A 55,282-nucleotide genomic window follows, 5' to 3' on the forward strand; every position below is an offset into this window, starting at 1 on the left:
CCATTGCGGAAGATTCCCTACTGCTGCCTCCCGTAGGAGTCTGGGCCGTGTCTCAGTCCCAGTGTGGCCGATCACCCTCTCAGGTCGGCTACGCATCGTCGCCTTGGTGAGCCGTTACCTCACCAACTAGCTAATGCGCCGCAGGCCCATCCCCAAGTGACAGATTGCTCCGTCTTTCCAGTTTCCTTCAGGCGAAGAAAACAATTATTCGGTATTAGCTACCGTTTCCGGTAGTTGTCCCAAACTTGAGGGCAGGTTGCCTACGTGTTACTCACCCGTCCGCCGCTAACCATCCGAGAAGCAAGCTTCTCTTCAAGTCCGCTCGACTTGCATGTATTAGGCATGCCGCCAGCGTTCGTCCTGAGCCAGGATCAAACTCTCCAATAAAGTATTGAAAAGAGCGATAAGCTCATTTTGAATCTGACGAGATTAAAAATCTCATTTGTGCTCCAGTCGATTCAAGCCAAGGCTTGTTTCAAACTTTCGCGTTCATTCTGCAAGCAGAATGTTTACTCACTCGTTGTTCAGTTTTCAAAGATCAAACATTCAATTTAGTGCTATTTTTCATGTTGTCGTCGTTTCAGCGGCGACTTTTATAATATATCATGTTGAAGTTCTCTTTGCAAGCATTATTTTTTCGATTATTTTCAATCGCTTTATTTTCATGCTTGTTTCCGTGAACCGCTCCTAAAAAAGGAACGAAAATTAATTTACCATATGAAATTAGAAAGGTCAACCTTTTTTCGACAAAAAGTATGAAACCCTTAACAATTTCACATTCTCATAGTTCAGAGGTACAGCACCCGCTATGAAGAGCCGCACCTCACTTCCACTACTGTAAATCGAATATATGACCAGCTTCAGCATTATGGCTTCGACTTTTTCAGCTTCCCACCTCTGGCATACTTGGACAACTCTTTTGGCGGGGCAAAGCGTGCATACATGCGGAACACAGTCTTATATCGGCTCGCGATAGCATATTTGATCTCTTGGTCAAGACGATTATCACTTAGATCGAAAAGCATCTCATCTAATTCTTTACGCAGCACATAGTCTAGTTCCTTGCATTCCTTCTCGTTAAACAACATACCCAGCATTAGAGTTCTCCTTTTTGTGCATAGCCTCTTTATCACACTTACACAAGTTTCATGCAACACCCCGTGCATTCTCGCTTTTGTGGGTGCTGCTGAAACCCGTTTTATTGTTATGGTCAACTTTCTGAAAATTTATGAATGCCAACCATCACAAAATTTTATCCTCTCACCAGAGTATACGTAAGTGTGCTTTCGATGATTGCTGCAACAAGAAGCAAGATGACAACCCAAAAGGATGCCGTTAACGTCCTATTCATGAATGCTCTCCACCGGGTCCCCATCGTATTTCGCTTGTCACTGCCAAGTTGTGCAAGGCTTTTGATAACCAGACCACCAAACTTCAGTCCGAAGGCGCAAGCAATGATAATGACCGGAATCTCAATAATGCCATGCGGAAGTAAACCTTTAACCACAATGTCATAGAAGCTTGCTCCATAATTCATCGTGGTGTGCACCACAAATCCAAGGACCATCCCATTTATCAGCAGGAAGATGACAGGCAGAATTCCGAAGAATATACCGGCATAGATAACAAGTACACTTTTGATGGCATTATTGAAAAAGATGAACAGGAAAAAGTTCCATTGCACATTGCCCCCCTGCTCCAAGCGTTCACTGATTTCACGTAATCCTCCGATTTGGTTCAACAACAGTTCTTCCAGTGGCCCTGTACTCACCCATCCTGCCCCTATACCAACAGCAAATAAAACTACGGACCAGATTAATGCACTGCGGATGGAACCAAGATCTCTAAGAAATGTACTGAATTTTAACATAATAACCTCCTGTAGAATCTAAAATGATGGACAAACAAGGAGCAGTGACGAATAACTGGGCAGTACGAGCATACATTGGAGAGTAAACAAGCATTTCTTATGGGAGAGGGGCGCTTATTGAAATGAACTCGTTCTATGTATTTAGCGGCAAAAAGATTAAACGGTACCTGATTGTCCTCGTTGCTGCCATCTTTGCGATCGGTATTATCTATCTGGAGAGAGGCAATGTCTCCGTATTCTCGGAGGAAGCACCATCAGCCGTCTACAGCGTTCCAACCGAGAAGAAGGTAATCGCACTTACCTTTGACATTAGCTGGGGGGATAAACGGACGGAGCCAATTCTGAAAGTTCTTCAGGAGAATAAAGTGCAGAAGGCAACCTTTTTCCTTTCCTCCCCCTGGAGCAAGACACACCCCGAAATTGTTACTGCCATCAAAGAGGCAGGATATGAAATTGGCAGCCATGGTCACAGACATGAGAACTACAGCAGCCTGACTGAAGAAGAAATTCGCAAAGAAATTTCGACAGCTCATAGCATTTTAACCGATTTAACGGGAAAAGAACCGAAATTACTACGTCTGCCCAACGGGGACTTTGACAAGCGAGTGCTTCAGGTAGCCAATAGTCTGAATTATCAGGTTGTGCAGTGGGATACAGACTCCTTGGATTGGAAAAACCCTGGTGTACAGACCATTGTTGATCGCGTGGTTAGTAAAGCACATCCGGGTGACATCGTACTGCTGCATGCAAGCGATTCCTCCAAACAGACGCATGAAGCACTCCCTGTCATTATCGACAAATTAGAAAACCAGGGCTATGAATTCGTTACCGTCTCGGAACTGCTGAACCATTCTAGTGTCGAGGGCAAAGAAGTTCGTGACCAAGCCAGCGGTCAATGATTACTCAATTATGAGCTATAGCTCAAATAGGTGCGTAAAAGTTGAAAAGAGCTAACCAGGTTAGCTCTTTTTTGTATGTTTTTTATGCAAAATGCATTCTATGCTCGGCTTTCTTTCAACTGTTCTGCCTTTCCACTTACACTCCGGTTCGTTGATACATCCACCAGCCTGTGCAATATCAGCATTTGGTATGCATTACATAGGAGCAAAGGAACCACAATAAATATGGTTGCAGCATTCACATCAATACGTAATACGCCGATCGTCTCCACTATGGTGACGGCAATCATGAAAAAAAGTGTAGGTACAAGCGCAGAGATATGAGTCAGCTTTACTTTAACGTAAGCGGTAACAATTGCAGCTGCCAAAATAATGATACCTAACACAATATCCGATATACGCTCTCGGTCTCCCCCAACAAACAGGCGTAAAAACATCACGTCAAGCAGGGCTAACACCGTTAGTACAATCTGCACGATCTGCCAACCGCGCTTTGGAAATACACCTTTACCCATATAATTCAATATCAGATATGCAAAGAAACCCATTTGTGAATACACGCTGATCATAACCCCTGATCCAAATAAGATCAAAAGATACAGAAGAAAATCATTCAATCCATTTGTTTTCTCCCCGTTCACCAGCATCATAATCAATCCTGTACCCAATGCTCCCGCGGCCCCAATAAGCAAGGCTGTCCAAAACAGGAAAAACCATCTACGTAAATTCAAATGTTTTCCACCCCCGAGTGTTTATTTTACCAACCTTCTCAGCAAAAAACCATCATTGCTCAACATATTTCCCCCTTTCCCATCACATACTACATCCAGTATCTAATCAAGGAGGGATTGTACACATGAAACGGCCTTTGTGGCAGCTATGCTGTGTCGTACTGGGGCTATCCGTCATGCTTGCCGGCTGCGGTTCAGATCAGAGTTCTTCGCCTCCTCAGGGCAGTTATAAAGAGATGAAAACAATGGTTGTAGATATCTTAAAAAGTGATGAAGGCAAGAAAGCGGTGGAGGAAGCTCTTACAGGTCAAAGCTCATCCAGCGGAAGCAGCGGTTCTGAAGAAGGCGGCGGTTCGGGTGGTGCTTCGGGATCCATTGGTATGAAAATGTTAATGCCTGTGCAATCTTCGGAACAAATACGTATTGCAGTAAAAGATACCATCACAGCTCCCGAATATAAGAAGGAATTCGAAAAGATCATGACCGATCCGCAGTTTGCGGGTGAATTTGCCAAAGTGATCAACGCACAAAGTAAACAGCTTCATATGCAATTGATTAAAGATCCCACATATCAAAAGTCTGTTGAAGACATCATGAAGTCACCTGAGGTATCCAAGATGTTCATGGATATGACGAAGACTCCGGATTATCGTAAACAGACGATGACTGTCATGCAGGAAGTGATGCAAAACCCGTTGTTCCGCATGGAAGTACTCACTTTGCTCAAGAAGGTAGTACAGGACGAATTGCAACCTAAAGTGCAAAGTGGCGGACAACAGGGGCAAGAACAAGGCGGACAGCAAGAGGGTCAGGGCGAAGGTGGTGGTGATGGCGGAGATGGTGGAAGCAGTGGAGATTCGGGCGGCGGATCATAAACAGTAGGTGTAAATACGCACCACAGATACTGAAAAGCCTGCATCCAAATGGACGCAGGCTTTATTTGTATTTATAACACTCATACCATTAGAATTTGGAGTCAATGGACCGGGCAACTTCATCGTAGATAGCCCCTATACGGGAATCTGCTTTGTAAACCGAAGGTGAGAAATCAGGCTCGGAAGGATGATTATCCGGCGTGCCTAATGGAATCTGGGCAAGCAGGCTTGTATGCAGACTTTCCGCAAGTCTTCCCCCGCCTCCACGGCCAAAGACATAATCCTTCTCTCCGCAACTGCCGCACTCATAATAAGCCATATTCTCAACCACACCAAGTAACTCATGATCGGTTTGAATGGCCATCGCACCCGCACGTGCTGCGACAAAAGCTGCCGTTGCATGCGGCGTGGTAACGATGATTTCCTTACTCTGTGGCAACATCTGATGCACATCCAAAGCAACATCTCCCGTACCTGGTGGCAAATCCAGTAATACATAATCCAATTCGCCCCACTGGACATCCGTAAAGAATTGACGAAGCATCCGACCTAGCATGGGTCCACGCCAGATTACCGGGTTGTTCTCCCGAATAAAGAAGCCCATCGACATGACTTTGACGCCAAAACGTTCAACCGGTTGAATAACACCATCTTCAACGACCGGATATTCTTCAATCCCCATCATGTCGGGTACACTGAAGCCATAGATATCCGCATCAATTAAGCCCACTTTCTTGCCTTGACGTGCCAAGGCTGCAGCCAGATTAACGGTTACCGTTGATTTACCAACGCCACCTTTACCACTGGCCACAGCAATAAAACGAACACCTGATTCAGGACTTAACAGCTCATGTCCATCCAGACCCGCTGCGTGACCTTTTACGAGCACTTCGTCCCGATCTGGCTCATTATCGGGTTGTCCCATATTCAGGCTCTCACGATCATGCTCAGAAGCTGCACGCACACGAATATGTACATCCTTCAGTCCGTGCTGGGACAACAGATTACGCGCTGCATCACTCAAAGCTGTTGTATCCTCAGGTCGATTTTCGAGTGTCACTATGGTCAGAGCCACATGATTTTCTTTCACCATAATATCTCGAAACCATTCCAGTTCGGTCAGACTTACTCCCAATTGTGGTTCTTGTAATGGCTGTAATAGTTCAAGTATCTGTTCTTTTGATAACATCAGACAGCACCTCAGCTTTATCTATTGGCATGTAATTAGGTATGCTGATCCAATTATATCATTACCTTTCTTGTTCTGACTAACTTTTAGGCCGTTCTCCTGAGGAATATCTGAGAATTCCATTATAGATCGATGCAGCTACCTTGCGTTGATAAGCTTCGTCAGCAAGCATACGTGCCTCTTCCGGATGAGAAAGGAAACCCACTTCTACCAGCGCTGAAGGGATCTTCAGAGCCTGTAACAGATAAACCGTATTCACCGTTTTGGCGATTCGATCTGTATTCTCCAGATTACGAACCATCTCTTGTTGAAGCAGATTAGCCAAACCTTCGTTATCCGGATGGTTAGTTGTATAGAAAACCTGCGCTCCACTCCATCGGTTGGATGGGACACTGTTCATGTGAATGCTGATAAAGAGATCTGCTTGCTTATCCTCTATCCGTCGTACTCTTTGTTTCAGATCTTCCGTCTTGCGTTTGGAGTACCCCTTGGTGTCCGATTCCGCCAAATCAGTGTCTATTTCTCGTGTCATAACCACTAAGGCCCCTGCCTGTTGCAAATAATCTCTCACATACAGGGCGATAGACAGGTTGATATCTTTTTCAATAACCCCCTGTTTACTTACCGCTCCTCCATCTGGACCTCCGTGTCCTGCATCAATGGCAATGACTTTACCCGCCATCGGCAAACTCCAATAACCTGACGTCTTAGCGGAAGGCAGTTCATAGGACATTACCGCCACTAACATGGCCAGTAGACAGAGACTCAGCATGACCCTTTTGATTGTTTTTAGCCTAATCCAGACTACAAAGTGTTTCCCCATATTTTTACGCATAAAAAAACCACCTCGTCCCTATAAATGACTCTAATCATCTATATGGGACAAGATGGACAAATATACCGCTAGGAGCGGACTTGCTCCGCCATTCCTTCAATCAGTACCTCAGCTACCTCAGGACGTGTAAATTCAGGTGGAGGGCACTGGCCGTCACGGAGCAACCCGCGTACTTTGGTGCCGGAAAGCGCCATATGATGTTCTTTATCATGTGGGCAAGTTTTGCTGGATGCCATGTTTCCACATTTGGTACAGAAGAAACTATGTTCGAAGAACAACGGAGTAATCCCCAGTTCCTCTGCTGTAAAGTTAGTAAAGATCTCCTGTGCTTCATATGTTCCATAATAATCACCAACACCCGCATGGTCACGACCAACAATAAAGTGGGTACACCCGTAATTTTTGCGAACCATCGCATGGAAAATAGCTTCACGTGGACCGGCATACCGCATGGCTGCGGGGAACACACCAAGAAACGCACGATCAGCCGGGTAATAGTTCTCCAGTAATACCAGATAACTCTTCATCCGAACATCTGCAGGTACATCGTCCGACTTCGTCTCTCCAACAAGCGGATTCAGGAAGAGTGCATCTACAATCTCCATAGCGCTCTTCTGAATGTATTCATGAGCCCGATGGACCGGATTACGTGTCTGAAAACCAACTACGGTCTTCCAACCCTTCTCCTGAAAAATCTTCCGGGTATCTGCAGGATCATAATAGAATTCCTCAAATTTCGAAGGTTTTGGACGGTTCAACACTTGGATTGGACCTCCTACGTATGTTGCAGGACGCTCCAAAAGTTTTTTAACGCCCGGGTGCTCGGGATCATCTGTTTTGAATACACGCCGGGCTTCTTCACCCTTATCCACCTGGTATATACTTTGGACTTCGAGCAATCCATAAGTGACTCCATCTTGGTCACCAACAAGTTTCACACGTTCACCAATCTGGAGGGATGCGGCTTGTTTATCGTCAACAGCAAGTGTAATCGGTATACTCCAGACTGTTCCATCGGCGAGACGCATGCGAGACACCACCGAAAGGTAATCTTCCTCATTCAAGAAACCTTGAAGTGGTGAGAACGCACCTACACCAATTAGATCCAAATCTGATATCGTCCAAGTATTAATACGCAAAGAAGATAAGTTTTTACTGTCTTGTAACAATTGCTCCCGTTCTTCTCCTTGTACGATACGTTCAACCAACGTACCTCCATGAGGCAGAATCGATGTCATCTTGTCAGCTCCTTGTATATCTATTATTTATGAAGGCCACATTCCGTTTTATCATTACCAGACCAGCGTCCGGCACGTGGGTCCTCTCCAGGCATAACTTGACGTGTGCAATGCTCACAACCAATACTTGGGTAGTTCTGATCATGAAGAGGGTTATATACAACGTTATTGTCACGAATATATTGCCATACATCCTCAGTCGTCCAGTGAGCAATCGGATTAAACTTCATCAGGCCAAATTTGGAATCATACTCAACCTTCTTTGAGTTTGCACGAGTTGGTGCTTGATCTCTGCGGATACCTGTAATCCATGCATCATACTGAGAAAGAATACGTGTTAACGGTTCGACTTTGCGAATGTTACAGCACCCATTGGGATCAGACTTCCACAACTCTTCACCGTGCTCAGCTGCCTGCTCTTCTGGAGTAATCTTAGGTGACACACGTACAAATTCAAGGTTGTAGTTCTCCTGCATCTTATCACGTGTTTCGTATGTTTCTTTAAAGTGAAAATCTGTATCCAGATAAAAAATATCTGTGGATGGGCTGATTTTCTGCACCATATCTACAAGTACAACATCTTCTGCACCAAAACTACATGCAAAAGTGATATTTGGGAATGTTTCAATAGCATACCGAATAATATCCTCTGGAGTGGCATGTTCCAGTTCCTCTGCCTTCGTCCGTGCCAAATCTTCTTTCTCCAACAAGTTCATCTGTGAATTTCCCCCATTCTGCATTTCAATACACCTAAAGCCGACTAATCTAATATGAATTATGTTTAGTATAAATCTTTCATTGGGGATGTCAATGCCTGCCATATGGTAAAATAAATCAGTTTTTGACCCTTTTTGATTGCCGCTATCACACAATATTTTGGTTCAATTTATCCATTTCTCTGTTAATGAGATAAAAACAATGATATTGGCCCAGGTCATTAGACAGGTAAAAATACAACGCTTAGCCTGGGAAACCTTTGCTGTTACTGGGTTTGGACAGTTCTTGTCGTCAAGAACAACATCAAAAAATCACTGGGCGATTGAAGTTGAAGGAAGAAAAGCTAAAGTTTTAAGGGGAGCAGCTTTGCGGATTTTAGCTGTTGATATGTAAGGGACTTTTATCGTTTCCATAAGAAATACTGATAAGGTTTGCAATAAAGAATTAAGTGCAAAAACATTAAGCCTAGTGCATTCAAAAAATCCGGCGTGAGTTCTAATCGATGATTTTATAGGAGCTGTTATAAAATGTGTGGTGAGCGATGGGTATGAGAGTATTCAATGATCTAAACAATTAGAGAGGTTCAGTAAGATGTAGATGTAGATGTATCAACGTACATATTATAGGACTGTATTGAGGGACATTAAGAGCACAATGAAAAGGCAATGAAGGAAAAATGCACACGCACGGGGAGAGACATCAGAGATATGAGAGCTATCGCACAAACTATTATAATATATGGCGTAATATTCATGAATATATAAAAAAGCCTTTGACCGAGGCCAAAGGCTTTTAATATTAACGTTTGGAGAACTGAGGTGCGCGACGAGCCGCTTTAAGACCGTATTTTTTACGCTCTTTCATACGTGGGTCACGAGTCAGGAATCCTGCTTTTTTCAGGGATGCACGGTATTCCGGATCTGCTTTGAGCAGAGCGCGGGAGATACCATGACGGATTGCGCCGGCTTGACCGGAGATTCCGCCACCATGAGCAATAACAAGAACGTCATAGTTGTTGAGCGTTTCTGTCAAGTTCAGTGGTTGTTTTACGATCAGTTTGAGTGTTTCCAAACCGAAGTATTCATTAATATCACGTTTATTGATGACAATGCGTCCTTCACCCGGTACAAGGCGAACACGTGCTACCGAATGTTTACGACGACCTGTCCCATAGTATTGTACTTGTGCCATGAAACTGTCCTCCTTTTAATTAACCGCGAAGTTCGTAAACTTCTGGTTTTTGTGCTGCATGTGGATGCTCAGTGCCTCTGTACGCTTTAAGTCTCAACTTCATTTTCTCGCCCATGCGAGTTTTAGGAAGCATACCGCGAACAGCCAATTCCAACATACGCTCAGGTTTGTTTTTAACCATCTCTTCAGCTGTAGTTACTTTCAAACCACCTGGGTGCATTGAGTGACGGTAGTATTTTTTACCTTGCATTTTCTTACCAGTCAATACGATTTTCTCAGCATTGATGATAACAACGAAATCGCCAGTGTCCACATGTGGAGTGAATTGTGGCTTGTGTTTGCCGCGAATCAAAGCTGCTGCTTCGCTCGCCAAACGTCCGAGGGTTTTGCCTTCAGCATCAATGATGTGCCATTGGCGCTCAACTTCGTTAGGCTTCGCCATGTACGTAGTACGCATGAAAAGTTCCTCCTTAAAATGTTCAAAATCATCATTTTCATTTATCTTCGTTCGTTAAGTTATAACTTTAGGTGTTGATGGATTGTAAATTTGATGTGAACCTCTTAATTGGGGCTGTGGGAAAGCCATTAAGAAAACACAACTTTTATATTACATGATAGGCGATTAAATCGCAAGTGTTAATTAAGCTTTTCACTCACCAAATTTAATCTTTTTTGTATTCAAGATCCCAGAGCATTAAACCGCAGCTAACTGCAGTAGGTCCTGCAGCAGATCGATTACATGCAGCAATCATATTTGGTACATCAGAGGCTTTCCGTTTGCCCTCTCCGATCTCCAGCAGTGTACCTACAATGATACGAACCATATGCTGCAAAAAGCCGTTACCACTCACATAAATGTGAATGACACCCTGATCGCGCGGATGGTCTCTGCACATTGATCGGTCCACTTCCATCCATGCTTCGTACACCGAACGGACATGATTCTCTTTCTGAGACTTGCGTGAAGCAAAAGAGGTAAAATCATACGTCCCTATGAAATGTCGTAAGCCCTCCTGCATTGCCATAATATCAAGCTTCGCATGATGATGATATTGCAGTCTTCTGTTGAATACATCCGGAAATTGATTCGCATTGACTGTATAACGATACGTTTTCTTTTTCGCTGCATAGCGAGAATGAAAATCAGCCGAAACTTCAATCGCATCAATAACGACAATATCGGAGGGTAATCTGGAGTTGAGTGCAATACACCAACGTTCAATCGGGATCTGGGACTCCGTAGGAAAATTGAAGATTTGTCTGCGGGCGTGAACACCTGCATCTGTTCGGCCTGAACCTGTAATTTTAACCTTCTCACCAGTTAAAGCACGAATCGCATCTTCAAGATGATCCTGAATGGTATTCCCACCCGGCTGTACTTGGAAGCCATAATAGGCAGTGCCATCATAAGTTAACGTCATACATAAGTTTCGCATTATTACCACACCTTTGTTCCATACTATACATATCCCTATCCCGAACAGCAAAAGAAGCCCCTTACGGAGCTTCTATTACAGCACGAATTCCGAAATGAAGAGAAAAAAAGGGTTAATCCAGAATCGTTGATTCTGTCCCCTTTCCTCATCTCATCTGTTTTACGCGCGGTCTACCAGTTCCAAGTAAACCATTGGCGCTGCGTCACCACGACGAGGTCCCAGTTTCAAGATACGAGTGTATCCACCTGGACGCTCAGCGTAACGACCGGACAATTCGCTAAACAGTTTTTGGATTGCATCTTGCTCACCATCGATAGTTTCGCGGCGAACATAAGCTGCCACTTGGCGACGGGCATGAAGATCTCCCTTTTTCGCTTTAGTGATCAGTTTTTCAGCAATAGAGCGAACCTCTTTTGCTTTCGCTTCAGTTGTCTGAATGCGTTCGTATAAGAACAGGTCGGTTACCAGGTCACGGAACAAAGCTTTACGTGCGCTGGAATTACGGCCCAACTTTTGGTATGCCATTGTTTTCCCTCCTTCACTTCAAGCACTCGGCTGTCTATTCTTCTGTACGGAGTCCCAAACCAAGTTCCTCAAGCTTCTCTTGAACTTCTTCCAAAGACTTGCGTCCGAGGTTACGGACTTTCATCATGTCTTCTTCCGTTTTCGTAGTCAGCTCTTGCACGGTATTAATACCGGCACGTTTGAGGCAGTTGTAGGAACGAACAGAGAGATCCAGCTCTTCGATCGTCATTTCGAGTACTTTTTCTTTTTTGTCTTCTTCTTTTTCGACCATGATTTCTGCATCTTTCGCTTCGTCTGTAAGACCCACGAAGAGCATCAAATGCTCAGTCAAAATTTTAGCGCCGAGGCTTACAGCCTCTTCAGGACGAATACTTCCATCAGTCCAAACTTCCAACGTGAGCTTGTCATAGTTGGTCACTTGACCGACACGCGTATTTTCCACAGCGTAGTTAACGCGACTGATCGGGGTGAAGATGGAATCGACTGGGATGACGCCGATCGGCTGGTCATCGCGTTTATTCCGATCTGCCTGGACGTAGCCGCGACCGCGATTGGCAAAAATACGCATGTGAAGTCTCGAACCTGGTCCGAGCGTAGCAATGTGCAAATCCGGATTAAGGATTTCCACATCGGAGTCAGCACGGATATCTCCAGCCGTAATTGCTCCTTCGCCTTCAGCATCAATCTCGAGCACTTTCTCCTCGTCTGAATGAATCTTAAGCGACAAAGCTTTCAGGTTAAGAATAACCTCCGTTACATCTTCCATTACGCCAGGAACTGTAGCAAATTCATGCAGAACGCCATCGATTTGAACCGAAGACACTGCCGCACCCGGCAGTGACGAGAGCAAGATTCGGCGAAGCGAGTTTCCAAGCGTCGTACCGTATCCGCGCTCAAGCGGTTCTACTACGAATTTCCCATAGGTGCCATCATCGTTGACGTCTACCGTCTCAATTTTCGGCTTTTCGATTTCAATCACTGCAATACCCCTCCTTCAAAACGTCGGTCCTCTATGAAACATTTACCTTCTCTTGCGAAAACATGTAGTAGTATGCCTAAACAACCATTATTAGCAGATTGTGCCGGAAATATACCACACGCAGGGGCAAATCTCATTAGACACGACGACGTTTTGGAGGACGGCATCCGTTATGCGGGACTGGAGTTACGTCTTTGATCAGGTTAACTTCAAGACCAGCAGCTTGCAAAGAGCGGATCGCTGCTTCACGGCCTGCGCCTGGTCCTTTAACCATAACCTCAACGGCTTTCATCCCATGTTCCATTGCAGCTTTGGCAGCAGTCTCAGCAGCCATTTGTGCAGCAAACGGAGTCGATTTACGGGAACCTCTGAATCCGAGGCCGCCGGAGCTTGCCCACGAAATTGCGTTTCCGTGAGGATCCGTAATAGTAACGATAGTGTTATTGAAAGTGGAACGGATATGCGCCACGCCAGATTCAATATTCTTACGGTCACGACGTTTAGTACGTACGACTTTTTTCGGTTTAGCCATTTTCTCTTATCCCCCCTTATTATTTCTTCTTGTTCGCTACTGTACGACGAGGACCTTTACGAGTACGAGCATTCGTTTTCGTACGTTGTCCACGAACAGGCAGACCACGACGATGACGAACTCCACGGTAACAACCGATCTCCGTCAAACGTTTAATATTCAAAGAGATTTCTCGACGCAGGTCACCTTCTACTTTGACCTCTTTATCGATACTTTCACGCAATTTGCTGACTTCATCTTCCGTCAAATCACGAACACGAGTGTCCGGATTGATGCCTGTTGTGCTCAGAATTTTCTGGGAAGTCGTTTTACCGATTCCGAAAATATAAGTCAAGGCGATCTCAACGCGCTTATCACGTGGCAAATCCACACCAGATATACGTGCCATTTTACGCTACACCCCCTTCTTTAACCTTGTTTTTGTTTGTGTTTCGGATTTTCACAGATAACCATAACATTCCCTTTGCGGCGAATGACTTTGCACTTTTCGCAAATCGGCTTGACCGAAGGTCTTACCTTCATGTGAATTACCTCCTCAAAGTTTTGCTAAGCAAAACCCTCTTCGTAAGCATTGACCTTGTTCTACTATTGTAAAACCGGCTTCGAAGCTTTCGCAAGTTTTGCCGGGCAAAACCCGCTACATAAGCTTCACAGTTCATTGCAACTGTCTACTACTATTTACGGTAAGTTATGCGACCTTTTGTTAAATCATAAGGCGACAACTGAACAACTACTTTGTCTCCAGTCAGGATACGGATAAAGTGCATCCGCAGTTTTCCGGAAACGTGAGCGAGAATTTGATGACCGTTCTCAAGCTCAACCTTGAATGTTGCATTCGGTAGCGGTTCGAGAACCGTACCTTCCACTTCAATGACATCTTCCTTAGCCATTAGTCAGTCTCCTTTCTCTTCAGCTTGAATGTTGGTGGATTCCAGAAATGAATGAACCGCGTAACGGAGCTTTCCATTTGTCACCCGACCACTCTCGTTTAAACTGTTCACAACCTCGCTGCTAATCATGGGCTGGAGCTCAAGATGAAGAAGATTCTTCTTCTTTGGTTGATCAAACTTACGTTTGTCTCCATCCGCAATATATACGAACTTACCGTCCGCTATAGCAACAATTACTGCGGCTTGGTCCGCATTGCGGCCTTTACGGATCTTCACAAGTTGACCGAGCTGCGGATTAGACTGACTGTTCATGCCTCATCACCTACGCATTCAGTTTCGTGAAAATTTCCATACCATCTGGTGTAACTGCTACGGTGTGTTCAAAGTGTGCACATAACTTACCATCAACCGTGACGACAGTCCAGTTATCTTCCAACGTTTTCACATACCGTCTACCTACGTTAACCATCGGCTCTATGGCCAACACCATGCCCGCTTTAAGCCGTGGTCCCCGATCGGGAAGACCATAGTTCGGAATCTGTGGTTCTTCGTGCAGATCTGCGCCTATGCCGTGACCGACATATTCACGAACTACAGAGAACCCTTCATCTTCAATATATTTCTGAATCGCATGAGATATTGTAAACAAGCGAACGTCCGGTTTTACCAGCGCCAGACCTGCGTATAACGAAGCCTCGGTAACGTCCAGAAGACGACGGGCTTCTTCGGAAATACGGCCGACCGGATAAGTCCAGGCGGAATCTCCATGATACCCCTGGTACTGCGCGCCAATGTCAAACGTAACGATATCGCCCTCGTTCAACTTGCGTTTGCCGGGAAATCCATGTACCAACTCTTCATTGACTGAAGCGCACACACTGGCAGGGAAACCGTTATAACCTTTGAAAGACGGCACAGCTCCTTGACTGCGGATATATTGATCAGCCATATGGTCAAGTTCTCCAGTCGTAATACCGGGAGCGATATGCTCTGCCAAGAGACGATGCGTTTCCGCAACAATTCTCCCTGCTTCCCTCATCAAGCCCAGTTCCGTTTCGGACTTACCAATGATCATCAATTAACCTCTCAGTAAGGACACGATTTCTTGAGAAACTTGATCGATATCCTGTTCTCCGTTCATTTGACGAAGAAGACCTTTAGTCTCATAGAACGTGAGGAGTGGTGCTGTTTTGTTGATATACTCGTCCAGTCGTGTACCTACACTCTCTTCATTATCATCAGAGCGTTGATACAACTCACCAGCGCATTTATCACAAATACCTTCCTGCTTAGGCGGATTGAATACCACATGATAAGTGGAACCGCAGTTTTTACAAATTCGACGACCCGTCAAACGAGCGAGCAATTTGTTGCGATCCACTTTCAGGTTGATTACATGATCGAGACCTGAGTTCAATCGATCCAGAATGCCATCGAGCGCTTCTGCTTGTGAAAGGGTTCTTGGAAATCCGTCCAAGAGGAAACCTTCTCTGCAGTCAGGCTGCTGCAAACGTTCTTCAACGATGCCAATGGTTACATCATCTGGTACAAGCAATCCTTGATCCATATATTCCTTGGCTTTCATGCCAATGGGAGTTCCCTGTTTGATCGCGAGACGAAATGCATCGCCTGTTGAAATATGGGGAATACCGAACTCTTTCACGATGACGTCTGCTTGCGTTCCTTTTCCTGCCCCCGGAGGGCCCATGAATAGGATGTTCACGTTATGTCACTCCCTCCAAGACTACCCTACATCAACAAACAGCACAATAGGTGCCGGCAAGTAAATCTTCACTCGACCGGTACCTATTGCCTATTTATTGATAAAACCTTTGTAGTGGCGTTTGATCAATTGGCTTTCGATTTGCTTCATCGTATCCAGCGCAACACCGATAACGATCAGGAGGGATGTTCCTCCAATTTGCGCAGATTGAGGCAAACCAGACAGTGCCCCCAAGATTACAGGCAGAACGGAAATGACTGCCAAGAACATGGCACCGGCCATTGTCAAACGAGTCATGACACGGGTCAGATATTTCTCGGTTGCTTTACCCGGGCGAATGCCTGGGATGTAACCGCCGTTCTTTTTCATATTATCAGCCATCTGCTGTGGATTCATCTGTACGAAAGTATAGAAGAATGTGAAACCGAAGATCATCACGACATACAACAACATACCCAGAGGTTTGTGTGTAGTCAGGTTCTGTCCGATCCACTGTGCCCAAAGGCGATCTGCCCAGAAGTTGGCGATGATCGTCGGGAACATCAACAGCGATGATGCGAAGATGACAGGGATAACACCTGCTGCATTAATTTTCAGCGGGATATGTGTATTCTGTCCACCGTACATTTTGTTACCTACGACACGTTTAGCGTACTGTACCGGAATTTTCCGAATCGCCTGCTGAATGTAAATGACCCCTATGATGATCAACACAATAACAATTGCGATGATAACACCTTTAAGAATATTCATAAACAGTTGGTCAGGTTGAATGAAGTCGGATTCGATCGTTTGTTTGATAATGTTAGGCACCGTAGATAGGATACCCGCAAAGATCAAGATCGAAATCCCGTTTCCTATGCCCTTCTCGGTGATCTGCTCACCAAGCCACATCAGGAATGAAGTACCGGCCGTAAGTACAATCGCGATCAAGATATAATCTGCAAATGTAGCGTTAGGAATCATGTCTGTATTGTACAAGCGGTTGAATCCGATCGACGTACCAAACGCTTGAATCAATGCCAGGCCAATCGTTAAATAACGGGTCAATTGTGCAGATTTCTTCTTACCTTGTTCACCTTGCTTTGCCCACTCCGCTAATTTAGGAATAACGTCCATGGAAAGCAACTGTACTATGATAGACGCAGTGATGTAAGGCACGATCCCGAGCGCAAATATCGAGAACTGGAAGAGCGCTCCACCCGAGAACGTATTTAGAAGTCCAAAAACTTCTTTACCCGCAGAATTTGTCGCTTCGAACACGTCTTTGTTAACTCCCGGTACGGGAACAAAGGAGCCGATGCGGTAAATGATCAGTACAAAAAGGGTAAATAATACCCTTTTGCGCAGATCTTCAACCCGCCAGATATTCTTTAGGGTCTTGAACATTAAATCACCTCGGTTGTACCGCCGGCAGCTTCAATTTTCTCAATAGCAGATTGAGAAAACTTGTTAGCTTTAACAGTCAGCTTCACAGTGACATCACCGTTACCCAGGATTTTGATTCCGGATTTAGCGTTTTTAACTACGCCGTTCGTCATCAAGAATTCTGGAGTTACTTCAGTACCCGCAGCAAAACTGTTCAGGTCTTCAGTATTCACAACTGCATATTCTTTGCGAGTTGGGTTTACAAAACCACGTTTTGGCAAGCGACGATACAATGGATTTTGTCCACCTTCGAAGCCTGGACGTACTCCACCGCCAGAACGAGAATTTTGTCCTTTGTGACCGCGACCTGATGTTTTACCTGTACCACTACTTGGACCGCGACCAAGACGTTTACGTTCTTTGCGGGATCCAGGAGATGGTGAAAGCTCATGTAACTTCATCGTTCGTTGCACCTCCTTAAAGATTTGTGGGATTAACCCGATATTAAGCTTCTACTTCTTTAACAGCAACCAAGTGGCTTACTTTGTTAATCATACCACGGATGGCAGGATTATCGTTTTGTACCACTTTGCTATTGATTTTGCGCAAACCCAATGTTTTCACAGTTGTTCTTTGCGTCTCCGGACGTCCGATCAAGCTGCGGACGAGGGTAATTTCTAATTTAGCCATGAGAATTCCCTCCTTAACCCAGAAGCTCTTCGACGGATTTTCCGCGCAGTTTAGCCACGTCTTCAGCACGCTTCAAACGGGACAAACCTTCCAAAGTCGCATTGACCATGTTCATGGAATTCGAAGAACCCAGAGATTTTGTCAAAATGTCACCTACACCAGCAAGTTCGAGAACCGCACGTACAGGACCACCAGCGATAACACCAGTACCTTCAGATGCTGGTTTCAACAGCACGCGTCCTGCGCCGAACTTACCTGTTACCAAGTGAGGAATCGATGTTCCTACGAGTGGAACGTGTACAAGGTTTTTCTTAGCGTCTTCAATACCTTTGCGAATTGCATCAGGTACTTCGCCCGCTTTACCGATACCAGCTCCAACCCAGCCGTTGCCGTCGCCGACTACAACCAGTGCGCTAAAGCTGAAACGGCGTCCGCCTTTTACTACTTTAGCTACGCGATTAATATTTACAACTCTTTCAGTCAGTTCCAAAGTATTCGGATCTACACGCAAGTCGTTAACCTCCTTTTGAAAAATATCTTAAAACTCAAGTCCTGCTTCACGAGCCGCTTCAGCCAATGCTGCGATACGACCATGGTACAGATAACCGCTACGGTCAAATACGATGTTGGAAACACCTTTGTCTTTCGCACGTTTAGCAACGAGTTCGCCAACTTTACGAGCTGATTCAACAGATGCACCATTTTTGATGTCAGTGCTCAATTCTTTGTCTACGGTAGACGCGGAAGCGATTGTTACACCAGCAACATCATCGATGATTTGAGCATACATATGTTTACCAGAACGGAATACGTTCAAACGAGGACGTGCTGCCGTTCCTTGGATTTTCTTACGAACACGAAGGTGTCTTTTCAGACGAGCCTTATTTTTATCTGGTTTCGTAATCATCTCAAAGATTCACTCCTTTCAGGTTACCTCGCTGGCTTCAAAGCAGAAGCCACGGGGTATATTAGAAACACACGAAGCAAGCAAGCCGAAAGCCGCGCAAAGGCGGTAAGAGAAATCTTATTTCTTCTTACCGGCTTTACCTTCCTTACGGATGATACGCTCGCCTTCATATTTAATACCTTTACCTTTGTACGGCTCAGGTTCACGTACGGAACGGATTTTAGCAGCGTAAGCACCTACACGCTCTTTGTCAATTCCGCGAACGATGATTTTTGTATTCGAAGGTACTTCGAATTCGATTCCCGCTTCCGGTGTAATTTCAACCGGGTGAGAGTAACCAACGTTCAGAACGATTTTATCTCCGGATTTGCTTGCACGATATCCGACCCCAACCAATTCCAGAGATTTAGCGAATCCTTCAGTAACGCCGCTCACCATATTGTTTACAACGCTACGCGTTGTGCCGTGCAAAGAACGGTGAGTTTTGTTATCGGAAGGACGCACAACTGTGATTTCGTTATTTTCAACTGTAACCTTCATGTCTTTATGAAGCTCACGAGTCAAAGTTCCTTTAGGTCCTTTTACCGTAATAACGGTGTTGTCCAGGGTGATGTCTACACCACTTGGTACTGTGATTGGTTTGCGACCAATACGAGACATATGTTGCACCTCCTATCTTGTGACGTTATATTACCAAACGTAGCAAACGACTTCTCCGCCGGATTTCGATTGACGAGCTTCTTTGTCCGTCATGATACCTTTAGATGTCGAGATGATCGCGATTCCCAGGCCACCAAGTACACGAGGTACTTCGTTGCTTTTCGTGTAAACACGAAGACCAGGTTTGCTGATTCTTTTCAGACCAGTGATAACGCGCTCGTTATTTTGACCGTATTTCAGGAAAACACGGATAATCCCTTGTTTGTTATCATCGATAACTTCAGCGTCACGGATGAAACCTTCACGCTTCAGGATATCGGCGATTTGTTTTTTCATTGTTGAAGCAGGCATTTCTACCGTTTCGTGACGAACAGTGTTCGCGTTACGAATACGAGTAAGCATATCTGCAATTGGATCAGACATAGTCATTGTGAGTTAACCTCCTTCCCGTTCAGGACTTTTTACCAGCTTGCTTTTTTCACGCCAGGGATCTGGCCTTTATAAGCTAATTCACGGAAACAAATTCTGCAAATTTTGAACTTTTGCAGGACCGAATGTGGACGTCCGCAACGCTCACAGCGTGTATATGCACGTACTTTAAACTTAGGTGTACGTTGTTGTTTAACTTTCATCGAAGTTTTTGCCACTTAGCCTGACACCTCCTAAATAATTTCGGAGAAAAGGGAGTCTTTCCAGACACCCGGAAACGTTATGCCAACATTACTTAACGAAAGGCATTCCCATTTGCGTAAGCAATTCACGGGACTCTTCGTCTGTTTTCGCCGTTGTTACAATGACAATATCCATACCGCGGACTTTATCAACTTTATCGTATTCGATCTCCGGGAAGATCAATTGCTCTTTCAGACCCAGTGTATAGTTACCACGTCCATCAAAAGCATTACTCGATACACCGCGGAAGTCGCGGACACGAGGAAGCGTTACGTTGAGCAGCTTATCTAGGAAGAAGTACATACGCTCACCGCGTAATGTAACTTTCGCACCGATAGGCATATTCTCACGCAGTTTGAAACCTGCGATAGATTTTTTAGCACGAGTGATTACAGGTTTTTGACCCGCGATCAGTTGCAAATCGTTTACTGCAGAATCCAACACTTTAGAGTTTTGGACAGCGTCGCCCACACCCATGTTGATAACGATTTTCTCGATTTTCGGCACTTGCATTACCGTTGTATAGTTAAACTTCTGCATCAAAGCAGGAGCGATTTCTTGCAGGTAACGTTCTTTCATTCTTGATGCCATGAATCATAGCCCTCCTTTCTCATTCGGTTCAATTAGTCGATAATTTCTCCGGAACGTTTAGCAACGCGCACTTTCTTACCGTTATCCAAAACTTTGTAACCTACACGGGTTACTTTTCCGCTCTTCGGATCGATGTGCATTACGTTGGAAACGTGAATCGGAGCTTCCTTCTCGATAATGCCGCCTTGCGGATTTTGCTGGTTAGGCTTCTGGTGTTTTTTCACCATGTTAACACCTTCCACAAGGACGCGGTTCTCACGAGGATAAGCAGCGATGACACGGCCTTTTTTACCTTTGTCTTTACCGCTGATCACCATAACCGTATCTTCCTTTTTAACGTGAAGTTTGTTGTTATGGGATTCCAGAACTTTTTTCACTCTTGGCATTTCGTACACCTCCTGTTTCTAACATCACGAGATTAAGCTTTAGATAACTTCTGGAGCCAAGGAAACGATTTTCATGAAGTCTTTATCGCGAAGTTCGCGAGCAACAGGTCCGAAAATACGTGTTCCACGTGGGCTTCTGTCGTCTTTTACAACAACCGCTGCATTTTCATCAAAACCGATGTAGGAACCGTCTTTACGACGTACAGAACGTTTCGTACGAACGACAACCGCTCTAACTACATCACCTTTTTTGACAACGCCGCCTGGTGTTGCTTGTTTAACAGAACAAACGATCAGATCACCGATTTGAGCTGTACGACGTCCCGTACCGCCGAGTACGCGGATACACATCAGTTCCTTCGCACCGGAGTTGTCGGCCACAGTCAAACGTGTAAATGGTTGAATCATTTAGTATTCCTCCTTTCAGCAATGCTGCTGATGCATTAGATGATAACCGCTTTTTCTACGATTTCAGTAAGTCTCCAGCGTTTATCTTTCGAAAGCGGACGAGTCTCCATGATTTTCACCGTGTCACCGATTTTCGCAGTGTTTTCTTCGTCATGCGCTTTGAATTTTTTAGTAACCTTAATGCGTTTATGGTACAAGTTGTGTTTTTTGTAAGTTTCTACAGCAACAACAATCGTTTTGTCCATTTTATCGCTGACCACTTTACCAGTTTGCACTTTACGTGCGTTACGTTCTTCGCTCATTGTTGGCCTCCTTCCTGATTACGGACGGATTGTCCATCCTATCCCTAATTAACCGATTCCCAATTCTCTCTCACGGATAATGGTTTTAGCACGAGCTATTTCTTTCCGCACATCACGGATGCGAGTCGGGTTATCCAGCTGACCGGTAGCTAATTGAAAGCGGAGGTTAAAGAGTTCTTCTTTAAATCCGGCAATCTTTTGCTCGATTTCAGCAGAGGTTAGGTTGCGAAATTCACTAGCTTTCATTTGCTTCACCACCCAATTCTTCACGTTTCACGAACTTCGTTTTGATTGGCAGTTTGTGAGCGGCAAGACGCATTGCTTCGCGTGCAATTTCCTCCGGTACACCAGCAAGTTCAAACATGATCTTACCTGGTTTCACTACTGCAACCCATTTTTCTACGTTACCTTTACCGCTACCCATCCGAACCTCGAGAGGCTTTTGAGTGATTGGTTTGTCTGGGAAAATTTTGATCCAAACTTTACCACCACGTTTGATGTAACGAGTCATCGCAATACGAGCCGCTTCGATTTGACGGTTCGTAATCCAAGCCGGTTCCGTAGCTTGCAGACCGTATTCGCCAAAGTTCAGAGTCGTTCCGCCTTTAGCTTGGCCTTTCATATGTCCACGTTGTTGCTTACGGTGTTTTACGCGTTTTGGTACCAACATGATTAGTTGCCTCCTTCCTTAGCAGCTTGTTTCTTAGCCGTAGGAAGAACCTCTCCACGATAGATCCATACTTTTACGCCGATAAGTCCGTAAGTAGTATGAGCCTCTGCTGTACCGTAGTCAATGTCAGCACGCAGTGTGTGCAGTGGAACAGTTCCTTCGCTGTAGCCTTCAGAACGTGCGATCTCAGCACCGCCAAGACGTCCGCCTACTTGAGTTTTGATACCTTTAGCACCGGAGCGCATAGTTCTTTGAATTGCTTGTTTCAGAGCACGACGGAAAGAAACACGACGTTCCAATTGTTGTGCAATGCTTTCAGCTACAAGAACAGCGTCCAAGTCTTGGTTCTTAATTTCAGAAATGTTGATGTGTACTTTTTTACCGCCAGCAATTTTCGTAATTTGGTTACGAAGATTTTCAACTTCCGAACCACCCTTACCAATAACCATACCTGGTTTAGCAGTGTGAATCGTTACGTTTACGCGGTTAGCCGCTCTCTCAATTTCTACACGAGATAAAGCGGAGTCTTTCAATTTATTTTTCAGGAATTCACGAATTCTCACGTCTTCCATCAAAAGATCACCGAAGTCTTTGCCTGCATACCACTTAGATTCCCAGTCACGGATAATTCCGACACGGAGTCCGACTGGATTTACCTTTTGGCCCACACATTTCCCCTCCTTCTACTTCTCAGATACCACCAAAGTAATGTGGCTAGTACGTTTGTTAATACGACTTGCACGTCCCATTGCACGAGGGCGGAAACGCTTCATTGTCGGTCCTTGGTTCACGTAAGCTTGCGAGATAACCAATTTGTTAACATCCAAAGAATAGTTATGTTCCGCATTCGCAATAGCGGAGTTAAGCAACTTCTCAACGATTGGAGAAGCAGATTTCGGAGTGTGACGGAGAATGGCAACCGCCTCACCTACTTGCTTGCCACGAATCAAGTCAACAACGAGTTGAGCTTTACGAGGAGCAATCCGGATAAACTTAGCATGTGCTTTTGCTTCCATTGTGTAACCTCCTTTCAAACATTAAAGATATTCATTTATCTTCTTGTTTTCTTATCATCAGCAGTATGGCCTTTGTACGTACGGGTTGGAGCGAACTCACCCAGTTTGTGTCCGACCATGTCCTCAGTTACATACACTGGCACGTGTTTACGACCATCGTAAACGCCAAATGTGTGTCCGATGAATTGCGGGAAAATTGTAGAACGACGGGACCAGGTTTTGATCACATTCTTCTTACCTGAAGCTTCCATCTCTTCTACCTTTTTAAGCATGTAGCCATCAATGAATGGCCCTTTTTTCAAACTGCGACCCATGTGGAGATCCTCCCTTCAAACATAGCTATTATGCATCCGCAGATGCCTCACGAAGTTATGCACAGTGTGTATTACTTCGTGCGGCGGCGAATGATGTATTTATCAGAAGCTTTATTTTTCTTACGCGTTTTGTAACCAAGTGTAGGTTTACCCCATGGTGACATTGGCGATTTACGTCCGATTGGAGCACGACCTTCACCACCACCGTGTGGGTGATCGTTAGGGTTCATTACTACACCACGAACCTCAGGACGTTTACCCAACCAACGGCTACGACCGGCTTTACCGATTTTGATGAGCTCGTGGTCTTGGTTACCTACAGATCCGATTGTCGCGCGGCAAACTTTCAAAATACGACGAACTTCTCCGGAAGAGAGACGAACGGAAACGTATTTTTCTTCTTTACCAAGCAATTGAGCTTCTGTACCAGCAGCACGAACCAATTGTCCGCCTTTACCTGGTTTCAACTCGATGTTGTGGATAACGGTACCAACTGGAATGTTTTCAAGTGGCAGTGCGTTACCGATTTTGATGTCTGATTCAGGTCCGGAGAATACTTGATCTCCAACTTTCAAACCTTTAGGAGCGATGATATAACGTTTTTCACCATCAGCATAGTGAATCAGAGCGATGTTAGATGTACGGTTCGGGTCATACTCAATCGTAGCAACGCGGCCCGGTATTCCATCTTTAGTACGTTTGAAGTCAATGATACGGTATTTACGTTTGTGTCCACCACCATGGTGACGAACTGTAATTTTACCTTGGTTGTTGCGGCCTGCTTGTTTGCTCAACGGGGCCAACAACGATTTCTCCGGCTGATTTGTGGTGATTTCCTCAAATGTAGAAACGGACATGTTCCGTCTTGCCGGGGATGTTGGTTTATACTTTTTGATTGGCACTGGGTTTCCCTCCTTACTTCAAAAATTCAATTATACAGTTTCAAAGAACTCAAGCGTTTTGCTGTCTTTTGTCAACGTTACAAACGCTTTTTTCCATTCGCTAGTATATCCGGAATAACGTCCGTACCGTTTCGGCTTAGCTGGAACACGAAGCGTGTTCACGTTTTTCACTTTTACATTGAAAATAGCTTCTACTGCCTTTTTGATCTCGGTTTTGTTTGCACGGATATCGACTTCAAATACATATTTCAAGTCGTTCATCATGTCAGCAGTACGTTCCGTAATAATCGGACGTTTTACAATATCACGAGGATCCTTCATTACGCGAGCACCTCCTCTACCTTCTGAACTGCTTCTTTCGTAATGATCAATTTGTCGTGCGAAAGCACGTCAAGAACATTAATACCGTCAGCAGCTACGAATTTCACGCCTGGAATATTCCGTGCGGAAAGAGCTACATTATCATCATAGCTAGGAGCTACAATCAAAGCTTTACGTCCCACTTTGAGGTTACTCAAGATGGCTGCAAATTCTTTAGTTTTAGGCGTGCTCAACGTGAGAGCGTCCAAAACGATAATGTCATTGTCAAGCACTTTGGATGAAAGGGCTGATTTGATCGCCAAGCGGCGAACTTTCTTAGGCAGTTTATACGCATAGCTCCGTGGTGTTGGACCAAATACGATACCGCCGCCTTTCCATTGTGGTGAACGAATTGAACCTTGACGAGCGCGACCTGTACCTTTTTGTTTCCAAGGCTTACGTCCACCGCCACGAACTTCAGAACGTCCTTTTACTTTGTGGGTACCTTGACGAAGGGAAGCGCGTTGCATAAGAACTGCATCGTACAGAACGTGTTGGTTCGGCTCAATTCCGAAAACCGCATCGTTCAATTCAACTTCGCCTACTTGGCTACCATCTACATTGTAAACTGATACTTTTGGCATTTTGTGTTCCTCCTTTCTTCAGTGGTTATTTTTTCACCGTTTCTTTAACTCTAATGAGACTGTTTTTCGGTCCAGGAATGGAACCTTTCACGAGCAACACGTTACGCTCAGCGTCTACTTTAACTACTTCAAGACGTTGGATTGTAATAGTATCATGTCCCATGTGTCCTGGCAGGCGTTTGCCTTTAGGAACGCGGTTAGCTTGGATCGAACCCATTGAACCAGGGCCACGGTGGTAACGCGAACCGTGTGACATAGGTCCAGTGCTTTGTCCCCAACGTTTGATAACGCCGGCAAAACCTTTACCTTTAGAAATACCCGTTACGTCAACGAATTCGCCTTCAGCGAAAATGTCAGCTTTCAGTTCTTGGCCAACTTCATATTCTGCGATGTTGATACCGCGAACTTCACGAACGTAGCGCTTAGGGGCAGTGTTCGCTTTTTTAGCGTGACCTGCTTCTGGCTTGTTAGCATTTTTTTCTTTCTTATCGGAGTAACCGATTTGAATTGCTTCGTAGCCATCGTTCTCAATGTCTTTCTTTTGCAAAACAACACAAGGGCCTGCTTCGATAACCGTTACTGGAACGACGTTACCTTCAGGAGTAAATACTTGAGTCATTCCGAGTTTTTTTCCTAAGATTGCTTTCATGTTGACACCTCTTTTCCTTTATACATGGTCTTTGTTGTAGCTTATATTACAATTTAATTTCGATATCTACACCGGACGGCAGATCCAAGCGCATCAAGGCATCCACAGTTTGTGGAGTCGGGTTAACGATGTCGATCAAACGTTTATGTGTACGTTGTTCGAATTGTTCCCGAGAATCCTTGTACTTGTGCACCGCACGAAGAATAGTAATGATTTGTTTTTCAGTAGGAAGCGGAATCGGACCGGATACACCAGCACCCGAACGTTTTGCTGTTTCAACAATTTTCTCCGCGGATTGATCAAGAATTCTGTGGTCGTAAGCTTTCAAACGAATACGAATTTTTTGCTTTGCCATTTTAGTCCCTCCTTCTATCGCCCAATTTTTTATCGGACATACTCCGTGAAAATTTTCTAGCCACTCTCCCATGGCAAAGGGGCCGGGTGTGCCAGTAACCTCTCACATCATCGCAACGTCACAGAACAACATTCATTATTATATAGAAAAGATAGGCGTATTGCAAGCATATTTAAGAAAAACATTTAAACTTATCTTTTCTGATGAAATGACTTCGTTTATTGCAGTGTTAATCTTCAATATCCAGGCTGCCTTGCCAATCCTTCTAAACACGTAAATGATGTTCATTTCGTATGACGCAGGTTCCGAACTTTAAACATAATAAAAGAGTTCTCTATCCGATGTCGGATAAAGAACTCTTCCGAAGCTTCGTTACAATACAATGTTACTCGTTCCAGTACACTGTTACATATGCTTTATTCAGCGTTAAGCCAAATTATTTTTGGATAGATGCTACGGAACCGGCACCTACTGTACGTCCGCCTTCACGAATGGAGAATTTAGTTCCTTCTTCAATCGCGATTGGGGAGATCAGGGAAACAGTAACAGTGATGTTATCACCAGGCATTACCATTTCAGTACCTTCAGGCAAGTTGATGATGCCTGTTACGTCAGTTGTACGGAAGTAGAACTGTGGACGGTAACCAGTGAAGAATGGTTTGTGACGTCCGCCCTCTTCTTTAGTCAGAACGTAGATTTGAGCTGTGAATTCTGTGTGTGGCTTAACAGAACCTGGTTTTGCAAGTACTTGACCACGCTCGATTTGAGTACGGTCAACACCACGCAACAATGCACCGATGTTGTCACCCGCTTGAGCGGAATCCAACAATTTACGGAACATCTCAACGCCTGTTACAACGGATTTTTTAGTTTCTTCAGTGATACCAACGATTTCGATCTCTTCGCCGACTTTAACAGTACCACGCTCTACACGGCCAGTAGCAACAGTACCACGACCAGTGATGGAGAATACGTCCTCGACAGGCATCAAGAAAGGCTTGTCAGTTTGACGCTCAGGCAGTGGGATGTAAGTGTCGATCTCTTTGAACATCTCAACGATTTTTTGAGCCCATTCGCCATCTGGGTTTGCCAGAGCTTCACGAGCGGATCCACGAGTGATTGGAGTATCGTCACCTGGGAACTCATATTCGTTAAGAAGGTCGCGAACTTCCATCTCAACCAATTCCAACAACTCTTCGTCTTCAACCATGTCACATTTGTTCAAGAATACAACAATGTAAGGTACGCCTACTTGACGGGAGAGCAAGATGTGCTCACGAGTTTGTGGCATTGGGCCGTCTGCTGCGGATACTACCAAGATAGCTCCATCCATTTGAGCCGCGCCAGTGATCATGTTTTTAACATAGTCGGCGTGACCTGGGCAGTCAACGTGAGCGTAGTGACGAGTGTCAGTTTCGTACTCAACGTGTGATGTGGAGATTGTGATACCGCGTTCGCGCTCTTCTGGAGCTTTGTCGATTTGGTCGAATGCAATTGCAGCACCACCGTAAGTTTTGGACAATACAGTTGTGATTGCAGCAGTCAGAGTTGTTTTACCGTGATCGACGTGACCAATAGTACCGATGTTAACGTGGGGTTTATTACGTTCGTATTTAGCCTTTGCCATTTGAACGTGGCCTCCTTAAAATTATAATTTTATGTTTTCACTGAATGAAGTGCTCCGAATTAAATTCTTATGCACTTGCATCCAGTGTGAGAAAACTACTCGGTGCCTTTTGTTTTGGCAACGATTTCTTCAGCGATGCTCTTAGGAACTTCTTCATAGTGAGAGAGTTCCATGGAGAATACGCCGCGTCCTTGAGTACCGGAACGAAGAGTTGTAGAGTAACCAAACATTTCAGACAGAGGTACCTTAGCACGGATGATTTGAGCTCCACTACGGGAATCCATACCTTCGATGCGGCCACGACGGGAGTTCAACATACCCATTACGTCACCCATGTACTCTTCTGGAACAGTTACTTCTACTTTCATGATAGGCTCAAGCAGAACTGGTTTACACTTGTCTTTAGCCGCTTTAAGCGCCATAGATCCGGCAATTTTAAATGCCATCTCATTGGAATCGACATCATGGTAAGATCCGTCTACGATTGTAGCCTTAACGTCAACAAGCGGGAAGCCTGCAATAACGCCGTTTTTCATTTGCTCTTCAATCCCTGACAGTGCAGGTTGAATGTATTCTCTTGGTACGGAACCACCGACAACCTTACTTTCGAACTGGCTGCCTGTACCCGGCTCGAGAGGTTCGAATTCAACCCATACGTGACCGTATTGACCACGACCACCGGATTGACGTACGAATTTACCTTCAACGCGCGCTGGAGCACGGAATGTTTCACGGTAAGCTACTTGTGGTTTACCCACAGTAGTTTCAACCTTGAACTCACGACGCATACGGTCGATGATGATATCAAGGTGAAGCTCACCCATACCTGCCAAGATCGTTTGGCCTGTTTCTTCGTCAGTATGAGCACGAAGAGTTGGATCCTCTTCAGTCAACTTACCGAGAGCAACACCCAGTTTATCCTGGTCAGCTTTGGTTTTAGGTTCAACAGCGATTTCGATAACCGGATCAGGGAAGTTCATTGACTCCAGGATAACCGGATTTTTCTCATCACATAGTGTATCACCTGTACCTGTATCTTTCAAACCTACGGCAGCTGCAATATCACCGGAGTAAACTACAGTGATTTCTTGACGGCTGTTCGCATGCATTTGAAGGATACGACCGATACGCTCACGTTTGTTTTTAGTGGCATTCAATACATATGATCCGGATTGAAGAACACCAGAGTATACGCGGAAGAATGTCAATTTACCAACGTAAGGGTCAGTCATAATTTTGAATGCCAATGCGGAGAATGGCTCTTCATCGGATGACTTACGAATTGCTTCAGTTCCATCTTCAAGATGTCCCGTGATCGATGCAACATCTGTTGGAGCTGGCAAGTAGTCGATAACAGCATCCAACATCAGTTGAACACCTTTGTTACGATATGAGGATCCACAGATAACTGGGAAGATCTTAACATCTACAACACCTTTACGGAGTACGGTTTTGATCTCATCAATTGTGATCTCTTCGCCTTCCAGGTATTTCATTGTCAAATCTTCATCCAGTTCAGCAACGCGCTCAATCAACTCGTTGCGAAGTTCTTCAACTTGATCTGCAAACTCTGCAGGAATGTCGGTTTCTTCGATATCTTGACCAAGGTCATCTTTGTACATATGAGCTCTTTGTGCAACGATATCGATGATACCTTTGAAATCATTTTCAGCGCCGATTGGAAGTTGAATCGCAACAGCGTTCGCTTGAAGGCGATCACGCATGTCAGATACAACGTTCAGGAAGTCAGCACCGATGATATCCATTTTGTTTACATATGCGATACGAGGTACGCCGTACTTGTCAGCCTGTCTCCATACGGTTTCGGACTGAGGCTCAACGCCTTCTTTCGCACTGAATACACCAACTGCTCCGTCCAATACACGAAGGGAACGTTCAACTTCAACAGTGAAGTCAACGTGTCCCGGGGTATCAATAATATTAACGCGGTGGCCTTTCCAAGCAGCGGTAGTTGCAGCGGAAGTAATCGTAATTCCGCGCTCCTGTTCCTGTTCCATCCAGTCCATTGTCGCAGCGCCTTCGTGTACTTCACCGATTTTGTGCGTACGTCCTGTGTAAAACAGGATCCGCTCAGTTGTCGTGGTTTTACCCGCATCAATATGAGCCATGATCCCGATATTACGTGTATTTTTTAAGGAGAACTCTCTAGCCATGAAATGGGTCTCCCTTCAAAATTGAAGTTTTTTTATTGTGAACTGAATCCTACCAACGGTAGTGAGCAAACGCTTTGTTCGCTTCAGCCATTTTGTGCGTATCTTCACGTTTTTTAACGGAAGCGCCTGTGTTGTTGGAAGCGTCGATGATCTCAGCCGCCAAACGCTCTTCCATTGTTTTCTCACCGCGGTTGCGGGAGTAGTTCACGAGCCAACGTAATCCCAGAGCAGTACGTCTCTCTGGTTTCACCTCGATTGGTACTTGGTAGTTGGCACCGCCGACACGGCGAGCTTTAACTTCCAGGACTGGCATGATGTTCTTGATTGCTGCTTCAAATACTTCCATAGGGTCATTACCCGTACGTTCTTGAATCAACTTGAACGCATTATACAGAATGCTTTGAGCAACACCGCGTTTTCCGCCGATCATGATGCGGTTGATTAAACGAGTAACCAACTTGCTGTTATATAACGGATCAGGCAGAACGTCTCTTTTCGTAACTGGACCTTTGCGTGGCATGGATATCCCCCTTTCTTTCTTGTTCAGCAGATCCTGTACCTTCCAGACTTAGACCAGAAGGCTTTCAGGCTATCTGCCTATAATAGTTTAGGCTTTTTTAGCTTTTGGACGCTTAGCGCCGTATTTCGAACGAGCTTGCATACGGTTGTTTACACCAGCAGTATCGAGAGCTCCACGAACGATGTGATAACGAACTCCTGCAAGGTCTTTAACTTTACCTCCGCGGATCAATACCACACTGTGCTCTTGAAGGTTATGTCCGATTCCCGGGATATAAGCAGTAACCTCGAGACGGTTCGTCAAACGAACACGGGCATACTTACGAAGTGCAGAGTTTGGTTTACGTGGAGTCATTGTACCTACACGAGTGCAGACACCACGTTTTTGTGGGGCACTGATGTTAGTAGATTCACGTTTCAAAGCGTTGAATCCTTTTTGCAAAGCTGGAGATTTTGACTTCTCAACTTTTGCTTGACGTCCTTTACGAACCAGTTGGTTAATAGTTGGCATGTGATTGCCACCCCCTTCCTCAAATATTCATGTTTCTTTACAAACCTCTTTGCACTAAGTCCACAGACCCAGGCGGTTCATAAAAAGACAAATGAAAAGTTTTTGCCTTGGAGAATCCTTAAAAGTTCTCGGACAAAAACGTTCCTTACCCTATGATTTTACGACAGCAGCCATAGCTGCTCCTACTCCAATCCCGCAAGCCTTGCCGAGATTTTTCATTGTATCCACTTTCGTGCATTTTACATTGTGTTGTTCACACAAAGCAATGATTTTGGAAGTAAGCTGCGGATCACTATCTTCTGCGACATAGACTTCAGAAGCCATACCTGTCTGCACCATCCGCATGGTCTGTTTGGTACCTATTTTGACATGAGCATCTTGCAAGGCTTTTTCATTAGACATTGTGTATTCCTCCGAATAGAACCATGTACAATCAGCTGCCCACGCACCTTTGATATATTAGCATCTAGCGCAAGCATTGTCAATGCTAATCCTAAAACATTTTTTAAAAGTTTACGTACATCAGGATTCGTCCGCCTGTATCATACAAACGTCCGTCTCCTGACGCACAAAACTTTCACTCTCCTCTAATGAGGAGAAATATATTTAATCAACCGAAACTGGCTCAAGTTCTTCTACTGAAGATTGGCCATCTTCTGGCTCAGCAAATTTGATGCTGCGGTAACGGTGCATACCTGTACCTGCAGGAATCAATTTACCGATGATTACATTTTCCTTCAGACCGAGCAACTGATCGACTTTACCTTTGATCGCTGCATCTGTCAATACACGTGTAGTTTCTTGGAACGAAGCCGCCGAGAGGAAGGAGTCTGTTTCCAGGGATGCTTTCGTAATACCGAGCAGGATTGGTTTAGCAACCGCCGGCTCTTTATCACTAAGAATCGCAATTTTGTTAGCTCTTTCGTACTCATGCATATCCACGAACGATCCTGGCAACAGCGTTGTATCTCCTGCATCTACGATACGGATTTTACGCAGCATTTGACGGATCATAACTTCAACGTGCTTATCGTTAATTTCTACGCCTTGGTTACGATATACGCGTTGTACTTCCTGCAGAATGTAGTTTTGTACACCACGTATACCTTTAATCCGTAACATCTCTTTTGGATCAATGGAACCGTCTGTCAACTCGTCACCCGCTTCAACTTCCGCGCCTTCGCTTACGCGCACACGGGAACCGTAGGTAACGGCGTATACTTTGGATTCCGCTTCACCTTGAATTTCGATTTCACGACGATCTTTCGCTTCGCGAATCTCTTTAACCACACCATCGATTTCACTGATCGTTGCTTGACCCTTAGGATTACGAGCTTCGAACAACTCCTGGATACGTGGCAAACCTTGCGTAATATCGTCTCCGGCTACACCACCGGTATGGAACGTACGCATTGTAAGCTGTGTTCCTGGCTCACCAATGGACTGTGCTGCGATAATACCAACTGCTTCACCGATCTCCACGTGTTTACCAGTCGCGAGGTTGCGACCATAACACTTCTTGCAGACACCATGACTTGCACGGCAGCTGAGGACGGAGCGGATTTGCAATTTAGTAATACCTGCTTTGATAATCGCTTCTGCTTTATCGGAGTCAATCAATTCATTGCGACCTACAATGATTTCTTTCGTTTCCGGATGACGAAGTGTCTCGAAGCAGTATCTGCCTTCAATACGGTCGTAGAGATCTTCGATAACCTCTTTACCATCCTGGATACGACTTACCGTAAAGCCTTTATCTGTACCACAATCATCATCACGCACGATTACGTCTTGGGCTACGTCTACGAGACGACGAGTCAGGTAACCTGAATCGGCTGTACGCAGGGCTGTATCCGCCAAACCTTTACGCGCTCCGTGAGTGGAGATAAAGTACTCGAGTACCGTCAGACCTTCACGGAAGTTCGATTTGATTGGGAGTTCGATAATTCGACCGGATGGGTTGGCCATCAGGCCACGCATACCGCCCAATTGGGTGATTTGCGATTTGTTACCCCGTGCTTTGGAGTCTACCATCATCATGATCGAGTTGTAACGATCCATGGACTTCATCAGAATCTCAGTGATGTCATCTTTGGATTTTGACCAGATATCAATGATACGGTCATAGCGCTCCTCATTCGTAATCAGACCACGACGGTACTGATTCGTAACGATTTGTGCTTTTTCCTCAGATTGTCTAAGAATTTCAAACTTCTCAGGTGGAACGATAACATCAGATACCGCAACCGTAATACCGGCACGTGTAGAGTATGTGAAACCAAGTTGTTTGATTTTATCCAAAATAACGGCTGTTTCCGTTGTGTGATAAATTTCAAAACAACGTGCAATGATGGAGCCGAGGTATTCTTTACCGACACCGCCAGCCAGAGGAGCATTCATAATAGCTTCTCTGAGATCAGCACCTTTTTCATATACAAATGAGTGATCTGCAGTACCTTGGTACAGGTTAGCACGAGTCGCATCATTGATATACGGGAAGCTTGCCGGGAAAATTTCATTGAAGATAATTTTACCGACAGTTGTCAGCAACATTCCTTCTTGTTGTTCTTCCGTGAAGCTTGTTTTACCAAGCGCCTTAACCGGAATAGCTACACGAGCATGCAGACCAGCAGTACCACGTTGGTATGCCGATACAGCTTCGTTAACTGTACGCAAGATCATACCTGTGCCCTTTTCTTCCTTGTTATCCATAGTGAGGTAGTAAGAACCAAGCACCATATCCTGGGAAGGAGTAACAACCGGTTTACCGTCTTTCGGGTTCAAAATGTTACCCGATGCAAGCATCAGGATACGTGCTTCCGCTTGAGCTTCAGCGGACAACGGAACGTGCACGGCCATTTGGTCACCGTCAAAGTCGGCATTGTATGCCGTACATACGAGCGGGTGAAGACGAATTGCTTTACCTTCAACGAGAATCGGTTCAAATGCTTGAATACCGAGTCTGTGAAGCGTAGGGGCACGGTTCAACAGAACCGGATGCTCCTTGATTACTTCTTCAAGAACATCCCATACTTCAGGACTTACACGCTCAACTTTACGTTTTGCGCTCTTGATGTTGTGGGCAAGCCCTTTATTTACAAGCTCTTTCATAACAAAAGGCTTGAACAATTCAAGTGCCATATCTTTTGGCAGACCACACTGATACATTTTCAGGTAAGGTCCAACAACGATAACGGAACGACCAGAATAGTCAACCCGTTTACCGAGCAAGTTTTGACGGAAACGTCCTTGTTTACCTTTCAGCATGTGGCTGAGTGATTTCAATGGACGGTTACCAGGACCCGTTACCGGGCGTCCACGACGACCATTATCGATCAATGCATCAACAGCTTCCTGCAACATCCGTTTTTCATTTTGCACGATAATATCCGGCGCGCCCAGATCAAGCAGACGTTTCAGACGGTTATTCCGGTTGATTACACGGCGGTACAAGTCATTCAGGTCAGACGTTGCAAAACGTCCACCATCCAACTGTACCATTGGACGAAGTTCCGGCGGGATAACAGGAAGTACATCCATGATCATCCACTCTGGCTTGTTGCCGGAGTTGCGGAATGCTTCGATAACTTCCAGACGTTTGATTGCACGATTACGACGTTGTCCTTGCGCAGTCCGGAGCTCTTCTTTCAGGAACTCGAGCTCTTTGTCTATGTCAAGGTCTTGAAGCAATTTTTTAACCGCTTCTGCGCCCATGCCAGCATGGAAACCATAACCGTATTTTTCACGGTAGCTGCGGTATTCTTTCTCGGACAACAGCTGTTTTTTCTCCAGTGGAGTTTCTCCTGGATCAGTTACAACATATGATGCAAAATAAATAATCTCTTCAAGAGATCTTGGAGACATATCCAGAGCAAGACCCATACGGCTCGGAATACCTTTGAAGTACCAGATATGCGATACCGGAGCAGCGAGCTCAATGTGGCCCATCCGTTCGCGGCGTACTTTCGCACGTGTTACTTCAACGCCACAACGATCACAGACAACGCCTTTATAACGGACGCGTTTGTATTTACCGCAATGACATTCCCAGTCTTTTGTAGGGCCAAAAATCTTTTCGCAGAACAGCCCTTCTTTTTCCGGTTTCAACGTACGATAGTTGATCGTTTCCGGTTTTTTCACTTCTCCGCGGGACCAAGAACGAATTTTCTCTGGGGAAGCAAGCCCGATCTTCATGTATTCGAAATTGTTGACGTCCAACAAGGAGCAACCCTCCTTAACCAATTCCTGTAATCTAGGTTACGCCCACTCCGGCCGAAGCCGGAGCAAGACGTGAGCCTGATGAAAAACGCCGGTCATCATGCGCTCGAAGCGGTTTATTCCGCTCCGACCTCTGTACCCTCAAGGTTGAGGCTGAGCTTATCGCTCGCAGCGTCATCTTCATCGTCCATTTCTCTCATTTCAATCTCTTGCTCATCTTCACTCAAAATCTTAACGTCCATACCCAAGCTTTGCAGCTCTTTGATCAATACTTTGAATGATTCAGGAACACCTGGTTCCGGAACATTCTCACCTTTGACAATGGATTCATACGTTTTAACCCGACCAACAACGTCATCGGATTTAACAGTCAAGATTTCTTGCAGCGTATAAGCAGCACCGTATGCCTCAAGCGCCCATACTTCCATCTCCCCGAAACGCTGTCCACCAAATTGGGCTTTACCGCCCAATGGCTGTTGCGTAACAAGTGAGTAAGGACCCGTGGAACGGGCATGGATTTTATCATCAACCATGTGTGCCAGTTTGATCATGTGCATGACACCTACGGTAACTTCACGTTCAAACTCTTCACCTGTACGACCATCATACAGGACAGTTTTACCATTACGTTGCATACCCGCTTCTTCCATCGTATCGAAGACGTCATACTCCTTCGCTCCGTCGAATACAGGAGTTGCTACGTGAATACCCAGTTGCATCGCCGCCATACCCAAGTGAACCTCGAGTACTTGACCGATATTCATCCGGGAAGGTACGCCCAGTGGGTTAAGAACGATCTGAACCGGTGTACCGTCTGGCAGGAAAGGCATATCTTCTTCCGGCAAGATGCGGGCCACGACCCCTTTGTTACCGTGACGTCCGGCCATTTTATCACCCTCGGAAATTTTCCGTTTTTGAGCGATATATACACGAACGAGTTGGTTAACACCTGGAGGCAGCTCATCACCGTTTTCACGGGTAAATACTTTCACGTCTACTACGATACCGTCAGTACCATGTGGTACACGCAAGGAAGTATCACGTACTTCACGTGCTTTCTCACCAAAGATCGCATGCAAGAGACGTTCTTCTGCTGTCAGCTCTGTTACACCCTTAGGTGTTACTTTACCAACCAGAATGTCGCCAGCACTGATCTCAGCACCGATGCGGATAATACCGCGCTCATCCAAGTTACGCAACGCTTCTTCCCCAACGTTAGGGATATCACGTGTGATCTCTTCAGGTCCAAGCTTGGTATCACGTGCTTCTGACTCATACTCCTCGATATGGATGGATGTATATACATCTTCCTTAACGAGTTTTTCACTGAGCAAGATCGCATCCTCGTAGTTGTAACCTTCCCAAGTCATGAAGGCAACAACAACGTTACGTCCCAGAGCCAATTCACCCATTTCCGTTGAAGGACCATCAGCGAGGATATCACCAGCTTTGACAGCGACACCTCTTTTGACAATCGGACGTTGGTTAATGCATGTTCCTTGGTTCGAACGCATAAATTTGTGTAATTTATATTTAACGATATCGCCTTTAACTTCCTGACCGTCCACTTCTTCAACACGACGGACCCAAATCTCGTTCGCAGTAGATCGTTCAATAATTCCGTCATAATCGGAGACAATACATACACCGGAATCTTTCGCGGCTTTGTGTTCCATACCTGTTCCCACAAGAGGTGCTTTAGGAATCAAAAGTGGAACGGCCTGCCGCTGCATGTTTGATCCCATGAGCGCACGGTTGGAGTCATCGTTCTCAAGGAACGGAATAAGCGCTGTAGCGACGGATACAACTTGCTTAGGAGATACGTCCATGTAGTCAACGCGCTCACTCGGCATCGTAAGGATGTTATCCGACTGTTTGTTATAACGTACAATGATCGCTTCTTCTTCAAATGTACTATCTTCATTCAGTTTCGCATTCGCTTGCGCGATAACATAGTTGTCCTCTTCGTCCGCTGTCAGGTAATCAATTTGCTCGGTTACAATACCTGTCTTCGGATCAACCCAACGATATGGAGCTTCAATGAAGCCATATTCATTCACACGGGCGAACGTAGACAAGGAGTTGATCAAACCGATGTTTGGTCCCTCTGGCGTCTCGATTGGACACATACGGCCATAGTGGGATGGATGGACGTCACGCACTTCCATACCTGCGCGCTCACGTGTCAAACCACCGGGTCCGAGTGCGGACAAACGACGTTTATGTGTCAACTCACCCAGCGGGTTCGTTTGATCCATAAATTGTGACAACTGAGAGCTACCAAAGAACTCTTTAATCGATGCAATAACAGGACGTATGTTGATCAATGCCTGTGGTGTAATTACGTTAGCATCCTGAATGGACATTCTCTCACGAACCACACGCTCCATACGGGACAAACCGATACGGAACTGATTCTGCAGGAGTTCACCCACCGAACGCAAACGACGGTTACCCAGATGGTCAATATCATCCGTGCTACCAATTCCCTGCAGAAGGTTAAGGAAATAACTGATGGACGAAATGATATCCGCCGGTGTCACGTTTTTAACGGACTTGTCAATGATTCCATTGGCAATCAGTTTGACTACTTTACCATCTTCTGTTGGTGAAAATACATCGATCGTTTGCATAGGAACATCATTAGCATCCAGAACACCGTTACCCACGTGATACGTGCGGAAACCAACGCTCTTCTCCAGATACGGCATGATTTCATCCAACAAGCGACGATCCACCATTTGACCTGCTTCAGCAATAATCTCGCCTGTTTCAGCGTCAACAAGTGATTCAGCCAAACGCTGGTTAAATAAACGGTTTTTGATGTGAAGCTTTTTGTTCATTTTGTAACGACCTACATTAGCCAGGTCATAACGTTTTGGATCAAAGAAACGTGCTACGAGCAAGCTTTTCGCATTATCCAGCGTTGGCGGCTCGCCCGGACGAAGACGCTCATAGATCTCAATGAGTGCTTTCTCCGTGGAATCCGTGTTGTCTTTGTCCAGTGTGTTGCGGATATATTCGTCATTACCGAGCAGATCCAGAATCTCAGCATCTGTGCCAAAACCAAGTGAACGCAGGAGAACCGTAACCGGTATTTTACGTGTACGGTCGATCCGGACATAAACAACATCCTTCGCGTCCATCTCCAGTTCCAACCAAGCGCCGCGGTTAGGAATAACTGTAGCGGTATACGTTTTTTTGGCGTTTTTATCTACTTTGGTACTGAAGTAAACGCTAGGAGAGCGAACCAACTGGCTGACAATAACCCGTTCCGCACCATTAATAATAAATGTGCCCGTGTTGGTCATCAGCGGGAAATCTCCCATGAATACTTCCTGCTCTTTGACTTCGCCGGTTTCCTTATTAATGAGCCGGACTTTGACCCGAAGCGGTGCTGCATACGTAACGTCACGCTCTTTTGCGTCGTCTACTGTATACTTCGGTTCACCGAGACTGTAATCGATAAATTCCAAAATCAAGTTACCTGTAAAATCCTGGATCGGCGAGATATCCTGGAACATTTCGCGCAACCCTTCCTCCAAAAACCAATCATAGGATTTTTGTTGGATTTCAATCAGGTTCGGAACTTCGAGTATCTCGTTAATTCGTGCATAACTGCGCCGAGTGCGTCGACCATATTGAACAAGATGTCCTGCCAACTTAAACTCACCCCTCAATGTCTACTCACTTTAAAAATTTCGTTGCGAACCTCTGTTTGTAACCTTATAATGGTACACATACAGAGCAAAGCAATGCATCCACAAATAAAGAAAAGCCCTTACTCGAAATGTCGTTCGAAAAAAGAGCAACTTTGATCGGCGGATGTCTTTCCAAATCATTCTTATCCCCAGTTTGCCCAAAATGTACATATTATACGCCAAACGTAGGCATAATAAGCCCGTTCGGCGTAAAAAAAAGTCGACATTTTTAGTTAGCTAAAGCCAAGTAGGGCATCTTAATACTGACATTTTACAACTATACCACGACCTGAATTTCAAGTCAATAGTCCTATTGCAAAAAAAATGATCCCCTGCTTACTTTACAAACTCGGATTCAGCTTTTAGTAGATACCTCTTCCGATTTCACCGCTTTGAAAATCCGATAGCCTTTATCCTTCGTCACTTCTTCCACTCTTCCAAACAAAGATTCCAATTTCGCTTTCGCTGACGGTGCTCCTTGTTTCTTCTGAATGACAATCCACAACGAACCGCCTACTTTCAGATGGCGATGTGCCTGTTCGAAAATAGTATGAACCGTCTCTTTCCCAGCCCGTATAGGCGGGTTGGTTAGGATAACGTCAAAATCTTGCTTTTTTACTTCAGACAGTAGATTACTTTGCAATACCGTAACATTGTTAATTCCGTTCGCTTTTGCATTTTCCCTGGAAAGTTCAACGGCTCTCTCGTTGATATCGATCATGGTGACATGCCCATCCGGTACAAGTTTGGCTGCTGTAAGACCCATTGGCCCGTATCCACAGCCCACATCGAGAACATGAGCCCCTGATGGCAACTCTATCGCATCAATCAATACTCTGCTGCCATAATCGATTCCGTTTTTGGAAAACACACCGGCATCCGTCACGAATCGCAGACTGAATCCGCGAAGAACCGCTTCAGTTGCTCTGCGATCATGCGCCACTTGCGGTTTGTCCGAATAATAATGATTGGACATGCCCTCACTCACTTTCCATTTACAATTACAGCAACAAACCCCTTGATATAAGTCAAGGGGTTTGTTGTTTTGTTCATTTAGCTTGTAATAGCTAAATTATTTAACTTCAACTGAAGCGCCTGCTTCTTCAAGCTTAGCTTTAACCGCTTCTGCTTCTTCTTTAGCAACTTTTTCTTTCAATGCTTTTGGAGCGTTGTCAACCAATTCTTTTGCTTCTTTCAGGCCAAGACCTGTGATTTCGCGAACTGCTTTGATAACGTTGATTTTGGAAGCACCAGCGCTAGTCAAGATTACGTCGAACTCGGATTGCTCAGCTTCAGCAGAAGCTACTGCACCTGCAGCAGCTACTGGAGCTGCAGCAGTTACGCCGAATTCTTCTTCGATTGCTTTAACAAGATCGTTCAATTCCAGTACAGTCATGCCTTTGATTGCTTCCAAGATTTGCTCTTTACTCATGAGTGAACCTCCATATATAATATTATTTTTTTTAATTCATTTGCCGCCTAAGCAGCATTCAGATCAAGTTGCTTACGCGCCTTGTTCTTCTTTTTCTGCAACTGCTTTAACCGCAAGCGCGAAGTTGCGCACTGGCGCTTGAAGCACGCTGAGGAGCATGGAGAGGAGTCCATCGCGGGATGGCAGTTCTGCCAATGCCTTAACTTCTTCTACTCCGATTACGCGACCTTCTACGACTGCACCTTTCAATTCCAGTGCATCGTTCTTTTTCGCGAAGTCGTTCAGAATTTTAGCTGGAGCCACAACGTCATCTACGCTGAATGCAATTGCAGTAGGACCTGTAAGAACATTTTCAAGTTCTGTCAGTTCTGCTGCTGCAGCTGCACGGCGAAGCAACGAGTTTTTCAGCACTTGGAATTCGATCCCTGCTTCACGAAGTTGCTTACGCAACTCAGTTACTTGGGCAACGTTCAATCCGCGATAGTCAACAACAACAGTTGTAACGCTCTCGCGCAATTTTGCTGTTACTGCATCAACGGATTCTTGTTTTGCTTGAATCACTTTTGCGTTTGCCAATCTGTACACCTCCTGATCAAATTTATCCCATTAAGAAAAGCCTCCGTAGAATCACGAAGGCTTGATATATACTCATCATCGATTTGCATCGTTCTAAGTTCTATAATCACACCTCGGCAGGAAATTAAGCCAAATGGCACCTACTGTCTACGGCAAGCATATTCAAATGTCAACGGTCAGTCACTCGGACTCACAACTTTTATATCTTATCAAAAACAGGACAAGCCTGTCAAGAGATATTATCTAAAAGCTGCTGCGTTCACGCGTGCGCCAGGGCCCATCGTGGAAGAAAGACTAACATTCTTCAGATAAACACCTTTTGCTGCCGCTGGTTTAGCACGATTCAGAGCTTCCATGAGAGCTTTGAAGTTCTCATTAAGTTGCTCAGAAGAGAAAGAAGCTTTACCAATCGGTGCATGAATTTGACCTGCACGATCCAGACGATATTCGATTTTACCGGCTTTAATTTCTTGAACAGCCTTAGTTACATCGAAAGTTACCGTTCCGGCTTTAGGGTTAGGCATCAGACCTTTACCGCCGAGCAGTCGGCCCAATTTACCTACTTCACTCATCATATCTGGTGTCGCTACGCAGACGTCGAATTCGAACCAGCCTTGTTGGATTTTGTTGATCATGTCTGCATCACCAACATAGTCCGCGCCAGCCGCTTCCGCTTCTTTCGCTTTGTCACCTTTTGCAAATACCAATACGCGTTGTGTTTTACCTGTGCCGTGTGGCAAGACAACAACACCACGTACAGCCTGGTCTTGCTTACGAGGGTCTACACCCAAACGAACTGCTGCTTCGATTGTTTCATCGAATTTTGCAGTAGCTGCCTTTTTCACAAGCTCTACAGCTTCTGAAGGCTCGTAAGTTGCTTCGCTGTCAATCAGCTTAGCAGCTTCCAGGTATTTTTTACCGTGTTTAGCCATGTTTTATTCCTCCTTTGTGGTGTTAGCGGATATACCTCCCACATCAACCGGTCGCGAATCGACCGGTTTTACGAAGCCATGTTTCTTATGAAAATTAGTCTTCGATGGTGATACCCATGCTGCGGGCAGTACCTTCGACCATACGCATAGCGGACTCAACGTCTGCTGCATTCAGGTCAGGCATTTTTGTTTCTGCGATTTGACGTACCGCATCACGTTTAACAGTAGCAACTTTTTTCTTGTTCGGTTCGCCGGATCCTTTTTCAACTTTAGCTGCCACTTTCAACAGAACTGCTGCTGGTGGAGTTTTAGTGATGAAAGTAAAGGAACGGTCCTCGAATACAGAAATTTCAACTGGAATAATCAATCCCGCTTGATCAGCTGTACGAGCGTTGAATTCTTTACAGAATGCCATGATGTTGACACCTGCTTGACCCAAAGCTGGACCGACTGGTGGTGCTGGGTTTGCTTTACCTGCTGGAATCTGCAGTTTTACCATTTTAATAACTTTTTTCGCCATGATTGACACCTCCTTGCAAAATAGTGGTTAACGGGTTTTTCAACCCTCCCACAAGAAACTTGAAGAAACTATATCTTCTCCACTTGCGTGTATTCCAACTCAAGCGGTGTTTCCCGTCCAAACATGTTCACGTGCACTTTCAACTTGCTTTTCTCTACCAAAATTTCTTCCACGGAGCCTACGAAATTCGCAAAAGGACCGACTTTAATACGCACGGATTCCTTAATATCGAACTCAATTTTCGGCTTAGGCTCAACCATTCCCATGTGCTTCAGAATTTGTTCCACTTCTTCAGGCAACAATGCAGTTGGTTTGGACCCAGAACCTGTCGAACCGACAAATCCTGTAACCCCTGGTGTGTTGCGAACAACATACCAAGAATCATCCGTCTGTACCATTTCCACCAAGACATAACCGGGGTAAACTTTACGCATAACGGTTTTTTTCTTACCGTCCTTGTTTACCACTTCTTCTTCCATAGGAACAAGAACGCGGAATATCTTGTCTTCCATGCCCATAGACTCTACGCGTTTTTCCAAATTGGCTTTGACCTTGTTCTCATACCCTGAATAGGTATGAACGACGTACCATCTTTTTTCCATATCAAGCCACCGGAACCCTTCTTAAATAATCGCTTCGATCACAAAGGAGATGCCAATGTCAATGACCCAAAAAAACAGCGTCATAACCACAACAGTACCAAGTACGATCAATGTGTAGTTGGTCAGCTCTTTACGATTAGGCCAGCGAACTTTTTTAAGTTCAGCCCAGCTTTCTGAGAAAAAGGAAATCAGAGATTTGAAACTTCGTTTCACGCCGACACCTCCAAAAACTATCTGGTTTCGCGATGAGAAGTCTGCTCGTTACAAAACTTGCAAAATTTCTTCATCTCCATGCGGTCGGGGTGATTACGCTTGTTTTTTGTCGTAGTGTAATTTCTTTGTTTGCAGTTAGTACAAGCCAAAGTAATAATTACCCGCATGATGTACACCTCCCGAAGACTTCCACATTCAAGCAGAGTCTCTAAATTGATCCTGAAAAAAAGCCATAAATTTAGGCCTACCTAAAACACTTTATCACAAGGGTATAACCATGTCAATGAAAGAATAGTCTTTCATTCATTGGGTATTACTTCCGTACAACGTACATTCGTTTCTCATCTCTGTTTTTCTCTTCTCCTGCTTGGACCGAGCGATTACTAGTATAAACATTCTTAGATTTTATAAACTTGAGACACTAAAAAAAGACTCAAACACCGAGCCTTTTCCGTCAACGACAACATGTGTTTAATTATCTCGAACTTCCAGGTACTTTTCAAGTTTGCGCTTGACGCGCTGAAGTGCATTATCAATGGACTTCACATGTCTGTCCAAATCTACTGCAATCTCTTGATAAGATCTCCCGTCCAGATACAACATCAATACTTTACGTTCCAGATCACTCAGAATCTCGGACATTTTATCTTCCAGGCCCACAAACTCTTCCTGATTGATGATAAGTTCTTCCGGATCACTGACTTGGGTTCCACAAATCACATCGAGTAACGTACGATCAGACTCTTCGTCATAAATAGGCTTGTCCAGAGATACATAAGAATTAAGCGGAATATGCTTCTGACGTGTTGCTGTCTTAATCGCCGTGATGATCTGTCTTGTAATACACAGTTCGGCAAAAGCCTTGAACGAAGCCAGCTTGTCCCCTTTGAAATCTCGAATGGATTTGTAGAGGCCAATCATTCCTTCTTGAATAATATCTTCCCGGTCTGCCCCAATCAGAAAATAAGATCTTGCCTTGGCGCGTACAAAGTTACGATATTTGTTAATTAGAAACTCTAACGCTTCGCTTTCGCCTTCACGGAAAGCTTCGACAATGTCTTCGTCACTTTGGTAATCATACTTAGATAACATGATATCTTTGAGGTCGACACTCACAGACAATCCCTCCGGCTGCAACGCAAGGTACCCCGTTACTCTACTCTATGAAATATAGGATCAGTATATATGATGCTACCTCACACCGTCAACCACGCTCTGCCTAAAAAAGAACATCAATAACATAAATGTCAAGAGTTTCAATATTCTAAATTTTGTAAAAACGTGCTGTTATTCCCGGCGCCATCGCTCAAACTCTTTTAATACATCGGGACTTAACTTACCCCCGAGTGTGTTACGCGTGGTCTTCGCCTGATCTTCTTCCAGTCGTTTTTTTAATTCTTTTTCGTTCTGCTCAACTTCAATTAGTAACTCCCTTGCAGATACGCGTAGCGCTCCCTGTCCAAAAATAACATGTTGCTCTACCATATCGCTCGTAGCCACATAGATTTGGCGTCTTCGCATGCTTAGTTCCCGAACGAGTCTTTCAATGCATTCGTCTGCCGTCTCTTTTTCCTTTGTAAAATAGATCTGCACTTTGCTCTGAGTAAAGGATTTACCGAGTCCAGGCACGAGGTAGGCGTCAAACACAACAATGACTCGACGGCCGGAGAAAGCCTGGTAGTCTGCAAGACGAAAGAGAAGCCTGTTACGTGCCTCTTCGAGCCCACTTTCCGCCAGTTTGGTTAATTCCGGCCAGTCGCCAATCATGTTGTACCCGTCTACAAGAAGCACATCACGGGAATCAGCCATACCTTCTATTCCTGCGCTTGACGCGAGCGGAGCACTTCGTACATGACAACCCCCGCTGCCACGGAAGCATTCAGGGAATTAATCTGACCTTGCATTGGTAGTTTGATCAGCACATCGCATTTCTCACGAATAAGTCGTCCCATTCCCTTGTTCTCATTTCCGATTACCAATGCCACAGGGCCAGTAAAGACCCCATTACCAAAGACACCTTCATGAGCCGTGACATCTGTCCCTACAACCCATACACCTTCCTCTTTGAGGCGATCGATGGTCTGACCAAGATTACTTACCCGAGCCACTGGCACGTACTCCACAGCGCCTGCTGATGTTTTGGATACTGTCACGGTTACCGCTGCCGAGCGACGTTTCGGTACAATGACGCCATGCGCACCCGTGCAATCTGCTGTCCGCAAAATAGACCCCAGGTTATGAGGATCTTCAATCTCATCCAGCAGAATCAGGAAAGGATGCTCATTCTTCGCTTTTGCTGCGGCAAGAATGTCTTCCACCTCCACATAAGCGTAAGGTGCTGCTTGAGCAACTACCCCCTGATGCTGAATGCCTGGTACCGTTTGATCCAGCTTACGCTTGTCCACGTGTTGAATGACAATACCTAGTTTTTTAGCTTCCGAGATAATAGGTTGAGTCAGATGTTTCTGTGCTGTATCGGCAATCCATATTTTATTAATGGTCCGGCCTGAACGCAGCGCCTCCGTCACGGAGTGTTTACCGGCGATCCATTCTTCTTCCATCGTTGTTCGATCCTCTCTGTAATGCGTTGTTTTGTTGAAATTTCTATTTTTTTGTCGGTGATGGCGATTGTTGTTCCGCGTGCTCAATGCCAAGCCCGATCAGTTCAATCATGCGATCATGATGACCACTGCTGTAGAGGTAACCAATGAGACATTCAAAAGCTGTGGCATGTCTGTATTCCAACACATCTGCATTTTTGGGTACACTACCCGACTTGGCATTCCGCCCTTGCCGGACGATATCACGTTCTTCCTCTGTCAGTTCAGCCTCAATCGTTGTAAGTATGCGGCTCTGTGCCTTCGCTGATACCAACCCGGTTGCACTACGGTGCAAATGATTGGGACGCATGTTGGCCTTCGACAGCAGATATTGACGAACAGCTACCTCATATACCGCATCACCAATATAGGCCAGTGCAATAGGTGGAATCAACCTCGCAGGTCTGGAAGGAGGATATGGGAACCACCCTCCCTCTGTGACCTGCTCCTGTTGTTTTGGTGTAGTTGGATGTCCTTCGCTCATTTGCGCCGCCATCTCATGCCCTGCGCCGTATCTTCAAGCAGAATACCACGTGCAGACAATTCATCGCGAATTTCATCCGCTCTTGCCCAGTTTTTGGACTTGCGCGCTTCTACACGTTCTTCAATCAGACGTTCTACTTCCTCATCCAGAAGTTCTGGCTCTGCGTCAGTATAGATGCGCAGCACAGCATTCAATTCACTGAACAATTCGAGGAGTGCACGAATGTCTGCCGCATTAACTACTTCTTGCTGCAACAGTTGGTTGGCTTCCCCTGCCCACTCAAACATCGCAGTAATTGCATCAGGAGTATTGAAATCATCTTGCATCTTCTCGTGATACTGCTGACGAATTTGGTCGAGTCTTGCCGCAAACTCTGCTGTGATATCCTGATCAACAGTTACTGCATTCAGACGATGGTTCAGGTTACCTACCGCATTTGCAATCCGGTCCACACTGTTCTGTGCCTGCTCCATCGTATCATCCGTGAAGTTCAATGGGTTGCGATAGTGGGTCGACAACATGAAATAACGAATCGCTTCGCGTTTATATTGATTCCGCAAGTCTTTAACCAGAACACCATTACCGAGTGATTTCGACATCTTCTCGTTATCAATCCGGATGAATCCATTATGCATCCAGTAGTTCGCAAGTGGTTTACCTGTTAATACTTCGGATTGGGCGCATTCGCACTCATGGTGCGGGAACTGCAAATCCTGTCCACCCCCGTGAATGTCCAATGTATCCCCAAGGTACTCCCTAGCCATGGCGGAGCACTCAATATGCCAGCCTGGTCGACCATCGCCCCAAGGACTGGACCAATAGATCTCACCTGGTTTGGCAGCCTTCCAGAGCACAAAATCTTCGGGATGCTCTTTGCGCTCGTCCACACCCACACGGATTCCAAATTGCAGCTCCTGCAGGTTTTGTTTCGAAAGTTTGCCATATTCGCTGAATTTGCCTGTGCGATAATAGACGTCACCGCCATTTTCATACGCAAATCCTTTTTCAACCAGCTCACGGATAAAATCAATGATCAGCGGCATGTTTTCCGTTACTCTCGGATTGCTGCTTGCCTTGGGAATACCCAATCCCTCAATGTCTTCATAATAGGCAGCAATAAATTTCTCAGCCACGTGAGGAACGTCTGTTCCAAGTTGTTCTGCTTTGCGAATCAACTTATCGTCCACATCCGTGAAGTTCACCACATAGTTCACATCATGTCCTGTCTGTTCCAGGTATCCACGAACCGTGTCGAAAAAGATAACCGGGCGTGCATTCCCGATATGAATGTAGTCATATACCGTTGGTCCGCAGACATACATTTTCACTTTCCCTGGCTCTTGGGGAACAAATTTCTCTTTGGTACGACTCATCGTATTATAAATCTGAAGCGTCATGGTCACTTATCCTTTCATCCTATACTGCCTTTATTTATTGTATCACGTATCACGCACAGTCTCATTTTCACGGGCATTTTGCAGTGTACGTACTTCTTCCTGCAATCGTTCGAGTTCTTTTTGCATACCACGCAAGGAGTCAACGACTGGATCGGGCAATTGCTGACTGAGGCGATCTACCCGTCGGCCATCCTGTTTAACAATTCTACCCGGTATACCTACCACGGTACTATTGGAAGGGACCTCCTTAAGCACAACGGAGTTTGCACCAATGTTACACTGATCCCCCACGCTAAATGAACCCAGCACCTTGGCTCCGGATGAGATAACCACATTATTACCAATGGTCGGATGTCTCTTCCCTTTTTCTTTCCCTGTTCCGCCCAGGGTAACCCCCTGATAGATAACGACATCATCGCCAATCTCACATGTTTCTCCAATAACGACGCCCATTCCATGGTCAATAAACAACCGATTTCCGATCGTAGCTCCAGGATGTATCTCGATTCCTGTCATAAAACGGCTAACCTGCGAAATGAACCGGGCAACCGAGAACCATCTTCGCTTGTATAAAAAATGAGCGATCCGGTGTGCCCATATCGCATGCAGCCCTGAGTAGGTGAATACCACCTCAAACCAACCTCGGGCCGCCGGATCGTTTTCAAACACCGCCTGGATATCTGATCTGATCTTCTTGAACATGCTCGTTCCCCTCTTGTTCAGGTTCCCGTCCTCCGGCTTACCGGACGGCGCGTTCCTTGGTAGTGTACTGCACACTCGCCTAAACAAAAAAACGCCCCTGCAGCATTTAGCTGCAGAGGCGTTTATCGCGGTCCCACTCTGCTCGGTCCATTCTTAAATAGAATGAGCCCTCAAGCGGTTTGGTAACGGAAACCAATCGTCACAACCTATCCTAACGTTTTCCCATGTCATGATCGACAAAGGCGGGGCCGGATTCGGCTGTGCAGCTCACGGGCGCATTTCGACTGATGGACAGTGGATGGTTCACAGCCACCGCATCCAAAGAAATCTCTCTTTGCTACGGGACCATCCTCTCTGAATCTGTCCGGGTCAGTCTACTCCTCCCGATCTTTGCTGTTCTATTAGATAAATCATATCAATTATTCGTTGTGTTGTTATTATAGCGAAAAGGCCTCAGACTGACAACAGCCTCCTACGTAATCTATCCATCGTAGGACTGTGTTCAGATTCCAAATAAACGGAATGTCTTCGACTAAGATTATTTTACTTGTGCAAGCAAACGTTCGATCACCGTATCACGACCCAGAAGCACGATCGTTTGGTTCAAATCCCGTCCATGCGTCTGTCCAGTCAAGGCTACACGAATTGGCATAAAGAGCTGTTTGCCCTTAAAGCCGGTTTCTTTCTGTACTTCCTTGATCAATGCAGCCATTTTGCTTGGAGTAAACTCTTCGCTCGCCTGTACTTTATCCGCAAATGCCTTCAGTACAGTTGGCACCTGCTCCTCCGCAAGCACTGCTTCTCCTTCACTTTCAAGCTCCAGATTGGAACGGAAGAATACTTCCGACAATTCGACAATATCGGAGGCAGAATTCATCTGCTCTTGGTACAGGTGTACCAGCGTATAAGCCCATTCTTTTTGTTCAGCAGACAGCTCGGAAGAAATACGTCCAGCCTTTTGCAGATGCGGAATGGCCATTTCGGCAATACGTTCCGGGTCAGCATGTTTGATATAGTGGTTGTTCAAGTGAGCCAGCTTGTGGGTATCAAATACCGCAGGGCTCTTGGACAGACGTTTCGTATCAAAAATGGAGATCAGTTGCTCTTGCGAGAAGATCTCTTCTTCCCCTTCCGGTGACCAGCCGAGTAAGGAAATAAAGTTAAACATCGCTTCAGGCAAATAGCCGAGCTGGTCATACTGCTCAATAAACTGGATAACGGACTCATCCCGTTTACTCAGCTTCTTGTGATTTTCATTCACGATCAACGTCATATGACCGAATTGCGGTGGCTCCCAGCCAAGCGCTTCATAGATCATCAGTTGACGCGGCGTGTTCGAGATGTGATCTTCCCCACGCAGGACGTGGGAGATCTTCATCAAGTGATCATCCACAGCAACGGCATAGTTGTATGTGGGAATGCCATCTTTTTTCACAATGACGAAGTCGCCGGATTCCTTGCTGTTGAACGAGATTGTGCCTTTAACCATATCATCAAACGTATATGTGCGCTCTTCCGGCACACGGAAACGAATACTCGCTACGCGGCCTTCCGCTTCAAACGCACTAATTTGCTCTGGAGTCAGGTCACGGTGTTTGCCAGAATAACGCGGTGTTTCTCCACGTGCTGACTGTTCCTCGCGCTCTTGCTCCAATTCTTCTTCCGTGCAGAAGCAACGGTAAGCCAGACCTTTATCCAGCAATTCCTGCGTATATTTACGATAGAGGTCCAGACGTTCCGTTTGACGGTATGGTCCGTATTCTCCACCCACGTCAATACTTTCGTCCCACTCAATTCCGAGCCATTTCAGGTATTTCAGTTGGCTTTCTTCACCACCGGCAATATTCCGTTTCACGTCCGTATCTTCAATACGAATAATGAATTTACCGTTATTATGTTTGGCATATAAATAGTTAAACAACGCCGTACGGGCATTCCCGATATGCAGGTGTCCCGTTGGGCTCGGCGCGTAACGCACACGAATATCCGTGCTCATATGATCCCCTCCGTCACTAATTGATTGATGATATCACACACGTACAAGGCAAACAACGGATTGAGCGGCAATGCCCTCTCCCCGTCCCGGGAATCCCAGTTGCTCTGTTGTTGTTGCTTTCACGTTCACCTGTGTTACATCCGCTTCCAGTGCCTTGGCAATAACCTCAGCCATCTGTGGGATATAAGGAGCCATCTTTGGCTTCTGGGCAATAATCGTTGAATCGATATTCCCTAGCTTATACCCGCGATCCTTCACAAGCTGCCATACATGCTCCAGCAATTTCAGGCTGTCGGCATCTTTGAATTCCGGATCGGTATCCGGGAAGTGCTTGCCAATATCCCCAAGTGCCAGCGCACCCAAAATGGCATCACTAATCGCGTGCAACAGCACGTCTGCGTCCGAGTGACCCAGCAGTCCTTTTTCATAAGGAATCGTTACTCCGCCAATAATACACGGGCGTCCCTCTACCAGTTGATGTACATCAAATCCCTGTCCTACACGTATCATCGCTTCTTCTCTCCCCCCAGCAAAAACGCAGCATATTTCAAATCTTCCGGCGTTGTTAATTTGATATTGGTATAATTGCCTTCCACAACCTTGACCGACATTCCCTGACGTTCAGCCAGCATGGCATCATCTGTTCCCAGAAATCCGTCCTGCTCAGCTGATTCGTAGGCGGAGAGCAGGGAAGAAAGACGAAAAGCCTGCGGGGTTTGAATGCTCCACAGACTGCTGCGGTCTGGCGTCGCCGTAACGACTCCTTCCGCATTCACTTGTTTGATCGTATCCTTCACGGGAACCGCCAGTACAGCTGCTCCACCACCGGCTATGGCGGCCGCCATGCATCCCTTGATCTGCTCATGGTTCACAAAAGGACGTACCCCGTCGTGAACGAGAACCCAATCCGTCCCAAGTGCCTCAAGGCCTTTATGGACAGAATGTTGTCTCTCTTTCCCTCCGGGGATAACACGGACACGTGAATCCAGTTGGTATTCTTTTACCCAATCCTGGCAGCGTTCAACATCTGCGGTTCCTGTGACCAGCACCATCTCGCGGATCTCGTCCAGCACAGCAAATACCTCAAGCGTATGTATGAAAACGGGCTTGTCCTGCAGCAACAGAAACTGTTTGCTCTCGGTCGTCCCCATCCGGGTTCCGCGACCTGCTGCCACAATGACAACGCCCCACCCTTTATCCATGCCGCAATCCCTGCCTTGTCTGTCAGTTTATCGTCCAAAGATATACAATATCATTCAACGATACACTACCCATCATACCGCTTTATTGGGCTTTTTCCAACAGTTTCGGCTTGGCAAAAATCATTCGTCCCGCTGAAGTCTGCAACACACTGGTCACCAGCACTTCCATCATCATGCCGATATACTCGCGTCCGCCCTCCACAACGATCATTGTGCCATCATCCAGATAGGCTACACCTTGACCATGCTCCTTGCCATCCTTGATGATCTGCACCATGATCTCCTCACCTGGCAGAACAACTGGCTTAACCGCATTGGCGAGATCATTAATGTTCAACACAGATACACCCTGGAGTTCGCACACTTTGTTCAGGTTAAAGTCATTGGTGACCACTTTACCCTGAAGCACTTTAGCCAGTTTAACCAGTTTGCTGTCCACCTCGGAGATTTCCTCGAAATCCCCCTCGTAGATCAGGACTTTTACATCAAGTTCCTTCTGGATTTTGTTCAAAATGTCCAGTCCACGCCGTCCTCTGTTCCGCTTGAGCAGATCCGATGAATCAGCAATATGCTGTAACTCCTCCAGAACAAATTCCGGAATTACGATCGTGCCTTCAATAAATCCGGTTTTGCATATATCAGCGATACGCCCATCGATAATAACACTGGTATCCAGAATTTTATGTTCTTCCATCCGTCTATCCTCGTCCACCTCGGGATGACCCCATCGTCCAGACATCCAGAAGGCCCCCAGATCGTCTTTCTTCGCCATGGCAAGGGTATAACCGCAATAAGCACTAATCACCGTCAGCGCCACTTGCAGCACTTCTCCTGCCGTCCCCATCCATCCCACAACAGGGTAGAGCAACAAGGCCACGAGCAATCCTGCAACTGTACCTGCAGCACCTGCAGCCAATTCGTTCATAGGTACTTTTGCCAATGAGTCAATTCCACTATGCAGCCTATCTGCCATCAATGTTCCACCAATATTACATACAGCCATAAACATTACAGCTCCCAGCAGAGTCGATATACCAGCTCCCAGTAATCCTGCTGACTGAATCCACTCCGCCATCCATGGGACCGATTTTCCTGCCAGATGATATGCCGTGTAGCCGAACCATGCACCGCACAATCCTGTAAAAGTTAAAATGCCTTTTTTCCACATTAGTCCCTGCACCTCCTTCAATGTATCTTGATCTTTATATCCAGTATGATCCAATTCCTGAATTGCTAATCCCATCCGCAAGAACTTTTTGGAAATGTTGCAATCGTCAGTTGAAAGTAGGTAAATTATTGGCATATAATGAATTCAATTCATATCCCGAGGTGAGTGGCAAAATGAGTACGCTAAGTTTACAGGCTTTCCAGGATCAAGTTTCTGAACTGTTGTTGCGTCATCGCAGCCTGATTGATGTACTGTCCAAAACGGGACAAGCCGGAGCGTCTGTTAACCGTGCCGTGTCCAAAGCCATTACCGAATGCGGCTGCATCGAGCTGCACGCCACCAAGCAGAAATATGCCCCGGAGAGCGATATCGCTCAAACCAAGGGCCTGCTGGAAACGCATGTGGAAGGTGAGTTGTGTGAGAACTGCAGAGAGGTCATCAGCTCTGAACTAGGGCGGAACCTGTTCTACATGTCGGCTCTCTGCAACCTGCTGGACATTAACATGGAAGAGGTCGTAAATCACGAATCACAGAAGTGTTCAACGTTAGGGATGTTTAATCTGTCGTAAGAAGATATGTATGTCGTCCGTAAGGGTTTCTTTTACCGTAAATAGATCTGAATAAACAAAAAGCACGCATTCTCCAGTTCAGGAGAGTACGTGCTTTCTTTGTATAGTGTCTGTCCCCAAGGCGACTTAACGATCGGAAGGACGGGAAGATTTCTCATCCTTGCGCTTTTTCGCCCGACTACGCGAGGCCGCTGTTCGCACATTATGCTTCATTCCATACAAGGCGTATAACACCAGCGGAATAAAGATCAATTTGGATAACTGCTCTGGGAAAATAACGGCTACAGCTATGGCAAATAACACAACCCATGGTGCAATCCAGATTGCCTTGCGTGGCAAACCGACCTTTTTGAAATTGGGATATTTAAGCGAACTCACCATCAGATACGATAACAGCAACGTAGCAATCATCATGCTAACCGGGCCAATATCCTTATTGAACAAGGACAGTGTGGCCAGTACCCCGCCGGCTGCCGGTATCGGCAGACCTGTGAAGTACCCGGGAATTCCCGGACGAACATTAAATCGAGCAAGACGAATGGCTCCACAAATCGGAAAAGCCGCTGTTGCAATCCAGGCGAGGATCGGCATCGAATCTTGAAACGACACCATAAATATGATCAGGGCTGGTGCTGCACCAAAGGAAACCATGTCAGACAAGGAATCAAGTTCCTTACCGAATTCACTTTGAGCATTGAGTGCACGTGCCACTCGGCCATCCAGACCATCCAGCAGCATCGCTACAATGACCATAATGGCAGCCAAACTGTAATTTCCATCAATCGCAAGCAAAATTGCCATCATTCCAAGAAACAGATTACCCAGGGTAAAGAGATTCGGAATGAATCTGGTTAGCATCGTTGTTTCACCTCATCCATTTCAAGCCTTTATATAGGCAAACCCTTACATCTGTCTGTCGATAAACATTTGCTCCTGCAAACGTTTCAGGCCTTCCTTAATGGTCCGGGCACGAACTTCACCAATACCGTCCACTTCGTCCAGTTCTTCAATTGTAGCCATAATAACATGAGGCAATTGTTCGAATTGATCCACCAGATTATGGATAATGACATTGGGCAGGCGGGGGATCTTATTTAATACCCGGAATCCACGAGGGGCAACCGAATCCTCAGAAGTAGCCGCTGATGATGGATAGCCGAGAAGACGGACAATATGATGTGCATCCAGCAACTCATCGTCCGACAATCTTTTCAGTCCCACGATAATTTCACGGATTTTGTCATCACTGTCGTCACGGGCATAGTCTTTATACAATAACCAGGCTTCTTCTTCCGTTGTACCCACAAGTTCTTCCATTTGCATGGAAATGAGTCGTCCCTCATTCCCGAGTTCATGAATGTACCGTTGGATTTCCGTTTTGATCCGCATCACCATTTCGGTACGCTGAATCACATTAACCACTTCAGGAATCGTTACTAATTCCTCAAATTCCGAAGCACTCAGATTCGTAAGGGACTGTGTTAATACCGCTTTGTATTTCTCCAGGGTTTGGATCGCTTGATTCGCTTTGGTCAAAATAACCCCGATTTCCTTGAGGGAATAACGAAGTGTTCCCTGATACAAGGTAATGATATTCCGGCGCTGTGATATGGATACGACCAATTTACCCGTTTGCTTTGCTACACGCTCTGCCGTCCGGTGACGAATCCCCGTC

The 55,282-nt window shown here is 45.6% G+C and carries 72 protein-coding genes, 1 rRNA gene and 1 other annotated feature (1 of these 74 cut by a window edge); of the genes, 4 read left to right on the top strand and 69 right to left on the bottom strand.

Annotation, left to right across the window (positions count from 1 at the left end; genetic code table 11):
• The 3 genes from PAEAM_RS18070 to PAEAM_RS18080 all read right to left on the bottom strand — a co-directional run.
• Window positions 1-387: ribosomal RNA gene (locus PAEAM_RS18070) — 16S ribosomal RNA — on the bottom strand; the annotation flags it as partial.
• Window positions 388-866: 479 nt separating this feature from the next.
• On the bottom strand, window positions 867-1,097 hold the full coding sequence (locus tag PAEAM_RS18075; protein ID WP_017692114.1) for a hypothetical protein: 231 nt from the start codon (window positions 1,095-1,097) through the stop codon (window positions 867-869).
• Window positions 1,098-1,252: 155 nt separating this feature from the next.
• Complete coding sequence (locus PAEAM_RS18080) at window positions 1,253-1,870, bottom strand: stage II sporulation protein M (protein WP_076329930.1); 618 nt, start codon at window positions 1,868-1,870, stop codon at window positions 1,253-1,255.
• A gap of 122 nt (window positions 1,871-1,992) precedes the next feature.
• Between PAEAM_RS18080 and pdaB the strand changes: the two genes are divergently transcribed.
• Complete coding sequence (pdaB, locus tag PAEAM_RS18085; RefSeq protein WP_100528517.1) at window positions 1,993-2,769, top strand: polysaccharide deacetylase family sporulation protein PdaB; 777 nt, start codon at window positions 1,993-1,995, stop codon at window positions 2,767-2,769.
• Between the two features lie 98 nt (window positions 2,770-2,867).
• Here the strand turns inward: pdaB and PAEAM_RS18090 are convergent, their stop codons facing one another.
• Window positions 2,868-3,500, bottom strand: a complete 633-nt coding sequence (locus tag PAEAM_RS18090; RefSeq protein WP_047841115.1) for a KinB-signaling pathway activation protein — start codon at window positions 3,498-3,500, stop codon at window positions 2,868-2,870.
• A gap of 125 nt (window positions 3,501-3,625) precedes the next feature.
• Between PAEAM_RS18090 and gerD the strand changes: the two genes are divergently transcribed.
• Window positions 3,626-4,375: a spore germination lipoprotein GerD gene (gene gerD / locus PAEAM_RS18095; protein WP_036607216.1), complete on the top strand. Its 750-nt coding sequence runs from the start codon at window positions 3,626-3,628 to the stop codon at window positions 4,373-4,375.
• Window positions 4,376-4,463: 88 nt separating this feature from the next.
• Here gerD and PAEAM_RS18100 read toward each other — a convergent pair whose 3' ends face one another.
• The 4 genes from PAEAM_RS18100 to PAEAM_RS18115 form a co-directional block, all read right to left on the bottom strand.
• Window positions 4,464-5,564 (bottom strand): Mrp/NBP35 family ATP-binding protein, encoded by a 1,101-nt coding sequence (locus tag PAEAM_RS18100; protein ID WP_076254719.1) that lies wholly within the window; start codon window positions 5,562-5,564, stop codon window positions 4,464-4,466.
• A gap of 79 nt (window positions 5,565-5,643) precedes the next feature.
• Window positions 5,644-6,399, bottom strand: a complete 756-nt coding sequence (cwlD, locus tag PAEAM_RS18105) for an N-acetylmuramoyl-L-alanine amidase CwlD (RefSeq protein WP_036607212.1) — start codon at window positions 6,397-6,399, stop codon at window positions 5,644-5,646.
• A 68-nt stretch (window positions 6,400-6,467) separates the two neighbouring features.
• The gene (gene sat / locus PAEAM_RS18110; RefSeq protein WP_100528518.1) at window positions 6,468-7,637 is read right to left on the bottom strand and encodes a sulfate adenylyltransferase; all 1,170 of its coding nucleotides are present in this window, start codon (window positions 7,635-7,637) and stop codon (window positions 6,468-6,470) included.
• 23 nt (window positions 7,638-7,660) lie between these two features.
• Window positions 7,661-8,353 (bottom strand): phosphoadenylyl-sulfate reductase, encoded by a 693-nt coding sequence (locus tag PAEAM_RS18115; RefSeq protein WP_100528523.1) that lies wholly within the window; start codon window positions 8,351-8,353, stop codon window positions 7,661-7,663.
• 202 nt (window positions 8,354-8,555) lie between these two features.
• On the opposite strand from PAEAM_RS18115, the gene PAEAM_RS18120 reads away from it, so the two are divergent.
• Complete coding sequence (locus PAEAM_RS18120) at window positions 8,556-8,747, top strand: hypothetical protein (protein ID WP_100528519.1); 192 nt, start codon at window positions 8,556-8,558, stop codon at window positions 8,745-8,747.
• Between the two features lie 405 nt (window positions 8,748-9,152).
• Here the strand turns inward: PAEAM_RS18120 and rpsI are convergent, their stop codons facing one another.
• The 59 genes from rpsI to PAEAM_RS18415 form a co-directional block, all read right to left on the bottom strand.
• Complete coding sequence (gene rpsI, locus PAEAM_RS18125; protein ID WP_017692105.1) at window positions 9,153-9,545, bottom strand: 30S ribosomal protein S9; 393 nt, start codon at window positions 9,543-9,545, stop codon at window positions 9,153-9,155.
• Between the two features lie 19 nt (window positions 9,546-9,564).
• Window positions 9,565-10,002 carry a 50S ribosomal protein L13 gene (gene rplM / locus PAEAM_RS18130; RefSeq protein ID WP_024633564.1) on the bottom strand — a complete coding sequence of 146 codons (438 nt, stop codon included), beginning with the start codon at window positions 10,000-10,002 and terminating at the stop codon, window positions 9,565-9,567.
• A 205-nt stretch (window positions 10,003-10,207) separates the two neighbouring features.
• Window positions 10,208-10,981, bottom strand: a complete 774-nt coding sequence (truA, locus tag PAEAM_RS18135; protein WP_076216861.1) for a tRNA pseudouridine(38-40) synthase TruA — start codon at window positions 10,979-10,981, stop codon at window positions 10,208-10,210.
• A gap of 159 nt (window positions 10,982-11,140) precedes the next feature.
• Window positions 11,141-11,506, bottom strand: a complete 366-nt coding sequence (rplQ, locus tag PAEAM_RS18140; RefSeq protein ID WP_017692102.1) for a 50S ribosomal protein L17 — start codon at window positions 11,504-11,506, stop codon at window positions 11,141-11,143.
• A 34-nt stretch (window positions 11,507-11,540) separates the two neighbouring features.
• On the bottom strand, window positions 11,541-12,485 hold the full coding sequence (locus PAEAM_RS18145; RefSeq protein WP_017692101.1) for a DNA-directed RNA polymerase subunit alpha: 945 nt from the start codon (window positions 12,483-12,485) through the stop codon (window positions 11,541-11,543).
• Window positions 12,486-12,621: 136 nt separating this feature from the next.
• Window positions 12,622-13,017 carry a 30S ribosomal protein S11 gene (rpsK, locus tag PAEAM_RS18150; RefSeq protein ID WP_017692100.1) on the bottom strand — a complete coding sequence of 132 codons (396 nt, stop codon included), beginning with the start codon at window positions 13,015-13,017 and terminating at the stop codon, window positions 12,622-12,624.
• Window positions 13,018-13,036: 19 nt separating this feature from the next.
• Entirely contained in the window at window positions 13,037-13,405 is a 369-nt protein-coding gene (gene rpsM, locus PAEAM_RS18155; RefSeq protein ID WP_036607200.1) for a 30S ribosomal protein S13, read from the bottom strand.
• 20 nt (window positions 13,406-13,425) lie between these two features.
• Window positions 13,426-13,539, bottom strand: coding sequence for a 50S ribosomal protein L36 (rpmJ, locus tag PAEAM_RS18160; protein WP_003333770.1), 114 nt, complete (start codon window positions 13,537-13,539; stop codon window positions 13,426-13,428).
• A 152-nt stretch (window positions 13,540-13,691) separates the two neighbouring features.
• Complete coding sequence (gene infA / locus PAEAM_RS18165) at window positions 13,692-13,907, bottom strand: translation initiation factor IF-1 (RefSeq protein ID WP_017692098.1); 216 nt, start codon at window positions 13,905-13,907, stop codon at window positions 13,692-13,694.
• 3 nt (window positions 13,908-13,910) lie between these two features.
• Window positions 13,911-14,219, bottom strand: coding sequence for a KOW domain-containing RNA-binding protein (locus PAEAM_RS18170; protein WP_036607194.1), 309 nt, complete (start codon window positions 14,217-14,219; stop codon window positions 13,911-13,913).
• Window positions 14,220-14,229: 10 nt separating this feature from the next.
• Complete coding sequence (map, locus tag PAEAM_RS18175) at window positions 14,230-14,982, bottom strand: type I methionyl aminopeptidase (RefSeq protein WP_036607191.1); 753 nt, start codon at window positions 14,980-14,982, stop codon at window positions 14,230-14,232.
• A 3-nt stretch (window positions 14,983-14,985) separates the two neighbouring features.
• Window positions 14,986-15,630, bottom strand: coding sequence for an adenylate kinase (locus tag PAEAM_RS18180; RefSeq protein WP_036607188.1), 645 nt, complete (start codon window positions 15,628-15,630; stop codon window positions 14,986-14,988).
• Window positions 15,631-15,720: 90 nt separating this feature from the next.
• On the bottom strand, window positions 15,721-17,019 hold the full coding sequence (secY, locus tag PAEAM_RS18185) for a preprotein translocase subunit SecY (protein WP_017692094.1): 1,299 nt from the start codon (window positions 17,017-17,019) through the stop codon (window positions 15,721-15,723).
• Window positions 17,019-17,459, bottom strand: a complete 441-nt coding sequence (rplO, locus tag PAEAM_RS18190) for a 50S ribosomal protein L15 (RefSeq protein ID WP_017692093.1) — start codon at window positions 17,457-17,459, stop codon at window positions 17,019-17,021. The genes secY and rplO overlap by 1 nt, the downstream gene beginning before the upstream one ends.
• 43 nt (window positions 17,460-17,502) lie before the next feature.
• Entirely contained in the window at window positions 17,503-17,688 is a 186-nt protein-coding gene (gene rpmD, locus PAEAM_RS18195) for a 50S ribosomal protein L30 (protein WP_017692092.1), read from the bottom strand.
• A 13-nt stretch (window positions 17,689-17,701) separates the two neighbouring features.
• Window positions 17,702-18,199: a 30S ribosomal protein S5 gene (gene rpsE, locus PAEAM_RS18200; RefSeq protein ID WP_017692091.1), complete on the bottom strand. Its 498-nt coding sequence runs from the start codon at window positions 18,197-18,199 to the stop codon at window positions 17,702-17,704.
• Window positions 18,200-18,226: 27 nt separating this feature from the next.
• Window positions 18,227-18,595: a 50S ribosomal protein L18 gene (gene rplR / locus PAEAM_RS18205; RefSeq protein WP_017692090.1), complete on the bottom strand. Its 369-nt coding sequence runs from the start codon at window positions 18,593-18,595 to the stop codon at window positions 18,227-18,229.
• A gap of 117 nt (window positions 18,596-18,712) precedes the next feature.
• Window positions 18,713-19,255, bottom strand: a complete 543-nt coding sequence (gene rplF / locus PAEAM_RS18210) for a 50S ribosomal protein L6 (protein WP_017692089.1) — start codon at window positions 19,253-19,255, stop codon at window positions 18,713-18,715.
• Between the two features lie 30 nt (window positions 19,256-19,285).
• Window positions 19,286-19,684 carry a 30S ribosomal protein S8 gene (gene rpsH / locus PAEAM_RS18215; protein ID WP_017692088.1) on the bottom strand — a complete coding sequence of 133 codons (399 nt, stop codon included), beginning with the start codon at window positions 19,682-19,684 and terminating at the stop codon, window positions 19,286-19,288.
• A 32-nt stretch (window positions 19,685-19,716) separates the two neighbouring features.
• Complete coding sequence (locus PAEAM_RS18220; protein WP_013312154.1) at window positions 19,717-19,902, bottom strand: type Z 30S ribosomal protein S14; 186 nt, start codon at window positions 19,900-19,902, stop codon at window positions 19,717-19,719.
• A 73-nt stretch (window positions 19,903-19,975) separates the two neighbouring features.
• Window positions 19,976-20,518 carry a 50S ribosomal protein L5 gene (gene rplE / locus PAEAM_RS18225; RefSeq protein WP_017692087.1) on the bottom strand — a complete coding sequence of 181 codons (543 nt, stop codon included), beginning with the start codon at window positions 20,516-20,518 and terminating at the stop codon, window positions 19,976-19,978.
• Window positions 20,519-20,550: 32 nt separating this feature from the next.
• Complete coding sequence (rplX, locus tag PAEAM_RS18230; protein WP_017692086.1) at window positions 20,551-20,904, bottom strand: 50S ribosomal protein L24; 354 nt, start codon at window positions 20,902-20,904, stop codon at window positions 20,551-20,553.
• Between the two features lie 39 nt (window positions 20,905-20,943).
• Window positions 20,944-21,312, bottom strand: coding sequence for a 50S ribosomal protein L14 (rplN, locus tag PAEAM_RS18235; RefSeq protein ID WP_017692085.1), 369 nt, complete (start codon window positions 21,310-21,312; stop codon window positions 20,944-20,946).
• Window positions 21,313-21,347: 35 nt separating this feature from the next.
• The gene (gene rpsQ / locus PAEAM_RS18240) at window positions 21,348-21,614 is read right to left on the bottom strand and encodes a 30S ribosomal protein S17 (RefSeq protein WP_017692084.1); all 267 of its coding nucleotides are present in this window, start codon (window positions 21,612-21,614) and stop codon (window positions 21,348-21,350) included.
• Window positions 21,615-21,662: 48 nt separating this feature from the next.
• The gene (gene rpmC / locus PAEAM_RS18245; protein WP_017692083.1) at window positions 21,663-21,860 is read right to left on the bottom strand and encodes a 50S ribosomal protein L29; all 198 of its coding nucleotides are present in this window, start codon (window positions 21,858-21,860) and stop codon (window positions 21,663-21,665) included.
• Window positions 21,850-22,284, bottom strand: coding sequence for a 50S ribosomal protein L16 (gene rplP / locus PAEAM_RS18250; RefSeq protein ID WP_017692082.1), 435 nt, complete (start codon window positions 22,282-22,284; stop codon window positions 21,850-21,852). The genes rpmC and rplP overlap by 11 nt, the downstream gene beginning before the upstream one ends.
• 2 nt (window positions 22,285-22,286) lie before the next feature.
• Complete coding sequence (gene rpsC / locus PAEAM_RS18255) at window positions 22,287-22,952, bottom strand: 30S ribosomal protein S3 (RefSeq protein WP_036607182.1); 666 nt, start codon at window positions 22,950-22,952, stop codon at window positions 22,287-22,289.
• Window positions 22,953-22,967: 15 nt separating this feature from the next.
• Entirely contained in the window at window positions 22,968-23,300 is a 333-nt protein-coding gene (rplV, locus tag PAEAM_RS18260; protein WP_036607180.1) for a 50S ribosomal protein L22, read from the bottom strand.
• A 35-nt stretch (window positions 23,301-23,335) separates the two neighbouring features.
• Window positions 23,336-23,614 (bottom strand): 30S ribosomal protein S19, encoded by a 279-nt coding sequence (gene rpsS / locus PAEAM_RS18265; protein ID WP_017692079.1) that lies wholly within the window; start codon window positions 23,612-23,614, stop codon window positions 23,336-23,338.
• 71 nt (window positions 23,615-23,685) lie between these two features.
• The gene (rplB, locus tag PAEAM_RS18270) at window positions 23,686-24,516 is read right to left on the bottom strand and encodes a 50S ribosomal protein L2 (protein WP_017692078.1); all 831 of its coding nucleotides are present in this window, start codon (window positions 24,514-24,516) and stop codon (window positions 23,686-23,688) included.
• A 30-nt stretch (window positions 24,517-24,546) separates the two neighbouring features.
• On the bottom strand, window positions 24,547-24,837 hold the full coding sequence (gene rplW, locus PAEAM_RS18275) for a 50S ribosomal protein L23 (RefSeq protein WP_017692077.1): 291 nt from the start codon (window positions 24,835-24,837) through the stop codon (window positions 24,547-24,549).
• Window positions 24,837-25,460, bottom strand: a complete 624-nt coding sequence (rplD, locus tag PAEAM_RS18280) for a 50S ribosomal protein L4 (protein WP_017692076.1) — start codon at window positions 25,458-25,460, stop codon at window positions 24,837-24,839. The genes rplW and rplD overlap by 1 nt, the downstream gene beginning before the upstream one ends.
• Window positions 25,461-25,485: 25 nt before the next feature.
• Entirely contained in the window at window positions 25,486-26,109 is a 624-nt protein-coding gene (rplC, locus tag PAEAM_RS18285; RefSeq protein ID WP_017692075.1) for a 50S ribosomal protein L3, read from the bottom strand.
• A gap of 46 nt (window positions 26,110-26,155) precedes the next feature.
• A complete protein-coding gene (gene rpsJ, locus PAEAM_RS18290) occupies window positions 26,156-26,464 on the bottom strand; it encodes a 30S ribosomal protein S10 (RefSeq protein WP_017692074.1) in 309 nt (102 codons plus the stop codon).
• A gap of 436 nt (window positions 26,465-26,900) precedes the next feature.
• On the bottom strand, window positions 26,901-28,091 hold the full coding sequence (gene tuf / locus PAEAM_RS18295; RefSeq protein WP_017692073.1) for an elongation factor Tu: 1,191 nt from the start codon (window positions 28,089-28,091) through the stop codon (window positions 26,901-26,903).
• Window positions 28,092-28,186: 95 nt separating this feature from the next.
• Entirely contained in the window at window positions 28,187-30,265 is a 2,079-nt protein-coding gene (gene fusA / locus PAEAM_RS18300; protein WP_036607177.1) for an elongation factor G, read from the bottom strand.
• 49 nt (window positions 30,266-30,314) lie between these two features.
• A complete protein-coding gene (rpsG, locus tag PAEAM_RS18305; protein ID WP_017692071.1) occupies window positions 30,315-30,785 on the bottom strand; it encodes a 30S ribosomal protein S7 in 471 nt (156 codons plus the stop codon).
• An 87-nt stretch (window positions 30,786-30,872) separates the two neighbouring features.
• The gene (gene rpsL, locus PAEAM_RS18310) at window positions 30,873-31,295 is read right to left on the bottom strand and encodes a 30S ribosomal protein S12 (RefSeq protein WP_017692070.1); all 423 of its coding nucleotides are present in this window, start codon (window positions 31,293-31,295) and stop codon (window positions 30,873-30,875) included.
• A 150-nt stretch (window positions 31,296-31,445) separates the two neighbouring features.
• A complete protein-coding gene (locus tag PAEAM_RS18315) occupies window positions 31,446-31,697 on the bottom strand; it encodes a ribosomal L7Ae/L30e/S12e/Gadd45 family protein (RefSeq protein WP_036607175.1) in 252 nt (83 codons plus the stop codon).
• 204 nt (window positions 31,698-31,901) lie between these two features.
• A complete protein-coding gene (gene rpoC / locus PAEAM_RS18320; protein WP_036607173.1) occupies window positions 31,902-35,516 on the bottom strand; it encodes a DNA-directed RNA polymerase subunit beta' in 3,615 nt (1,204 codons plus the stop codon).
• A 113-nt stretch (window positions 35,517-35,629) separates the two neighbouring features.
• A complete protein-coding gene (rpoB, locus tag PAEAM_RS18325) occupies window positions 35,630-39,175 on the bottom strand; it encodes a DNA-directed RNA polymerase subunit beta (RefSeq protein WP_036607171.1) in 3,546 nt (1,181 codons plus the stop codon).
• 394 nt (window positions 39,176-39,569) lie between these two features.
• On the bottom strand, window positions 39,570-40,190 hold the full coding sequence (locus PAEAM_RS18330) for a class I SAM-dependent methyltransferase (protein ID WP_074096568.1): 621 nt from the start codon (window positions 40,188-40,190) through the stop codon (window positions 39,570-39,572).
• 96 nt (window positions 40,191-40,286) lie between these two features.
• Entirely contained in the window at window positions 40,287-40,646 is a 360-nt protein-coding gene (gene rplL / locus PAEAM_RS18335; protein WP_017692065.1) for a 50S ribosomal protein L7/L12, read from the bottom strand.
• Between the two features lie 72 nt (window positions 40,647-40,718).
• The gene (gene rplJ, locus PAEAM_RS18340; RefSeq protein WP_047841127.1) at window positions 40,719-41,222 is read right to left on the bottom strand and encodes a 50S ribosomal protein L10; all 504 of its coding nucleotides are present in this window, start codon (window positions 41,220-41,222) and stop codon (window positions 40,719-40,721) included.
• 24 nt (window positions 41,223-41,246) lie between these two features.
• Window positions 41,247-41,393 (bottom strand) — a sequence feature (ribosomal protein L10 leader region).
• 68 nt (window positions 41,394-41,461) lie between these two features.
• A complete protein-coding gene (gene rplA / locus PAEAM_RS18345; RefSeq protein ID WP_017692063.1) occupies window positions 41,462-42,154 on the bottom strand; it encodes a 50S ribosomal protein L1 in 693 nt (230 codons plus the stop codon).
• Between the two features lie 94 nt (window positions 42,155-42,248).
• Window positions 42,249-42,674: a 50S ribosomal protein L11 gene (gene rplK / locus PAEAM_RS18350; RefSeq protein ID WP_017692062.1), complete on the bottom strand. Its 426-nt coding sequence runs from the start codon at window positions 42,672-42,674 to the stop codon at window positions 42,249-42,251.
• A 68-nt stretch (window positions 42,675-42,742) separates the two neighbouring features.
• Window positions 42,743-43,276 carry a transcription termination/antitermination protein NusG gene (nusG, locus tag PAEAM_RS18355; protein ID WP_036607165.1) on the bottom strand — a complete coding sequence of 178 codons (534 nt, stop codon included), beginning with the start codon at window positions 43,274-43,276 and terminating at the stop codon, window positions 42,743-42,745.
• A gap of 21 nt (window positions 43,277-43,297) precedes the next feature.
• Window positions 43,298-43,489, bottom strand: a complete 192-nt coding sequence (secE, locus tag PAEAM_RS18360; protein ID WP_017692060.1) for a preprotein translocase subunit SecE — start codon at window positions 43,487-43,489, stop codon at window positions 43,298-43,300.
• 17 nt (window positions 43,490-43,506) lie between these two features.
• Window positions 43,507-43,656, bottom strand: a complete 150-nt coding sequence (rpmG, locus tag PAEAM_RS18365; RefSeq protein ID WP_072735843.1) for a 50S ribosomal protein L33 — start codon at window positions 43,654-43,656, stop codon at window positions 43,507-43,509.
• A gap of 304 nt (window positions 43,657-43,960) precedes the next feature.
• The gene (sigH, locus tag PAEAM_RS18370) at window positions 43,961-44,605 is read right to left on the bottom strand and encodes an RNA polymerase sporulation sigma factor SigH (RefSeq protein ID WP_017692059.1); all 645 of its coding nucleotides are present in this window, start codon (window positions 44,603-44,605) and stop codon (window positions 43,961-43,963) included.
• 171 nt (window positions 44,606-44,776) lie between these two features.
• Window positions 44,777-45,298, bottom strand: coding sequence for an NYN domain-containing protein (locus tag PAEAM_RS18375; protein WP_036607162.1), 522 nt, complete (start codon window positions 45,296-45,298; stop codon window positions 44,777-44,779).
• Window positions 45,299-45,303: 5 nt separating this feature from the next.
• On the bottom strand, window positions 45,304-46,050 hold the full coding sequence (rlmB, locus tag PAEAM_RS18380; RefSeq protein WP_017692057.1) for a 23S rRNA (guanosine(2251)-2'-O)-methyltransferase RlmB: 747 nt from the start codon (window positions 46,048-46,050) through the stop codon (window positions 45,304-45,306).
• A gap of 43 nt (window positions 46,051-46,093) precedes the next feature.
• A complete protein-coding gene (locus PAEAM_RS18385) occupies window positions 46,094-46,573 on the bottom strand; it encodes a Mini-ribonuclease 3 (protein WP_100528520.1) in 480 nt (159 codons plus the stop codon).
• Complete coding sequence (cysS, locus tag PAEAM_RS18390; protein ID WP_017692055.1) at window positions 46,570-47,970, bottom strand: cysteine--tRNA ligase; 1,401 nt, start codon at window positions 47,968-47,970, stop codon at window positions 46,570-46,572. The genes PAEAM_RS18385 and cysS overlap by 4 nt, the downstream gene beginning before the upstream one ends.
• Window positions 47,971-48,012: 42 nt before the next feature.
• The gene (gene cysE / locus PAEAM_RS18395) at window positions 48,013-48,672 is read right to left on the bottom strand and encodes a serine O-acetyltransferase (protein WP_036607155.1); all 660 of its coding nucleotides are present in this window, start codon (window positions 48,670-48,672) and stop codon (window positions 48,013-48,015) included.
• A gap of 538 nt (window positions 48,673-49,210) precedes the next feature.
• Entirely contained in the window at window positions 49,211-50,668 is a 1,458-nt protein-coding gene (gene gltX, locus PAEAM_RS18400) for a glutamate--tRNA ligase (protein WP_036607153.1), read from the bottom strand.
• Between the two features lie 33 nt (window positions 50,669-50,701).
• Window positions 50,702-51,178 (bottom strand): 2-C-methyl-D-erythritol 2,4-cyclodiphosphate synthase, encoded by a 477-nt coding sequence (gene ispF, locus PAEAM_RS18405; protein ID WP_017692052.1) that lies wholly within the window; start codon window positions 51,176-51,178, stop codon window positions 50,702-50,704.
• Entirely contained in the window at window positions 51,175-51,870 is a 696-nt protein-coding gene (ispD, locus tag PAEAM_RS18410) for a 2-C-methyl-D-erythritol 4-phosphate cytidylyltransferase (protein WP_076320294.1), read from the bottom strand. Before ispD ends, ispF begins: the two co-directional genes overlap by 4 nt.
• An 82-nt stretch (window positions 51,871-51,952) precedes the next feature.
• Window positions 51,953-53,038: a PIN/TRAM domain-containing protein gene (locus tag PAEAM_RS18415; protein WP_100528521.1), complete on the bottom strand. Its 1,086-nt coding sequence runs from the start codon at window positions 53,036-53,038 to the stop codon at window positions 51,953-51,955.
• 173 nt (window positions 53,039-53,211) lie between these two features.
• On the opposite strand from PAEAM_RS18415, the gene PAEAM_RS18420 reads away from it, so the two are divergent.
• Window positions 53,212-53,607: a nucleoside triphosphate pyrophosphohydrolase family protein gene (locus PAEAM_RS18420; protein WP_017692049.1), complete on the top strand. Its 396-nt coding sequence runs from the start codon at window positions 53,212-53,214 to the stop codon at window positions 53,605-53,607.
• Window positions 53,608-53,733: 126 nt separating this feature from the next.
• Here the strand turns inward: PAEAM_RS18420 and pssA are convergent, their stop codons facing one another.
• Both pssA and disA read right to left on the bottom strand, forming a co-directional pair.
• Complete coding sequence (gene pssA / locus PAEAM_RS18425; RefSeq protein ID WP_017692048.1) at window positions 53,734-54,465, bottom strand: CDP-diacylglycerol--serine O-phosphatidyltransferase; 732 nt, start codon at window positions 54,463-54,465, stop codon at window positions 53,734-53,736.
• Window positions 54,466-54,510: 45 nt separating this feature from the next.
• On the bottom strand, window positions 54,511-55,282 hold the 3' portion of the coding sequence (gene disA, locus PAEAM_RS18430) for a DNA integrity scanning diadenylate cyclase DisA (protein ID WP_036607144.1). 305 nt of this gene lie beyond the right edge of the window; the window shows 772 of its 1,077 coding nt (coding positions 306-1,077); the start codon falls outside the window, past its right edge; its stop codon occupies window positions 54,511-54,513.

The sequence above is a fragment of the Paenibacillus sp. GM1FR genome, from assembly GCF_002803315.1.
In the GTDB taxonomy this organism is placed as follows: Bacteria; Bacillota; Bacilli; order Paenibacillales; family Paenibacillaceae; genus Paenibacillus; species Paenibacillus amylolyticus.

Excerpts from the sequence above, each read along its gene's own strand:
- rplA (WP_017692063.1), bottom strand. The coding sequence starts at position 42,154 with ATGGCTAAACACGGTAAAAAATACCTGGAAGCTGCTAAGCTGATTGAC.
- rplF (WP_017692089.1), bottom strand. The coding sequence starts at position 19,255 with ATGTCTCGTATTGGTCGCAAACCAATCACAGTACCAAGTGGTGTAGAC.
- rplR (WP_017692090.1), bottom strand. The coding sequence starts at position 18,595 with ATGATTACGAAACCAGATAAAAATAAGGCTCGTCTGAAAAGACACCTT.
- secY (WP_017692094.1), bottom strand. The coding sequence starts at position 17,019 with ATGTTCAAGACCCTAAAGAATATCTGGCGGGTTGAAGATCTGCGCAAA.
- rpsK (WP_017692100.1), bottom strand. The coding sequence starts at position 13,017 with ATGGCTAAACCGAAAAAAGTCGTACGTACTAAACGTCGTGACCGTAAG.
- gltX (WP_036607153.1), bottom strand. The coding sequence starts at position 50,668 with ATGAGCACGGATATTCGTGTGCGTTACGCGCCGAGCCCAACGGGACAC.
- rplO (WP_017692093.1), bottom strand. The coding sequence starts at position 17,459 with ATGAAGTTACATGAGCTTTCACCATCTCCTGGATCCCGCAAAGAACGT.
- pdaB (WP_100528517.1), top strand. The coding sequence starts at position 1,993 with ATGAACTCGTTCTATGTATTTAGCGGCAAAAAGATTAAACGGTACCTG.
- PAEAM_RS18330 (WP_074096568.1), bottom strand. The coding sequence starts at position 40,190 with ATGTCCAATCATTATTATTCGGACAAACCGCAAGTGGCGCATGATCGC.
- PAEAM_RS18080 (WP_076329930.1), bottom strand. The coding sequence starts at position 1,870 with ATGTTAAAATTCAGTACATTTCTTAGAGATCTTGGTTCCATCCGCAGT.
- rplN (WP_017692085.1), bottom strand. The coding sequence starts at position 21,312 with ATGATTCAACCATTTACACGTTTGACTGTGGCCGACAACTCCGGTGCG.
- rpsG (WP_017692071.1), bottom strand. The coding sequence starts at position 30,785 with ATGCCACGCAAAGGTCCAGTTACGAAAAGAGACGTTCTGCCTGATCCG.
- ispD (WP_076320294.1), bottom strand. The coding sequence starts at position 51,870 with ATGGATAAAGGGTGGGGCGTTGTCATTGTGGCAGCAGGTCGCGGAACC.
- map (WP_036607191.1), bottom strand. The coding sequence starts at position 14,982 with ATGATCATTGGTAAGTCCGAAACGGAACTGGGCTTGATGAGGGAAGCA.
- rpsS (WP_017692079.1), bottom strand. The coding sequence starts at position 23,614 with ATGGGTCGCAGTTTGAAAAAAGGGCCATTCATTGATGGCTACATGCTT.
- PAEAM_RS18115 (WP_100528523.1), bottom strand. The coding sequence starts at position 8,353 with ATGAACTTGTTGGAGAAAGAAGATTTGGCACGGACGAAGGCAGAGGAA.
- truA (WP_076216861.1), bottom strand. The coding sequence starts at position 10,981 with ATGCGAAACTTATGTATGACGTTAACTTATGATGGCACTGCCTATTAT.
- ispF (WP_017692052.1), bottom strand. The coding sequence starts at position 51,178 with ATGATACGTGTAGGACAGGGATTTGATGTACATCAACTGGTAGAGGGA.
- tuf (WP_017692073.1), bottom strand. The coding sequence starts at position 28,091 with ATGGCAAAGGCTAAATACGAACGTAATAAACCCCACGTTAACATCGGT.
- PAEAM_RS18375 (WP_036607162.1), bottom strand. The coding sequence starts at position 45,298 with ATGGCTGATTCCCGTGATGTGCTTCTTGTAGACGGGTACAACATGATT.
- PAEAM_RS18415 (WP_100528521.1), bottom strand. The coding sequence starts at position 53,038 with ATGTGGAAAAAAGGCATTTTAACTTTTACAGGATTGTGCGGTGCATGG.
- PAEAM_RS18170 (WP_036607194.1), bottom strand. The coding sequence starts at position 14,219 with ATGAACAGTCAGTCTAATCCGCAGCTCGGTCAACTTGTGAAGATCCGT.
- rpmG (WP_072735843.1), bottom strand. The coding sequence starts at position 43,656 with ATGCGGGTAATTATTACTTTGGCTTGTACTAACTGCAAACAAAGAAAT.
- rplE (WP_017692087.1), bottom strand. The coding sequence starts at position 20,518 with ATGGCATCAAGAATGAAAGAACGTTACCTGCAAGAAATCGCTCCTGCT.
- cysE (WP_036607155.1), bottom strand. The coding sequence starts at position 48,672 with ATGTTCAAGAAGATCAGATCAGATATCCAGGCGGTGTTTGAAAACGAT.
- rplQ (WP_017692102.1), bottom strand. The coding sequence starts at position 11,506 with ATGGCATACCAAAAGTTGGGCCGTAATTCCAGCGCACGTAAAGCTTTG.
- rplK (WP_017692062.1), bottom strand. The coding sequence starts at position 42,674 with ATGGCGAAAAAAGTTATTAAAATGGTAAAACTGCAGATTCCAGCAGGT.
- cysS (WP_017692055.1), bottom strand. The coding sequence starts at position 47,970 with ATGACGCTTCAGATTTATAATACGATGAGTCGTACCAAAGAGAAATTT.
- rplL (WP_017692065.1), bottom strand. The coding sequence starts at position 40,646 with ATGAGTAAAGAGCAAATCTTGGAAGCAATCAAAGGCATGACTGTACTG.
- rplM (WP_024633564.1), bottom strand. The coding sequence starts at position 10,002 with ATGCGTACTACGTACATGGCGAAGCCTAACGAAGTTGAGCGCCAATGG.
- PAEAM_RS18100 (WP_076254719.1), bottom strand. The coding sequence starts at position 5,564 with ATGTTATCAAAAGAACAGATACTTGAACTATTACAGCCATTACAAGAA.
- rplW (WP_017692077.1), bottom strand. The coding sequence starts at position 24,837 with ATGAAGGATCCTCGTGATATTGTAAAACGTCCGATTATTACGGAACGT.
- pssA (WP_017692048.1), bottom strand. The coding sequence starts at position 54,465 with ATGCTAACCAGATTCATTCCGAATCTCTTTACCCTGGGTAATCTGTTT.
- PAEAM_RS18075 (WP_017692114.1), bottom strand. The coding sequence starts at position 1,097 with ATGCTGGGTATGTTGTTTAACGAGAAGGAATGCAAGGAACTAGACTAT.
- rpmC (WP_017692083.1), bottom strand. The coding sequence starts at position 21,860 with ATGAAAGCTAGTGAATTTCGCAACCTAACCTCTGCTGAAATCGAGCAA.
- PAEAM_RS18420 (WP_017692049.1), top strand. The coding sequence starts at position 53,212 with ATGAGTACGCTAAGTTTACAGGCTTTCCAGGATCAAGTTTCTGAACTG.
- sat (WP_100528518.1), bottom strand. The coding sequence starts at position 7,637 with ATGACATCGATTCTGCCTCATGGAGGTACGTTGGTTGAACGTATCGTA.
- rpsL (WP_017692070.1), bottom strand. The coding sequence starts at position 31,295 with ATGCCAACTATTAACCAACTGGTTCGTAAAGGACGTCAAGCAAAAGTT.
- PAEAM_RS18385 (WP_100528520.1), bottom strand. The coding sequence starts at position 46,573 with ATGAGCGAAGGACATCCAACTACACCAAAACAACAGGAGCAGGTCACA.
- rpsH (WP_017692088.1), bottom strand. The coding sequence starts at position 19,684 with ATGACTATGTCTGATCCAATTGCAGATATGCTTACTCGTATTCGTAAC.
- rplP (WP_017692082.1), bottom strand. The coding sequence starts at position 22,284 with ATGTTGGTACCAAAACGCGTAAAACACCGTAAGCAACAACGTGGACAT.
- fusA (WP_036607177.1), bottom strand. The coding sequence starts at position 30,265 with ATGGCTAGAGAGTTCTCCTTAAAAAATACACGTAATATCGGGATCATG.
- rplV (WP_036607180.1), bottom strand. The coding sequence starts at position 23,300 with ATGGAAGCAAAAGCACATGCTAAGTTTATCCGGATTGCTCCTCGTAAA.
- rpsI (WP_017692105.1), bottom strand. The coding sequence starts at position 9,545 with ATGGCACAAGTACAATACTATGGGACAGGTCGTCGTAAACATTCGGTA.
- cwlD (WP_036607212.1), bottom strand. The coding sequence starts at position 6,399 with ATGCGTAAAAATATGGGGAAACACTTTGTAGTCTGGATTAGGCTAAAA.
- PAEAM_RS18315 (WP_036607175.1), bottom strand. The coding sequence starts at position 31,697 with ATGTCTAATGAAAAAGCCTTGCAAGATGCTCATGTCAAAATAGGTACC.
- rpsQ (WP_017692084.1), bottom strand. The coding sequence starts at position 21,614 with ATGAGCGAAGAACGTAACGCACGTAAAGTGCAAACTGGTAAAGTGGTC.
- rpmD (WP_017692092.1), bottom strand. The coding sequence starts at position 17,688 with ATGGCTAAATTAGAAATTACCCTCGTCCGCAGCTTGATCGGACGTCCG.
- infA (WP_017692098.1), bottom strand. The coding sequence starts at position 13,907 with ATGGCTAAGGAAGATGTCATTGAAGTGGAAGGTACGGTTCTCGAACCG.
- nusG (WP_036607165.1), bottom strand. The coding sequence starts at position 43,276 with ATGGAAAAAAGATGGTACGTCGTTCATACCTATTCAGGGTATGAGAAC.
- rplX (WP_017692086.1), bottom strand. The coding sequence starts at position 20,904 with ATGCCAAGAGTGAAAAAAGTTCTGGAATCCCATAACAACAAACTTCAC.
- rpsM (WP_036607200.1), bottom strand. The coding sequence starts at position 13,405 with ATGGCACGTATATCTGGTGTGGATTTGCCACGTGATAAGCGCGTTGAG.
- gerD (WP_036607216.1), top strand. The coding sequence starts at position 3,626 with ATGAAACGGCCTTTGTGGCAGCTATGCTGTGTCGTACTGGGGCTATCC.
- PAEAM_RS18120 (WP_100528519.1), top strand. The coding sequence starts at position 8,556 with ATGATATTGGCCCAGGTCATTAGACAGGTAAAAATACAACGCTTAGCC.
- rpmJ (WP_003333770.1), bottom strand. The coding sequence starts at position 13,539 with ATGAAGGTAAGACCTTCGGTCAAGCCGATTTGCGAAAAGTGCAAAGTC.
- rpsJ (WP_017692074.1), bottom strand. The coding sequence starts at position 26,464 with ATGGCAAAGCAAAAAATTCGTATTCGTTTGAAAGCTTACGACCACAGA.
- rplD (WP_017692076.1), bottom strand. The coding sequence starts at position 25,460 with ATGCCAAAAGTATCAGTTTACAATGTAGATGGTAGCCAAGTAGGCGAA.
- rplC (WP_017692075.1), bottom strand. The coding sequence starts at position 26,109 with ATGAAAGCAATCTTAGGAAAAAAACTCGGAATGACTCAAGTATTTACT.
- rlmB (WP_017692057.1), bottom strand. The coding sequence starts at position 46,050 with ATGGAAGAAGAATGGATCGCCGGTAAACACTCCGTGACGGAGGCGCTG.